The following is a 56,116-nucleotide window of genomic DNA, read 5'->3' on the forward strand; positions in this document are numbered from 1 at the left end:
GCGAGCGCGGATGGCCCGTCACCGACAACGGTGACTTCGAAACCCTCCTTGCGCAGCAGGAACGCGAGCGGATCGGCCAGCGACTCCTCATCCTCGACGATCAACACACTCGTCATCTGCGTGCCTCCACACCATTGGGTCGGCCCGGCCCCGAGGGGCGCGGGCTTGTTTCTCTCATGCTCACCGTCGGGCCTACGGAATCCTCTTCTCCGTCGGCCTCGTGGTGGGCAGGTATTCGCAGGGTGAACGTCGAACCGGTGCCCAACTTGCTCCACAGGGTGATCTCACCGTTGTGGTTGGCTGCCACGTGCTTGACGATAGCCAGGCCGAGGCCGGTACCGCCGGTGGCGCGCGAGCGGGCCTTATCCGATCGGAAGAAGCGTTCGAACACCCGCTCTTGGTCTTCTTTCGCGATGCCGATGCCACGATCGGTCACGGCCATCGCGACATGGTCGCCACGTAATGACCGGCTGACCGACACATGGGAGCCGGCCGGTGAGTACGCTATCGCGTTCTCCACCAGATTTGATAGGGCTGTGACCAGCAACGTTTCGTCACCGAGCACTTCGAGCCCGCTCGGCCGGTCGGTGCTGACGGTGATTCCGGCGGCCTCGGCGGCGGTCCGCGAGCGGTCCACCGCCTGCATGACGACGGTGTCTACGTCGACCACCTCGAGCTCGGGCAGCTTCTCCGCACCCTGCAGCCGGGACAGCGCAATGAGTTCGGTCACCATTTTGCCGAGTCGCCGGGATTCGCCGAGTACCCGCTGTCCGAAATGTCGCACTGCCTCGGGATCTTCGGCGGATTCCAGCATGGCCTCGGCCAGCAGGCTCATCGCGCCGACCGGGGTCTTGAGCTCGTGGCTGACATTGGCCACGAAGTCGCGCCGGGTGGCTTCCATCCTGGCCTGCTCGGAGTCGTCGTCGGCGAAGAGCACGGTGAAGTTGGTGTCCTCGCGCGATAGCTGGCGGGCGACGCCGCGCACGGCGATGCGGCCGCGGCCGGGCACCGGGTTCTTCGCGGTCAGGTCGAACTCGGCCGACTCGCCGGTGGCGAGCACCTTCTCCACCGCGACCCAGGCGCGCTCGTCGAGCAGGCGGTTGCGGACCAGGCCGAGCTCCTCGGCGCGCGGATTGACCAGCACCACGTCGCGGTATTCGTCGACCACCGCGATGCCGCTCTCGGAGGCGAGCACGATCAGGTCGAGCACCTGCGACATCGTCAGGCCGGAATCCGCCTGCCTGCGGGCCTGCTGCCTGGCGTTCATATAGGGGATAAGTAGCCCGCCGACTGCCAGACCTACGACAGCCGCAAGGACTGCCAGTAAGACGGCTTGCGGAACACTCACACTTGAATCGTACGGTCGCGTAGGACGTATCCAACTCCGGGTACGCGATGTTTCGTGCAGGTCATGGCCACTTCTGACACTGTTAGCCACCCGTTTACGCGCCGTTGGGTATGTCTCAGCCGCATCGTTGTGTCTGCTGGTCGAGGCAAGATTTCAGTCGTCGTCGGCGTCCGGGCCCGCCAAGCCCGCGCCGACAGCGCGGCCGTGCTTGTCGACCCAGTCGCCGAGCGCATAGATGGGGACGAGCAAGTCCCGGCCGGCTTCGGTCAGCTCGTATTCGACGCGTGGCGGGGCTTCGGCGTAGCGGTGCCGCTCGATCAGGGTCATTCGTTCCATCCGGCGCAGGGTCTGCGTCAGCATCTTCTGGCTGATGCCACCGATCGCGGCGCGCAGATCGCTCGGGCGCATCGGGCCCGCGCGCAACATATAGATGACGACCGGTAGCCATGAGTTGCCGAAGACGTCGACACCCAGCCGGGCCGGGCAGTCGGATTCGAAATCGCCGTACGGCGCGAACTCGACCCATTCGGCGGTGATCGGCTCGGGCCCGGCGGTCATGTCTGCCAGCATGCCAGCGCCGTTGCGCACCCGCAGGTGCCTGTTGATCTTCCTAACGTTTGCGTCGAAAACCTTTCGAGCTAGGAGTCAGTATGCGAATCGGAATCATCGGGGCGGGTGCGATGGCGCGGGCGTTGGGCGGCGGGTGGGCCGCGGCGGGGCACGAGGTGCTCGTCGGGGCCAGATCCGCCACCGCGGCAGGCGAATTGGCGGCGGCGATCGGAGGCAAGGCCGGAAGCATTCGTGACGCTGCCGGTTTCGGTGCCGTGGTGTTGCTCGCGCTGCCGGTCGACGCGCTGGACGAGGTGTTGCGGACCGCCGATGGACTGCTCGCCGGGCGCACCATCATCGACTGCACCAACGCCTTCGCGCCGGATACCGCGGGCGCTACGGGGTTCATACTGTCCGAAGACGCTGTCGCCGAGCGCATTGCGGCTGGAGCACCGGCGGCACACGTGGTGAAGGCGTTCAACGTGTGCGCGGCCGAGGTGTGGGAGTCGGATACTCACGTATTCGAGGGGCGCAGGCTGGCGGTACCGCTCTGTGGTGACGACCCCGAGGCATTGCAGCAGGTCGCCACGCTGGTGGAAGACCTGAAACTGCAACCGATTTCAGCCGGTGGGCTGCACCGGGCGAGGTACCTGGAGGCGATGTCGGTGTGCACCGTCGGCCTGTGGTTCGCCGGGCAGGACGCGCGCGCGATCTTCCCGCCGCTGGATGCGGCGTTCGCCGTCACGGATTGATGATGAAACCCGGCCTGAGCATGCACTATTCGCTCATACCCCGCGAATTCGAGCTTTGATGCGCGATAAGTGCACGCTCAGACCGGGTTACGGTTTACCAGCCCGGATTGCCGCGTAGCGGGATATTCACAAAACTTGGCTGGTTCTGGTCGAGCAGCAGGTGCTGCGGGCGCAGGCCGCTGTCGACCAGCAGCGGCATCGGCGGCAGACCCCTCGGAAAGTTACCGGCGTAGACGTCGACGCGCAGCCGGTGCCCCGGTTGCAGTACCGCTTCGATCCCCGGCACCGAAATATCCAGCGCCGTCGGCTGTCCCGGCACGGTGGGCTGCCTGGTGTCCAGCGACAGGTCCGGCACCGGCTCGGTGTAATCGCCGTTCGGCAGGCGGGTGCTGCGGCCCTCGTCGATGGCGCGCAGCGAGGAGACCAGCTGGCCGGAAGACAGCACCGACGACTGTCCGTCCGGCGCAACGTCATTCACCGTGACGGTCCAGTAGCCGTCGGTCGCGTCGTGCACCGTGTTGAGCCGCACCGCGATCGGACCGGAGATGCTGGTCGGCTCGGCGACCGGTGCGCTGGTGAAGGTCAGCCCGCCGAGTTCCTGGATCCGCGCGTCCTTGCTGCAGCCATCGATGATGGACGTCGCGCCCGCCGATTCCTGCGCCATGTCCCGCGAGCACACCCCGGTCAGGCCGGGCGCGACGGTGAGCTGGTCGACGGCCGGGCTCGGCGCGCTGAACAGCGAACCGTCGTGCACGCTGGTCGCGGTCCCGCTCGGCGCCGCGGACAGGTACATCCGCCGATAGTCGACACCGGGCTGGGGGAACGACGGCGAGGTGATCCAGCCGCCACCCTGCTGGCGCACCGTCACCGGACCGTATTGGTCGATGCCGTTGTCGATGTCCTTGAGCCACTTGTCGAACCAGGCGCGCTGCAGCACGTCCATCCGCGGCGGCAGGCCGGGACGGCCGGACTCGTTGCCGTTGCTGATGTGGTAGCCGTCGCCGACGAAGAGCTGTTTCTGCCCGGGGGGCAACGGAATCTGGCGATACACGTCGGCCTGCGAGTTGACGAACACGTCGTGCCAGCCGCCGGTCACGAAGGTGGGCACGGTGATTCGGCTCGGGTCGGTCTCCCACGACTGCCGGAACGGGCTGTCCGCCTGTAGCAGCGCCTGCACCTTGGGATCGAGCTGGTCGATCTCCGGGGTGACCAGGACGTTCAGCAGGGCATCGACGAAGGTGAACGGATCGGCGAGCCGATCCTTCAGCCACTGCGTGTCGAACTGACCGCGGGCCACCGACGCGAGATCCGGTACCAGCTTGGCGCCGTTGACCGCGAGCAGCCAGGCGGGCATGAAGGTGACGCCGACGGCGCCGCCCGGTGCGACCAAGTCACGGAACGGGTTTCGGCTGGGCACCACCGGGAAGATGGCCTTCAGCGCGGGCGGATTCTTCGCGGCGACCTGCAGTTGGTTCAATCCCGAATAGGAGACGCCGTTCATCCCGATATTTCCGGTGGACCACGACTGGTGCGACGTCCAGTCGATCACCTCGACGGTGTCCTGCTGTTCCCGCTCGCGCAGCAGGTCCCAATCGCCCTGGGAGAAGCCGGTTCCCCGGACATCGACGACGACCTGGGTGTACCCGCTCTTGATCAGCTGGCGGTCGACGGTGAAGTTGCGCAGCAGACCGCCGCCGAGCGCCTTGGTGAGATCGGTGATGCCGGAGAACGGGGTGCCCGACAGGTCGACGTCGCGCGCTACCTGCATCACCGCGTCGGACAGCCACGGGATCGAGATCATGCTGTCGGCGATCATCGAGCCCAGTTTGGTGTAGGGCGTCATATTGACGATGGTCGGCGTCGGCGTCGAAATCGGTTGTCCCGCAGCATCGGCCGGGTGATAGACGTTGCCCTTGAGCACGGTGCCGTCGCTCATGATGATCGGCACGTCCCATTCGATGAAGACGTTGGGATATTGCTGCTGGCCGTCCTCGGTGGCCGCCCATGCGGCACCGGTCGCGCCGCCGTCCGGGCCGACCGGGGTCGCGGCGGCCGAGGGTGAAAGGAAGGGGGACAAGGCCACCGCCGCGACGAGCAGTGCCGCGGTGCGGAGCGCATACCTCATTGGATCCACTCTCTTCGGGAACAGATGCTCTCTAACCGTAAGGAGGGAAGCAGAAGCTGTGCGAGATTCGCTGGAGAACAGCGAAAGATCGTGCCGGCTCACAAATTATCGGCCGCGAAATTGATACCGCGCCCGAAACGCGAAAGGGCGCCTTCGCTCGAAGCTATCGAAACGAAGACGCCCTTTCGGGTATTCAGACCGAAATCACCAACCGGGATTTCCGCGCACCGGCACATTCACGAAGCTTGGCCGGTTCGGATCCAGTTGCACGTGCTGCGGTTTCAGCCCGGTATCGAGCAGCATCGGCAGGATCGGCAGACCCTTCGGGAAGTTGCCCGCGTAGACGTCGACGCGCAGGCGGTGCCCCGGCTGCAGAATCGCCTCGGTGGCGGGCAGTGCGATATCCAAAGTCGTCGCCTCCCCCGGCACCGTCGGCTGCCGGTGATCCAGCGAGGTGAACGCCCTCGGGTCGGTGTAGTCGCCGTTGGCGGACTTGCTGCTGTTGGCCTCGTCGACCTCGCGCAGCGACGCCATCAGCTGCCCGGAGGACAACACGGTGGACTGCCCGTCCGGCGCGACGTCGTTGACCGTGGCCACCCAGTAGCCGTCCGCCGCGTCCTGAACGGTATTGAGCCGCACCGCGATTCGCCCGGAGACCGTGGTCGGCTCGGCGACCGGGTTACTGGTGAAGGTCAACCCGTTCGACTCCTCGATCCGCGAGTCCTTCGCGCAACCGTCGATGATCGACAGGATGCCCGCGCTGCCCTGCGCCGCGTCGTTGGAGCACAGGCTGGTCAGGCCGGGCGCGATGGTGAGCCGCGCGGTGTCGTCGTTGGCGGCTGCGGTGAGCGATCCGTCGTACCCGCTGTTCGCGGTGCCACTGCGGTTCGCGGACAGGTACATCCGGCGATGCGTCGGCTCCTGCGCGCCGGAGTTCTCGGTCGGCTCGGCGAACGAATCGGTGGTGACCCAGCCGCCGCCCTGCTGCCGCAACGTGATCGGGCCGTACTGGTCGATGCCGTTGTCGATGTCCTTGAGCCACTTGTCGAACCACGCGCGCTGCAGCACGTCCAGCCGCGGCGGCAGGCCGGGCTTGGCGTACTCGTTGCCGGAGTTGACGTGATAGGTGTTGCCCATCAGCAGCTGCTTCTTACCGGCGGGCAGCGGAATCTCGTTGTAGATCTTCGATTCCGAGTAGGTGAACAGGTCGTGCCAGCCGCCGGTGACGAAGGTCGGCACCTGAATCTTGGACGGGTCGCTCAACCAGCCTTGGCGCGGCGTCGAATTGCCGGTGAGCAGTTCTTTGGCGCGCGGATCCAGGTCCTCGACGCGGGCCGTGGTGTAGACGTTGAGCAGTACGTCCATGAACGTCAACGGATCTCGCACCCGATCGGCCAGCCACTGGGTATCGAACTGCCCGTTGAGCACCGACGCGAGGTCGGGCACCAGCTTGAGCCCGTTGATCGCGGTCAGCCACAGCGGGATGAAGTTGAAGCCGAAGCCGCCGCCGGGCGCGAGCACGTCGTTCATCAGGTCGCTGCCCGGCACGACCGGGAAGATCGCCTGCAGCGCGGCCGGGTGCTTCTCGGCGGCCTGCACCTGGTTGATGCCGGAGTACGAGATGCCGTTCATGCCGATGCGGCCGTTGGACCACGGCTGCGCGGCGGCCCAGTCGATCACCTCGACGGTGTCCTGCTGTTCGCGCTGGCGCAGCATGTCCCAGACGCCCTGGGAGAAGCCGGTGCCGCGCACGTCGACGACCACCTGCGAGTAGCCGCTCTTGATGAGCTGGCGGTCCACGGTGAAGTTGCGCAGCTCGCCGCCGGCGAAACCCTTGGTCAGGTCGGTGACGCCGGACAGCGGGGTGCCGCTCATATCGATCTGGCGGAGCAGGCCGAACAGCGCGTCGGACAGGCCGGGGATGGCCTGCGCGTGGTCGGCGAGGTTCGACACCAGCTTGGTGTACGGGGTGAGGTTGACGACCGTCGGCGTCGGCGTATCGATCGGCCTGCCGGACGCGTCCGCGGGGCGATAGACGTTGCCCTTCAAGACGGTTCCGTCACTCATCGTGATCGGGACATCCCACTGGATGTTGATGTTCGGGTACTGCTGCGGACCATCCTGGGTCGCTTGCCAGGCCGCTCCCGCGGCTCCGCCGTCGGGACCGGTCGGCGCCGGTGCGGCGGAAGCGCCGCTGGTGAGGAACGGGACGAGCATCGCGGCGGCAACTGCCGCGACTGTTACGCGCAACACGTGCTTCATCAGGGGTGATCTACCTCTCGGGCTGGTCGAACGACCAAAGTGTACATACCTACTTGTCGGTAATGACAAGGGGTAACACGTATCGATTTCGAATACAGGTTCACATACAGCAACCCGGGCGGCGAGGCAACGCCCAAAGCCCTGGTAACACGCGTTTCATTGGGAGCCGTCGACGAGAACCAACGCTCACTGTGCAGTCGACCGAACTCGCCATCCGTCAATGGCACGCAGCCCGGTACTGTGTCGGAGAACACCCCTCACCAGCGCGGATCCAACCAGCAGTCGTAGCTTCCAGCAATCGCACAGCGAGGCGTGCTCCAGCCGTACCCGGTCGGCCCCACCCCAGCGACGAGCGGCACATGGCGAGAGCGCTCGTTGCATGCGGTAGCGCTGAAATAGCAACGCGCCGCACCCCATTCGGGGCGCAGCGCGTTAGTGGTCGAGAGGTGTTACTTGCCGCCCTGATTGGCGACGGCAGCGGCGCCCGCGGCGGCCGCCTCCGGATCCAGGTACTCGCGCGGACGAACCGGGCGCAGGTTTTCGTCGAGTTCGTACCGCAGCGGAATGCCGGTCGGAATGTTCAGCCCGGCGATGTCGTCGTCGGAGATCTGATCGAGGTGCTTGACCAGCGCGCGCAGCGAGTTGCCGTGCGCGGCGACCAGCACGGTCTTGCCGGTGAGCAGGTCCTTGGAGATGGTGTCCGCCCAATAGGGGACCATCCGATCGACCACGTCGAGCAGGCACTCGGACTTCGGAACCTCGATGCCCGCGTAGCGCGGGTCACCCTCCTGGCTGTACTCGTCGCCCGGGTCGATCGCCGGCGGCGGGGTGTCGTAGCTGCGGCGCCACAGCATGAACTGGTCGTCGCCGTACTTGTCCCGCACCTGCGCCTTGTTCTTGCCCTGCAGCGCGCCGTAGTGCCGCTCGTTGAGCCGCCAGTCCCGGATCACCGGGATCCAATGCCGGTCGGCGGCGTCCAGCGCGAGGTTGGCGGTGCTGATCGCGCGGCGCAGCAGCGAGGTGTAGACGACGTCGGGCAGGATGCCGTGTTCGGCCAGCAGCTCCCCCGCGCGCTTGCCCTCGGCGATGCCCTTGTCGGTCAGATGCACGTCCACCCAGCCGGTGAACAGGTTCAGGGCATTCCATTCGCTCTCGCCGTGGCGCAGCAGCACGAGGGTGTAGGTCATGCGGGCCATTCTTCCATTGGAGCCTCAGCCGATGTCGTCGGCGGTGGCGTGGCCGGTGGCGAGGACGCCCGCGCCGACGAGGGTGGCGCCGTTGCTGATGCGGGACTCGACGACGCGCAATTCGCGGGTGAAGTCGAGGCGCGCGTGCTTGTCCAGCGCCGCGCGCATCGGCTTCCACAGTGGCTCACCGGATTGCGCGAAGCCGCCGCCGATGACGCAGATGTCGACATCGAGCAGCGCCGCGGCCGAGGCGATCGCCTGACCGAGCGCGGTACCTGCCCGATGCAACGCCGCGAGGGCGATCTCGTCGCCGGTGTTCGCGGCCTCGGCCAGCTGTAGACCGGTCGTGCCTTTCCAGCCCTGCCGCACCGCCCAGCGCACCGAGGACATGCCGCTGGCGACCGCCTCGACACAGCCGACACCGCCGCACAGGCAGGGCACGTCCCAGCCGGGCACCACGATATGACCGATGTGACCGGCATTGCCGGTGCGTCCCATGACGACCCGGCCGTCCGCGATGATCCCGCCGCCGATCCCCGAGGAGACGGTCATCGCCAACCCGTTCGGTATCCCGCGCAGCGCGCCGACATGATGCTCGGCCAGCGCCAGGCAGGCCCCGTCGATGGCGAATTGGATTGCCGCCGTGGGGAACAGCTCCCGCACCGCGGCGACGATCGCGAACCCGGACTTCCATTCGGGGATGTTCAGCGGGGCGGTGATGCCGGTGCGCACGTCGACCGGTCCGGCCGAGCCGATGCCGATGGCGCTGATCGCCATGTCCCCCGCGACGTCGAGCAGCAGCCCGCGGCAGGCCTCCCACACCTTCTCGGGCGGCACCTCGACCCGGCGCACGTCCTGCACCGTTGTGCCGCTGTGCACCACACCGGCGGCGAACTTGGTCGCGCCGATATCCAAGGCAATGACTGTCATCGCAGTGAATTTACGGCTTGTCGGCAGCGTCTACCAGGTGTTCGAAGGCGCGCAGATTCTTCAGCGATTCACCGCGCGAGACGCGCCACTTCCATTCCTTGCGAATGGATTCGGCGAAGCCGAGCTCGAGCAGCACGTTGAAGTCCGCGTCGACGGCCTCGAGAATCTGACCGAAGAGCCGGTCGAGTTCGTCGGCGGTGACGGCGTGCGTGGCGGTCTGACCGACCAGGTAGATGTCGCCGACCCGGTCCAGCGTGTAGGCGACGCCGTAGAGCCTGCGGTTGCGCCGCAGCAGGAATTTGTAGACGCCCTCGAAATTTTCGTCCGGCTTGCGGCAGACGAACGACTCGATGCGGACGCCGTGCTTGCCGACGGTGAGCATCACGGTGGTCTTCAGCTTGCGCTCACCGGGCAGGATGACGACGAAGGTTTCCTCGCCGGAGCGCTCGTACTCGATCTCCCGGTCGCGCAGGGTCTCATCGATCAGCTGAGCGGTAGCCCGCACTTCATTCACCGACGTGCTCCCATCCGGCGCCGCCACAGCGCCCGCGACCTGGCCTGACTGGGTTCCAGGCTAGTGCGTTCACCGGGTACCCACTCACGCGCGTCAGCACGCGACGCGGCGTCGGCGCTGCCGCTCGCGACCAGCCGACCAGCGCCGATCCCGGCCCGCTCGGCCCGGAAATCGGCGAGTGCGGCGGAGTAGCTGGTGAGCAAACCGTCGGCGGTGTGCTCCCAGGAGAAGTTGGCGGCATGCTCGATCGCGCGCCCGCTCATCCGGCGCAGGCGCTCGGGATCGTCGAGCAGATAGGCGAGGGCGCCCGCCCAATCCGGCGTGCGGTGACCGGGCACGAGCAGGCCGGTTTCGCCGTGCCGGACGGCGGTGCCGAGCCCGCCGACATCAGCGGCGAGCACCGGGGTGCCGCTGGCCTGGGCCTCGATCGCGACCAGCCCGAAGGATTCGTTGTAGCTCGGCACGGCGACCAGATCGGCGGCGCGGTAGACCAGCACCAGGCGATCCGGCGGCTGCGGTGGCAGGAAGGTGACGCGGTCGGCGATGCCGAGCGCGGCGGCCAGCTCGATCAGCGCGTCGGGGCGTTCCAGGCCGGTGCCGGACGGGCCGCCGACGATCAGCACCCGCAGCCGGTGGGTGGGGTCGGCACGCAGTACCTCGGCCGCGGCGCGCACCAGCACGTCGGGTGCCTTCAACGGCTGGATCCGGCCGACGAACGCGACAACCTGTTCGTCGGCCGCCAAGCCGAGCGCCGCACGGGCGGCCGCCTTGTCGCCGGGCTGGTACCGGGTCAGGTCCGCGCCGGGGGGCACCACGTCGATGCGCTCGGGCTCCGCGCTGTACAGCTCAACGAGCTGGCGTGCCTCTTCGACGGTATTGGCGACCAGGCGATCGGCCTCACCGATCACCTGTTTCTCGCCGATCTCGCGGGTCAGTGGCTCCGGACAGTCGCCCTCGGCGAGCGCGGCGTTCTTCACCGCGGCCAGCGTGTGCGCGGTGTGTACCAGCGGCACCCGCCAGCGATCCCTGGCCAGCCAGCCGACCTGGCCGGACAGCCAATAGTGCGAGTGCACGAGGTCGTAGTAGCCGGGCAGGTGGCGTGCCTCTTGGCGCAGCACTTCCGCGGTGAACGGACAAAGCTGGGTGGGCAGGTCGTGTTTGTCGAGTCCCTCGAACGGGCCCGCCACTACGTTGCGCACCAGCACGCCGGGCCCCGCTTCTTGCACGGGCGGCAGATTGGAGGCGGTGGCCCTGGTGAAGATCTCCACCTCGGTGCCGCGGCGGGCCAGCTGGAGCGCGGTTTGCAGCACATAGACGTTCATGCCGCCCGCGTCGCCGGTGCCCGGTTGCGCCAGTGGTGAGGTATGCACCGATAGCACGGCGACACGGTTCGGCCGTAGGTCCGGGCGTTGACTCACACTATCCATAGTGCACGGTGGATTCCCGGCCTCCATACCGTCACGCCCCCAAGTGAGAGCTATCACAGGCGTTCGGTGAACCCGATCACACCGCTGCGGCACGCCGACCTGGGCGGACGCGGAATCACCGGCCGATCTAGGTATTTACAAGCTGTCGGCGAACATGCTGACCTCGGCGACGAAGCGGGTCCGGTCCTCGATGAACAGACCGTGCTTGGCGCCCTCCCAGAACGACGCGCGGGCATCCGGAGCGGCCTCGAAGATGTAGCGGCCGTTGTCGATCGGCACCACCGGGTCGTCGGTGCCGTGCAGCACGAGCACCGGAATATCCAGTGTGCGAAGGGTTTCCGTGTTGTCGACGGTTCGGTAGAACAGCGCCTTGCGTACCGAGGGCAAGGTGGCGAGGCTGGTACCGAACAGGCGCTGGGCGTCGGCACCCTTGTCCGCGCCGGGCCCGGTGTTGGCGTTGCCGAAGGCACCGAACGCGCGCACCGCGCGACCCGCGCTCTCCTCGAAGACACCGGGCATCGCCTCCTGCATGGCGGCGCCCGCGCCCGCGCCGGGCACGCCGCGCCCGATATTGGCCTGCGAGCTGGTGAAGACGACGCCCGCGACGGCCCCGGTGCCGTACGCGGTCAGGTAGTCGCTGAGCACGATGCCGCCGTAGGACCAGCCGAGCAGGATCGCGCCGGTGTCGATGCCCTCCGCCGCCAGCACGGCCGCGACGTCGGCGGCCCAGTTCTTCGGGTCGTCGTAGCCCGCGGCGGGCGCGTCGGAATAGCCGTGGCCGCGCAGGTCGACCGCGAGCACCCGGAAGCGCGCGGCGAGGTCGTCGGCGGCCCGCCCCCAGCAGCGCAGATTCGCGGACCACCCGTGCAACAACACCAGCGGACGCGCGTCGGCGGGGCCGCTCACTCGGTAGACGATGTTCGTTCCGTCCGCGCTCACCGCGTCCCGAATAGCCATACCGATCAGGCTAACGGTGATCCCCGCGACAGTGCTCCGGTCCGCAAACGGGCTGCACCTAGGATCGCACTCATGAGCACTCGCACCGCTGTTGTCACCGGAGCCAGCTCCGGCATCGGGGAGGCCACCGCCCGGGAACTGGCCAAACAGGGCTATCACGTCTACGTCGGCGCCCGCAGGCTCGATCGCCTGCAGCGCGTCGCCGACGAAATCGGCGGCACCGCACTGGAACTCGATGTGACCTCGGACGAGTCGGTGCGGGCCTTCACCGATGCGATCGAGCGCGCCGACATCCTGGTCAACAACGCGGGCGGTGCGAAGGGCATGGCCTCGGTCGCGGACGCCGATCTGGACGACTGGCGCTGGATGTGGGAGACCAATGTGCTCGGCACGCTGCGCCTCACAAAGGCGTTGCTGCCCAAGCTGATCGCCTCCGGCGACGGCCTCATCGTCACCATCACCTCGGTCGCCGCCTTCGTCGCCTACGACAACGGCGCGGGCTACACCTCGGCCAAGCACGCGCAGGCCGTACTGCACCGCACGTTGCGCGGCGAACTGCTCGGCAAGCCGGTGCGGCTCACCGAAATCGCGCCGGGCGCAGTGGAAACCGAGTTTTCGCTGGTCCGCTTCGACGGCGACGAGGAGCGGGCCGCCAAGGTCTACGAGGGCATCGACCCGCTGGTCGCGCAGGACATCGCAGAGATCGTCGGCTTCGTCGCATCGCGGCCGTCGCACGTGAACCTCGACCAGATCATCGTCAAGCCCCGCGACCAGGCCGGCGCGGGACGCTTCGCGCGGCGCAGCTGAGCACTGATAGCTGAATCGAATTACTCACTAACGGCAGCAGGTTAGCCGCGGGATTGCCATGTCTTCGCCGGTTACCTTCTGCCGTTAGCATCTGATGCTTTGACGTCTAGCTCAGATCGGAGTTGTTCGGCTCATGTTCAAGGGCTTCAAAGAGTTCCTGATGCGCGGGAACGTCATCGATTTAGCGGTCGCGGTCGTAATGGGCACTGCGTTCACCGCGGTGGTCACCTCGGTGACCAAGGGTGTGGTCAACCCCTTGCTCGCGGTGTTCGGCAATCAGAATGAGCTCGGCCTCGGAGTCCAGTTGATCGCGGACAAACCGGCGACGTTCATCCAGATCGGCCCGATCGTCACCGCTTTCATCAACTTCTTCGTGGTCGCCGCCGTGCTCTATTTCGTGCTGATGCTGCCGATGAAAACGATCAAGAACCGCTTCGGCACCACCAAAGCGGCCGAACCGACCGAGACCGAACTACTCATCGAGATCCGCGACCTGCTCGCCGAGCGCCACGATGCCGTACGGCACCAGCGGGCGGCGGACCGTGCCGTGGAGAACGACCCGGACTTGGACATTTCGCTGCGGCGCTGATGCCCGAGGCGACGACCGCGTCCCATTGACTCGCTGAATCCGCCTGCTCGAGTGCCACCATTCGACTCGCCTCGATGCTTTCTAGCGGGGTGGGCCGGGGGCTACCGGGGTTGCGGAGACTACCGAGGTGGAGCCGTCTTCTGCGGACATGGTTTTCCAGGTGGACCAGTCGATGGTCCAGTCGTAGAGGTCGCCGTCGGCGGCGGAGAGGGGGATGGAGGTGCCGGTTACTTCTACCGGGTCGCCGTAGAGGGCGGTGGGGAAGTATGCCTGGGCGTCGCCGGGGGACAGGTTTATGCAGCCGTTGGTCACGTTCGAAGAGCCTTGGGCGGAAACGGATTCCGGGTTGGCGTGGATGAATTCGCCGTTGTTGGAGATGCGTACGGCCCAGCGCTCGCGAACGTTGGTGTAGAACGGCGGGTTCGACATCATGAAGTCTTCGTATTTCTCGGTGACCACGTGCAGGCCGGAGCGGGTGACGTTGCGCGGTTCGTTGCCCTCGCCGTAGCTCACCGCGAAATCGAAGACGGTCTTGCCGTCCCGGACCACCTGCATGCGGTGGCTCGGCGCGTTGGCCTTCACGATCTGGCTGCGGCCGATGCGGAAATCCGTTGTCAGATCGGTGTATCCGTAGTTGCCGCCGCCGAGATCGAGGCCATAGAGCTTGGCCGAGACGTGCACGGTGGTGCCGGGCACCCAGTAATTCTTGGGGCGCCAATGCAATCGGGAGCCGTTGTCGTCGGGGAACCAGGCCCACGCACCCTCGGTGGGCGGGTCGGTGGTGATGGTCAGCGCCTTCTCCACCTCGGCCTTGTTCTGCACGGCGGCCTTGAACTGCAGGATGATCGGTGCGGCGATGCCGACCTCCTGGTTGTCCGCGATATTGATGGTCGCCGGGACGGCGTTCTTCGGCGCGAGCGTGCTGAACTTGCCCTCGATCGGGACCGGCTTGCGATCGGTGCCGATCGCGGTGCCCGACCAGGTGTAGGTGGCGTCGTAGCCGAGCGGCTCGGTGATCTTGTAACTGCGCTTGTCCGGGGCGAATTCGCCAGCCACCTGCTTGCCGTTGGCATTGGTCAGCGCGACCTGATCGATGGTGCCGTCGGCGACGGTGACCGAGGCGGCGGCGGTCGGGTTGACCTTCTTCGCGTCGTTCTCCGGTGCCAAGGTGACCTTGGCGACGGGCCCCGCTTCGCGCGGAGAAGAGTTGTTGCCGCCGCTGCCGGAGCTGCATCCGGCCACCAAGGCGACTACGACGAACAGCACGGCCGACACGGCGGCGACCGGTCTGCGGATCCCTGGACGGTTGCTCACTTCATCGAATTTACGCGGGCAAACTCGTTCGATTGGCTAGCGAAAGGTGTGGTGTCCGTTTCATCCGGTTAGAGCGGGACATCAACCGTCACGGGTTCTGGCTCGAGCCGGATGCCGAAACGCGTGGCCACGCCATCGCGCACCGTCCTGGCCAGATCCGCCAGATCCGCCGCGGTCGCGCCGCCGCGATTCGTGAGCGCAAGGGTGTGTTTGGTGGACAATCGGGCCGGTGCGTCAGGGCCGGGAAATCCCTTGGCGAAACCGGCCCGTTCGATGAGCCACCCCGCGGAAAACTTGACCCCGTCCGGTGCCGGATATGTCGGTACCGTGACATCACCCACATGTGCCGCGATCGCGGCGCGCACCTCGGCCACCCGGTCCTCGGGCACCACCGGATTGGTGAAGAAGGACCCCGCGCTCCAGGTGTCGTGGTCGGCGGCATCGAGGACCATGCCCTTGCTTGCCCGAAGCCGGAGCACGGCATCGCGGACCTCGGCGGCCGGGCGCGATTCGCCGTCGGCGGCGCCGAGCATGCTCGCGAGCTCACCGAAGCGCAGCGGCGCGCTCGCACCGCTCGGATCGAGGGCGAAGTCGACGGCGAGCACCAGGGCGTCGTCGCGATGCTTGAGCACACTGGTGCGATATCCGAAACCGAGCTCGCCGGGCCCGACCCAGCGGATCGCACCGCTACGACGATCGAGCAGCCGCACCCGGCGCAGCAGGGTCGCCACCTCCGCGCCGTACGCGCCGACGTTCTGCACCGGCGTCGCCCCGGCCGAACCCGGAATTCCGGACAGGCATTCGAGCCCGCCGAGCCCCGCCGCGACCGTAGCCGCGACGACCGCGTCCCAGTTCGCGCCTGCCTCGGCCAGCACGCCGTCCGCGCTCAGCTCGACGCCATCGGTCAGCACCCGCACCACCACGCCGTCGAAGCCGTCGTCGCTGATCAGCAGGTTGGAACCGCCCGCGATGAGCAGCACCGGAATGCCCGCCGCGTCCAGCGCGCGCACCGTCGCGACCAGCGTTTCGGTGGTCGCGCATTCGGCGACCGTGGCAGGCCCGCCGACCCGCAGCGTGGTCAGCTCGGCCAGCGGCACCGATTCGCGAATCCGGGCGCCGGTGGCGGCCAGCACATCCGACGGCACCACACGTGAAGTTCGCACAGGCAGACGGTAGCGTGTCCGACCATGGCTACACCGCTGGCGTACACGGCCCGCTACTTGCATCCCGCTGCCGCCGTGCGCGCGGCGTTCGCGAACGACCAGTATTGGAAAGACCGCGTTGCCGAGGTCGGCGGGCCCAATGCCCGGCTCGACTCGGTGAGTGTCAACGGCAACCAGATCCGGGTCCAGCTGGTGCAGGCCATCGCCGCCGAGCTGCTGCCCGCCGCGATCACCGCGGTGCGCCCCGGCGACCTGATCATCCCCCGCGTGGAGAACTGGGACGGCGACGCGGCCACCTTCTCGGCGACCGTGGACGGCGCGCCCGCCGAGGTGCGCGGCACCATCACGCTGAACGACGACGGCGCCGACTCGTCCGCGGCCGCCAACGGCACCATCGAGGTGAAGATCCCGCTGTTCGGCGGCAAGATCGAAGCCGCGATCGCCGAGCACCTGACCGAGGTGCTGAAGAACGAGGAAGAGTTCACCAACACCTGGCTCGACACGCACTGACACGCGGGAGTCGGTAGTGATTCGACCTGATCGATACTGACGTCGGCGACCATAACGCGCGAGGCCATCGAGCGCCGTTCGCGGCCCGTCTCGCGTCCGAGCTGTCGAAGCGCATGCGCCGCAGGCGCCAGTCTCGACAGCTCGGACGCGAGACACCCGGGGGCCGCGAACACGCCGCGCCCGCGCGGCCAAAAATACAGCCCAGTAATCTCTCGATTCATGGCCCGTCGACTTGATTACTCCGCGCGCTACCCGCTGCACACCACCAAAGAGCTCTACGCGGCGCTGTCGGACCGCGACTATTGGGACGCGCGGATGGCCGAGATGCGGAAGTACTCGCCGGGGAACGAAGTAGCGAACTTAATGGTGGGTGACGGCGGCATCGATGTCGAGCTGCACCATGTGCTGCCGCGCGAGATGCTGCCCGAGATCGCGCAGGCCGTGATGCGCAAGGACATGATCATCACCCGCAAGGAGAGCTACGGGCCGTTCGGCGCCGAGGAAGTCACCGGCAAGTACTCGGCCGCGATCCCGGCCGGGCCGGGCAGCCTGGGTGGCACCATCCGCCTGTTCCCCACCGATACCGGTTGCACCATGCGCTTCTCCTCGGAGGCCAAGGTGTTCATCCCGATGGTCGGCCCTCGGCTCGAGCAGCTGATGCTGGTGAACCTGATCGATCTCTTCCGTGCCGAAGCGGAATTCACGGTGCAGTGGCTGGACGATCATCACCCAACCAGCTGACCAAACCGGTCGGCTCCATCACCCGCGGCACCACCGGGGTCAATCGACTACGGCGCAGTGACCGCTGGCTGGTGCACGACGACCTGGTCGCCGGTCGACTACGGGCGGCGGCCGATCCGCTGGTCGTCGACCTCGGTTACGGGGCGAGCCCGTGGACGACACTGGAATTGGCCGGACGGCTGCGCGCCGTGCGCCCCGAGGTGCGCGTCGTCGGGTTGGAGATCGATCCGGAACGCGTTGTGCCCGGCCGTGATGGGGTGAGCTTCGCCCGTGGCGGATTCGAATTGGCCGGTCTGCGACCGGTTCTGGTGCGCGCGTTCAATGTCCTGCGCCAGTATCCGGAATCCGCTGTGCCCGAAGCCTGGTCGACTATCCTGTCCGGTCTCGCGCCGGACGGCCTGCTGGTCGACGGTACCTGCGACGAACTCGGCCGCCGCTGCGCCTGGGTGCTGCTCGATCGGTCCGGCCCGCGATCACTCACCCTGGCCTGGGACCCGTTCACCGTCGGCCAGCCCTCCGACATCGCCGAGCGACTGCCGAAAGCGTTGATTCACCGCAACATTCCGGGCGAGCCGATCCACGCCCTGCTCACCGCCGCCGACCGTGCCTGGGCCCGCGCCGCTCCCCTGGCCCCCTTCGGTCCCCGCATCCGCTGGCGCGCTACCGCCGAATCCCTACGGCGAGAAGGCTTCCCACTCCGCGCCTATCGACGGCGGATGCGTGATTGTGTGCTGTCCGTGCCGTGGGACGTCGTGGCCCCGAATCTCGAATCGCCCCAGGCGGATTGAACCGAGCGCTACGCGCCGGTCAGTGCGCGATAGACTCGCGACGCCCCGCGCTGGGTCAGACCGGCACCGGCGGAACGGATTTCGTCGCTGGTGCAGCGGTTGATGGCGATCGCGTCGATGACCACCTCGTCCAGCGCGGACTGCCCGATGTCCGACTCGGCCAGGTCGAGCACCGTGCGCAGCGGCGTGGTCACCAGGAAGGGGCCAGCCGACTCGATCTCGGTGCCGATCAGCGAACGCCGCAGCACCACCAGTCGCGGCGTCACCGGCGGACGGCCGGACCCCACCGATAGGTGCAGGAATCGGGGACGTAGTCGACCGATGCCGTGCAACTCGGCCGCGCTGTGATGGGAGACCGCCGCGGCGCCGTCGAACCAGGCTGCCCACATGGCGTATTCGTCGAGCGGGCCCGCGGGCCACTCGGCCAAGCGCAGCAGGCCGACCCCGGCTCTGGTCACCGAGCCGTCGCCGAGCGCGATGCGGACCCGTGCCTCACATCGGGTGCGCAGGACCTGCCGGGTGGTGAAGAAACCCGCGTGGCGACCGGCCAATCGGCGCAGCACCCGCCATCCGTGGTCCGCGGAACCGAATGCGCGGCCCGCCGCATCGCCAGCCATGTGCATCAGGCTACGCTCGATTCCTGTGTCACATGTCACATTCGATCCCCACAATGCCCCCTCAGAGACGGCACAGAAAGTTGGGGAAGAATCAGCCGCATGAGTACCAAGCCACCGTCCACCATGACGATCACCCGGCGGACCCTGCTGATCGCCCTGATCGTGGTAGCGATCCTGCTGGCCACGGCCCTGGTCGGCGGCGAGGCGTACGCCAGGCACACCGTGTCCCGCTGCATCAGTACGCAATTCGAGAAGGAGATGGGGTCGAAGATCGATGTGAGCTTCGGCGCCAAGCCGATGCTGATCACCTGGATCGACGGCAAGGTGCCGACGGTGAAGGTGGACAGCGACGACACCAAGTTCGGCCCCGCGGTCGGCATGGTGGTGCACGCCGAGTTCCACGACGTCGAGGTCACCGACAACGGCCGCGGCGGCGCGGTGATCGGCAGCTCGTCGGCCGATGTCACCTGGCACAACGACGGCATCCGGGAGACGCTCGGCGGGCTGGTCAGCGGCGTGAAATCGTCCGCGAGCTCGAACATGCTGACCCTGGACGTGCTCGGCGGACTGGCCCAGCTGCAGGTGAAGCCGGTCATCAAGGGCGGCGTCATCGAGGTGGAGACGATGTCGGCGCAGCTGCTCGGCGTTGGTCTACCCACCGACCTGGTGCAGGGCATCGTCGAGGTGTTCACCAAGAGCCTGCAGAGCTACCCGTACAACATGCGGCCGACCGACGTGCAGGTCACCGACGAAGGCATCGCCGTCAAGCTCGCGGGTAGCCGCGCCGAGCTGCCGGCCGCCGACAACAACACCAACGCCACCTGCTCCTGACCTGGCCGCGTGGCGAATTCGCCAGGCGGCCAGGCAGGTTCGTCGCCGATCCGAGAGCCGTTGCGGCCCAACCGCCTCAGGCGGGGAACCCGTCGAGCACCTCGCGCGACTTCGACAACCCGAGCCGGGTCGCGCCCGCCGCGATCAGCTCGGCCGCGGCCGCGGCGGTGCGGATACCACCGCTCGCCTTGACGCCGAGCCGTCCGCCGACGGTCGCGGCCATCAGCTCGACCGCGTGCACGCTGGCACCGCCCGCGGGGTGAAAACCCGTGGCGGTCTTCACGAAATTCGCACCGGCGCGTTCGGCGGTCCGGCAGACCTCGACGATCGTGTCGTCCGGCAGCGCGGCCGACTCGATGATCACCTTGAGCACCGCGCGATCGCCCATCGCCTCGCGCACCGTCACGATGTCCGCGAGCACCGCGTTGTAGTCGCCGGCGAGGGCCGCGCCGACATCGATGACCATGTCCACCTCGGCCGCGCCCTGGTCCACCGCGAGCCGCGCTTCGGCGCCCTTGACGAGCGAATGGTGTTTGCCGGACGGGAATCCGGCGACCGTCGCCACCACCAGCCCCGGCGCCTGCACCGGCAGCATCGATGGCGAAACGCAGATCGCCAGCACCCCCAGTTCGCGGGCTTCGTAGATCAGCGCGGCGACGTCGTCGGGGGTCGCCCCCGGCGCCAGCAGTGTGTGATCGATCATGGCGGCCACTTCGGCCCTGGTCGGAGACGCGGAACTTGCCATGAGCTGAGAGTCTGGCACACCTGTGGCGAATTCCGTTGCGCGCCTGGCGACACATCCCGCACACTCGTACCTGGTGACAGATCGCCGGTAGTGCCGTAGCGGTCGACTGATTAACGTGTGCGCCAGAGACCCCTACTCGGTTCGGGAGGAGACGACACCGTGCTGATCCGTCGCGAACGCGCCGACGACATCGCCGGGATCGCTGCCGTACATCGCAGCGCGTTCGGTCCGCACCAGGCGGATGGCGACCTGACCGAACTCACCGGCGAACCGCCGGACGAAGACGGCGCCGATCCGCCCGAGGTCGATCTGGTCGCCCGGCTGCGCAGCGATCCGGGCTGGATTCCGACGCTCTCGATGGTGGCAGTGGAGTATCAGACGGTGATCGGGCACGTCTGCCTCACCAGAGGAGCCATCGGCCCGTTCCCGGTGCTGGCGCTCGGCCCGATCGGGATCCTCGCCGAACATCAGCGCACCGGTGTCGGCTCGGCCCTCATGCACGCCGTCCTCGGTGCCGCCGACGCCCTCGACGAGCCCCTGGTCTGCCTGCTCGGCCACCTCGACTATTACCCGCAATTCGGCTTCGTCCCCGCCGCGCGCCTCGGTATCGCTCCCGACGACCCGTCTTGGGTATCGCATTTCCAGGTGCGCGCGCTCAGCGCCTACGACTCCAGAATCACCGGCGAATTCCGTTATCCGGAACCGTTTTACGAGATGTGAGCGCGTACCAGGTCGTACACATACGAGCGATCGTCCTTGCGGCTCACCCAGGTCCCCTCGGGCGGCCGGTCGCCGTGCCCCGCGTCGTCGAACGGCCGGCTCGACACCGCCCCCGACGCGGTGACCACGCACCAGCCGAAGTCCGGTAACCGCCGACACCACAGGTCGAGATCGACGCGTTTGAAGGACGGATAACCGTGCGCCGATCCGTCCGGCGCGAATTCGTATGTCAGCCCGTCTATATGCCGCACAAACTTCAAACCATCCACCACCTCATCCTGAGACCTCGACGCCCCGCAGGCGACTCCGCCACGCCGCCGCCTTCGGTGCTCGGGCAAACCTATTCGCAGGCCACCTGGCACAACCTGGAAGGATGAGCCCATGAGTTCCGCTCTACCTGCCCTGGACGACCGCCGCTTCGTACTGACGCTCGGCTGTCCCGACCGTCCGGGCATCATCGCCAGGATCACCTCGTTCATCGCCGACTTCGGCGGATCGATCGTGGAGGCGGGTTACCACTCCGACACGGACAGCGGCTGGTTCTTCACCCGCCAGGCGATCAAGGCCTCGACGGTGCCGTTCGGGCTCGCGGAACTGCGCGATCGGTTCGCCGGGGTCGCCGCCGAGCTGGGTCCGGAGACGGAATGGCAGTTGCTCGATTCGGGCGAACGCCGCAAGGCGGTGCTGCTGGTCAGCAAGGACGGACACTGCCTGCACGATCTGCTCGGCCGCGCCGCCAGCGGCGAGCTGCCCGCGACCATCGAGGCGGTCATCGGCAATCACCCCGACCTGGCCGAGATGACCGAGGCGCACGGCGTGAAGTTCCATCATGTGCGGTTCCCGAAGGACCCGGCCGAGCGCGGCCCCGCCTTCGCGGAGGTCCGCTCGCTGGTCGACTCGCACAACCCGCACGCGGTGGTGCTCGCCCGATTCATGCAGGTGCTCCCGCCGGAACTGTGCGCGCATTGGACCGGCCGGGCGATCAACATCCACCACAGCTTCCTGCCGTCGTTCGTCGGCGCCCGCCCGTACCACCAGGCATTCGCCCGCGGTGTGAAGCTGATCGGCGCCACCTGCCACTACGTCACGGCGGAACTCGACGCAGGCCCGATCATCGAGCAAGACGTGAGCCGCATCGACCACGCCGCCGACGTTCGCGACATGATCCGGCAGGGCCGCGACATCGAACGCGTCGTCCTGGCCCGCGGCCTCCGCTGGCACCTAGAGGGCCGAGTCCTCGTGCACGGCCGCCGCACCGTGGTCTTCACCTGACCAGATCCGCACTCTTCCTAGGGATCCGCACCGACTCTAGGGCCCTGTTCCGGGTGCGGCTCCCGAGAGAGTGCGGCTCTCGAAAGAGGGTGCGGATTCTGCTGTCAGCTGGCGAGCCTAGGGAGTCAGCCTGCGATTTCGGTGCGTTGGCGGACCGATTCGAGGAGGTGGCCTAGCTCCTCGTTGAACTGTTCGTAGGCTTCGGTGTTGCCTAGGTGGCCGGTGGGGAGCTTCACAAAGCGCGCCAGACTGCCTGTCTCCCTGAGCATTTGGGCGATTCGCTCGGAGTGCACCACGGGCGTCATGTCGTCGTACGACCCAGCTATCACCGTGGTGGGTACCACCAGGTTGCGCGCTGCCTCGCCGACGTTCATGTCGGCGAGCAGCCTGCCGAACCTGGCGCGGACCACGGCCGGACAGGACCGGACGATGGCCATGCTGAAGTCGAGCAGGTCGCCCTTGGCCTTGGTGGTCATGATCGACCGCGCGAACAGCCAGCGCACCGGCGCGATGGGCGGGAAGACGAGCGGTGTGCCGAGCCCGAGGCGACCGAACAGGAAGGGCAGCGGAACCTTCAACTTCAGCAGCCGCATCGGCCGATTCATCAGCGGCACCACGGTGGTCTCGAAGACCAGCCGATCGGGGGCAGTATTGTTCAGCAGCACGGCGAGGGCCTGCTTGGCGACCCGGTCGGGGTAGCGCCCGGCCCAGGCCTGCAAGGTCATGCCGCCGAGGCTGTGGCCGACGAGCACGGCCCGCTGCTGGGGGTGCAGTGCCGCGTCGAGCACGGTGGCGAGGTCGTCGGCGAGCAGGTCCATGCTGAGCGGGCTGTCGCCCCGCTCGCTCTCGCCGTGGCCGCGCTGGTCGTAGGCGACCACGCGGTACTCGCCGGCGAAGGCGTTGATCTGCGCGTTCCAGTATTCGATGCAGCAGGTCCAGCCGTGCACCAGCACGATCACCGGCCGGTCGGCGGGCCCGTAGGCGTGCACCCGGAGCCGGGCACCGTCGCGGGTGGTCACCGGGATCACCTCGGGCGCGAGCGCGGGCGGGTTGAACGCGGCGGTCGCGTAGGTGCGGGAACGCAGGTTCGCGCGGTGCGCGTCGAGCGACCCCCGAAGTTGACTCGGGAAGTTCACCAACGCAGTCGGCAGCATGGCACGCATCGGACACTCCTTTGTGTTACTGCTAGATACAGTAACTCCGATGTGTGCCGCTAGCTAGTGCTAGCACTCGAAAAGTTATCGAGTATTCGTTGCCCGATGCCTGGCACCGGAGCGCGGCCATGCCTGGCCGCGACGCTGCTACCAGCGCGGACCGCGCTGAATCTCATCCACCTTCGGCCGCACATCGGCCAGATAGATACCGGTCGCGATGATGGCGGCGAACGAGAGCAGGCCGAGACCGGCGGGCGAGAGCAGCAGCAGAACCACGGCGACACCGAGGATCGCCAGCCAGATCTGCTTGGTCAGCTTGTCCACCGCGGTGAACGCGTCCGGACGCTGCCGCACGGCATGGATCAGCGCGAAGATCGTCGCGCCGAGCGCGGCCAGCCACAGCACGAGCAAGATCATCCCGGTCAATCCGTGCACCATATTCACCTGTCCCATCATACGAGCAACGCCCCCGCACCTCAGAGGGTGCGGGGGCGTTGCCTAATCTTGCGCCAATAGCCGTGCGGCCCTTGCGGATCAGTGCTCAGAACCGGCGGCGAATCGGTCGGATCATGCCTTCTTCGGCGCGGCCTTCTTGGCGGGTGCCTTCTTGGCCGGAGCCTTCTTGGCGACGGGCGCGACCGGCTCGACCGGCTCGACGGGCGCGCCGTTGACCTCGGGGGCGGGGGTGGTCTCGGTGGTCACCGTGACGACCTCGGCATCGACGACGGGCGCGGCGGCCTCGTCCTCGACCTTGGCCGGACGGCCGAGCAGGCCGTTGACGCGACCCAGCACGTCTTCGGCGCGGGTCGCGGCGTCCTTGTACAGGCCCTCGACGCGCTCGAGCTGCTCCTCGACCAGGTGGTTGGCGCGCAGCCGCTCCACGGTCTCCTCGCCGCGCACGGCGAGATCGGCGTAGATGTCGAGCACCTGGTGGTAGTACTTGTCGGCCAGCGTGCGCAGTTCCTCGGGGGTGAACTTCTCGCGCAGCTCGGCGAGGTCCTCCGGCAGTTCCGAGGGCAGTCCGGCCAGCCGCTCGCGCAGCGTCTCGAACTGGGCCTGCACGTCGGCGGGCACGTTGGCGAAGCGCTCACGGGCTTCTTCGACCCGGGCGGAAACGTCGGTCGCGGCGGCGCGCTCACGCACCTGGGTGACCACATCGGTCACGGCGGCGTAGATGGCGTCGCCCGCACCGACGGTCGCGAGGATCGGCTTGGTCACGGTCGGGTTGGTCTTCTCGGTCATGGTATTTCGTTCTCCTGGCGTGGCGGAGTTTCGGTTGTTGTGCGCGGAACGACGCTGTCCCCATCCCCCCCGGGCTCGTTCCCTCCGTTTTCCCGGCGAAACGATTCATAGATTTCGAGCAGCACCTGCTTTTGCCGTTCGCTGACTGACGTATCGGCAAGCAGGGCATCCCGGACCGGGCTGTGTGGCCGCTGTTCGAGATAACCGGCCCGGACGTACAACACCTCCGACGACACCCGCAGTGCCTTGGCGATCTGCGCGAGTACCTCGGCGGATGGATTGCGCAATCCGCGCTCGATCTGGCTGAGGTACGGATTGCTCACTCCCGCAAGGGTGGCGAGCTGACGCAGCGAGACTTGCGCGGCCTCTCGCTGTGCCCGGATGAAGCCTCCGATGTCGTGCGCCGCGTTTACCACGCGGGCCGCTTTTTCTCCGACGCCGGCCGATTGCTCGGCCGAACTATCGGCGTACTCGGCGGAAACCTCGGGCTGGTCTGCCATCACTCACCTTCTGGCGGTTGTACAAGTTCAATTCTAGGACAGGGTGCTAACTATTGCAAGCAGTCTGTTAGCACCCTCTCGGCAAACATCCGGCGCGCTACGCCTCAGCCACCGAACATCAACTGCGAAATTGTGTAAATCACCAGGCCCGCAAGCGAACCGACGACCGTTCCATTGATGCGGATGAATTGCAGATCACGCCCAACCTGCAATTCGATCTTCTTGCTTGCCTCGTCCGCATCCCACCTGGCAACCGTATCGGTCACCAGGGTGCTGATCTCCCCGGCGTAGTTCCCTACGAGATACCTTGCCCCCCGGTCGATCCAGCCGTCCACCTTCGCGCGCATATCGGCGTCGTCACGCAACCGCTCACCGAGTTGCCGCACGTTCTCGCCGACCTTACGCCGCAACGTACTGTTCGGATCGTCGGCCGATTCCAAGATCAATCGCTTGGCCGCCCGCCAGGTCGCCTCGGCCATCCCGGTGATTTCGTCGCGGCCCATGATCTGCGCCTTGATCCGCTCGGCCTTCTTGATCATCGCGTCGTCGTGCTGCAGGTCGTCGGCGAATTCCTCGAGAAAACGATTCGCGGCGAGCCGCACCTCATGCTCGGGATTGGACCTGACCTTCCAGGTGAACTCCACCAGCTCGCGGTAGATCCGTTCGGAAAGTAAAATGTTGACGAATTTCGGGGCCCATTGCGGTGCGTCGCGCAAGACGATTCGGTCGATCGTCTCCTGCGAACCCAGCGCCCACTGGTGCGCCCGCTCGGCGAGCAGGTCGATCAGCACGAGTTGCCGGTTGTCGGCGAGCAACTCCGAAAGCACCCGGCCGATCGGCGGACCCCAGAGCGGTTCGGCGATCCGCTTCACGATCGTCTGGTCGATGATCTGCTCGACGTCCTCGTCGCGCAGCACGTCGACCGCCGCACGCAGCAGCGTCGAACTCTCCTCGGCCACCCGGGCGGCATGACCGGGGTCGGCCATCCACTTACCCACCCGCCAGGAGATCTGCGCCGACGTCACCTTAGCCGAAACCACCTCCGGGGCAAGGAAATTGGTGCCGACGAAGGTGCCGAGACTCTCCCCGAGCTGGTCCTTCTTCTTGCGGATGATCGCGGTGTGCGGAATGGGCAGGCCGAGCGGATGCCGGAACAGCGCGGTGACCGCGAACCAGTCGGCAAGCGCGCCGACCATGCCCGCCTCCGACGCGGCCCGCACGTAATCCACCCAGCCACCGCCGCTGCCCCGCGATTCCAGCCAGCGACAGAACAGATAGATCGCCGTCGCCACCGCGAGCAGGCCGGTGGCCAGCGCCTTCATCCGCCAGAGGTCGCGTCGCTTGCTTTCCTCGTCGAGGACTGCGGCGAAGCCGAACGGCGCGGCCGCACCGGGCGCCGGGGCCGTTTCCAGGACCGCGATGTTGCCGGGAGCTTTCTCCATGTCTCCATTCTGCTGTGCCGGACGCCCGGCCCGCCGCAGGGCGGCCTCGCGCATTCGCGCTCGCAAGCGCTCCGAGCGGAAGATGTGCAACCCGTCGCATCCCTGCCCAAACGCGCATATCACCAGCGACCGGGACCTAAGCTGGTGGTCCGAGGAGAAACCGACGAACAAGGGAGCCCACGCTGTCCACCGATGACCTTGTCGATGTCGGCGAACTCGCCGACCGACCGGCGGCGGTGCGCACCGGCCGGCAGGATGGCCGCAAACGCCGTTGGCGCCAGCACAAGATCGACCGTCGCGAGGAACTCGTCGACGGCACCCTTGCCGCTGTCCGAGCACGCGGCTCCAATGCCGGGATGGACGAGATCGCCGCCGAGATCGGCGTCTCCAAAACCGTCCTCTACCGGTACTTCTCCGATAAGAACGACCTGGTCCACGCGACCATGCAGCGGTTCATCGAGACCACCCTGATGCCGCGGGTCTACGGCGCGATCAGCCTGGACGCGGACGAGTATCAGCTGGTCCGTTCGGCGCTGGCCGAGTATGTCGGCACCGTCGACGAGGACCCCGAGGTCTACCGCTTCATCATGGGCAACGGCTCGGCCGATCAGTCCTCGCTCGCCGAATTCGAGAAGCTCTTCGCCGAGGTGGTGGCCGCGGTCATCATCGATCGCGCGACGGAAAAGGGCATCCAGACCGACGGCGCGATGCTCTGGTCCTACGTGCTGGTCGGCGGCATTCAGTTGGCCACACACTGGTGGACCACCAACAAGACCATGTCCCGCGAAGAAGTGATCGACTACCTGACCATGATGGCCTGGAGCGCGATCGACGGGATGGCGCGTGCTAACGGCTCCGCCGAGGTGTTCAACGCGCAGTCGCACGTGCTGCCCGCACCCGGCGCGAACTCGGCTAACTGATCAATCGCCCGACTCCAGGGGTGCTAGCTGGGGTGCTAGCAAAAGTGTGACGAGGGGCTCGACTTTGCCGCGAGGTTGGCTACTCTGAACCCGAGCGGTGCGCCCGGTGGGCCGCGTTACCGCCCCGCGCACTGGCACCAATGGAGGTACCTCGATGGCGAAGCAAGTACCGACCTCCCGGCTTGCTCGTGGCACCAAGCTCGGTGCCGTCGCAGCCGGCTCGGTTATCCGCACGCAACGCGCGCGGCTATCGATGCGGGGTAGGTCCGAGGCCGTCCGCGCGAAAATGGCCGAGGAGTCCATGATTCGCACCACCGAGCAGGTGGTCATGGTGCTCGGCACCATGAAGGGCGTGGCCATGAAGCTCGGGCAGATGATGTCCGTGCTGGACATGGACCTGGTGCCGGAGGCCCATCGCGAACGGTTCCAGAAGCGACTCGCCGTGTTGCGCAACGCCGCACCGTCGGTGTCGTTCGAGTCGATGCGCCAGGTGATCGAGGACGATTTCGGCCAGCCGATCAGCGCGATCTTCGCCGAGTTCGAGGCCGAGCCGATCGCGGCCGCCTCCATCGGGCAGGTCTACCGCGGCACGCTGCACGACGGCAGGCAGGTCGCGGTCAAGGTGCAGTACCCGGGCATCGACGCCGCGGTCCGCGCGGACCTGAAGAACCTGGCCATGTTCCGCCGGGTGCTGCAATCGGCGATGCCGTGGGTGACCCCCGCCGTACTCGACGAGCTGCGGCTCAATATGGAAAGCGAACTCGACTACCAGGCCGAGGCCAACACCCAGCTACAGATCGCCGAGCTCTACGCCGGGCATCCGTTCATCGTGGTGCCGCGCTCGATGCCGGAGCTCAGCACCACCCGGGTGCTGGTCAGCGAATACGTGGCAGGCAAGGGATTCGAGGAAATCCGGCAGCTGCCCGACGCCGAGCGCGACCGGATCGGCGAGATCATCTACCGCTTCTACGTCGGTTCGCTGTTCACCTTCAATGAATTCTGCGGCGACCCGCATCCGGGAAACGTGTTGCTCGCCGACGACTGCAGGGTCGCCTTCCTCGACTTCGGGCTGTTCAACCGGATGGACCCGGACCACGTGCAGTTCGAGCTGACCTGCCTGCGCGCGGCCGCCGAGGACCGGGCCGAGGACCTGCGGGAGTTGATGATCCAGCGCGGCGTGATCGACTCGCCGGAGGAGATCGGCGCCGAGGAATGCCTGGAATACGTGCTCGCCGCGTCCGAATGGTGTCTGATCGACGAGGATCTGACGATCACCCCCGAGCTGGCCAGCGGCGCGTTCCTGCTCGCGGTGGACCCCAGAGCCAGCGAGTTCGCCGGGATGAAGCAGCAGAATCTGCCGCCGGAGCATCTGTTCTCCCGCCGCGCCGACTTCCTCACCTTCGGCATGCTCGGTCAGCTCGGCTGCACCGCTAACTGGCATCAGATCTCCCGCGAATGGCTCTACGACGAGCCGCCCGTCACCGAGCTCGGTAAGACACACCACGCGTGGCTGGCCGAGCACCCGCCTGTCGCGCCGAAGAAGCCGCGCACCAGGGTCAAGAAAGCCCCCAAACCAAGCCCCGATGCGTAACCGCAGAAACGGAACGACCATGGCAGACAATCGCGAGTTCGACCTCATTCTTTTCGGCGCAACGGGTTTCGTTGGCAAGCTGACCGCGCAGTACCTGCTCACCGCCGCCCCCGAGGCGGCGCGCATCGCGCTGGCCGGGCGCTCGCTGGACAAGCTCACCAAGGTCCGCACCGAGCTCGGTCCGGCCGCCGCCGACTGGGGGCTGGTGGTCGCCGATTCCACCGACGAGGCCGCGCTCGCCGCGTTGGCCGCGCGGACCAAGGTCGTGGTCACCACGGTCGGCCCGTACCTGCGCTACGGGCTGCCGCTGGTCGCCGCCTGTGCGAAGGCGGGCACCCACTACGCCGACCTCACCGGTGAGCCGCTGTTCATCCGGGACGCGATCGACCAGTACCACGAGCAGGCCGTCGCGACCGGCGCGAAGATCGTGAATTCCGCCGGGTACGACTCGATTCCGTCGGACCTGAGCGTGTACCAGCTGTACAAGCGCTCGCTCGAGGACAACACCGGCGAGCTGGAGGAGACCACGCTGGTCGCATCGCTCAAGGGCGGCGTCAGCGGCGGCACCATCGACTCGGGCCGGGCGATGATGGAGGCGATCGCCGCCGACCCGAAGAAGGGATCGGTGCTCTCGCACCCGTATTCGCTGAGCCCGGACAAGACGATGGACCCCGACGTCGGCCGTCAATCGGACCAGGCGCTGTCGCGGGCCAACACCATCGACCCGAGCCTCGACGGCTGGGTGAGCACGTTCGTCATGGCACAGCACAACACCAAGATCGTGCGCCGGACCAACGGCCTGCTCGGCTGGGTGTACGGCAAGAACTTCCGCTACCGCGAGGTGATGAGCGCGGGCAAGTCGCCCGCCGCGCCGCTGGTCGCCGCGGGTATCGCAGGCGGCATCGTCGCGGGCATGGCGACGGGTGCGGTGCTGTCCCGGGTGTCGATCGGCCGCAAGCTGCTCGACCGGGTGCTGCCCAAGCCGGGCACCGGTCCGAGCGAAAAAGCCCGCGACAGTGGCTGGTTCGCGATGAAGACGTTCACTCGTACCTCGTCGGGCGCCAAGTACGTGGCGACCTTCTCCGGCCAGGGCGACCCCGGCTACAAGGCGACCGCGGTGCTGCTCGGCGAGAGCGGTCTGTCGCTGGCCTTCGACACCGACAAGCAGCCCGAGCTGGCGGGCATCCTCACCCCCGGGGCGGCGATGGGCGACGCGCTCACCGAGCGGCTGCGGGCGGCGGGGATGACCATCGAGGTCGCGCGGGCCTGAAAGACGATGCGGCGGGCGGATTTCGGTGCGAGTTCACCGAGATCCGCCCCGCCCGCGACTGTGCACGACGAGGAGCACCGATGAACCTGGCGCGACGCACCATGAACCATCCCGCGCTGGCCGCGGTGTACGAGCGGGCTTGGCGGCCCGCACTATTCTACCTGGCCAGCGGGCGCACGACGGAGTCCGATCGCCGCGACGCCGTCAGCACGCTGCGCCTCGACGGCGCCAAGAAGGTGCTCGACATCGCCTGCGGGCCCGGCAATTTCACCCACCACCTGAGCACCGCGCTGACCGGTGACGGCTTCGCCATCGGCCTCGACTACTCGGAACCGATGCTGGCCCGCGCCGTCGCCGACAACACGGGCCCGCGCGTCGGCTATCTGCGCGGCGACGCCCGCGTACTCCCGTTCGCGGACGGCACCTTCGACGCGGTGTGCTGCTTCGGCGCGCTCTACCTGATCCCCGACCCGATCGGCGCCACCCGCGAAATGCTCCGAGTGCTCGCACCGGGCGGCCGCATCGCGATCACCACCAGCTATCGCGCGGACAATCCGTTCGGCGACGCCAGCCGCGTCGTCGGCGGCTGGAGTGGCCTGCGCGTCTTCGACACCAGAACCTTCCCCGACCTCTTCGCCGCGGCGGGCTTGGTCGACATCGAACAGGACGTACACCGGCTTTTGCAGTACGTCAGCGCCACCCGCCCCGAGTAGTACCGCCTCGATCCGCACTCTTACTCGGGGTCCGCACTCGGAATAGGGCCTGCGGATCCCGAGTTAGGGTGCGGATTCTGGTGCTTGTGTGAGGAGTGGTGGCTGCCCGCTGGTTGAGGCGTGTGAGCGGGTTGCGCAAAAAGTTGCGGGCATCTGAGGGGGGCGGTTCAGCTGCCTGCGCTGCCGGTGGCGGGGCGGGCTCGGCGTAGGTCGCAGGCGGCGTGGTCGGCGTCGGGGCGGTCAGCACCGGTTCGGGCGCAGCCTTTTTCGGTGTAGCCGTCGGCGTTGTAGCCCTGCCGGTCGTAACCCCACCTGTCGTAGCCGGAGTGGTCGTAGCCGGAGCGGTCGTAGCCCCACCTGTCGTAGCCCCATCGGTCGAAACCGAATCGGTCATAACCGAAGGTGTCGAAGCCGTCGGGGCCGTAGCCGTCATCGGGATCTTGTGGCTTCGGGAAGGAGGGGGTCGTGACGGGTGGTTCGGTGGTGACCGGTGGCGTGGTGACCGGTGGTTCGGTGGTTACCGGCGGGGTGGTGACCGGGGGTGCCGTGGTGATCGGCGGGGCCGTGGTGATCGGCGCGGCCGTGGTCGCCGGCGGGGCGGTGGTTACCGGCGCGGCGGTGGTGGGCGCGGTGGGACTCTGATCGGGGGTGGCGAATGCCGGTATAACGAGTGTTGCGGGAGCAAGCACCAACGTCCCGGCCACGGCGGCCAGCATGACCGACTGCCGCATCGTGCGCGGCCTTCTCCTCCACTGCGACATAGTCAAACCTCCATCGACGAACGAGCGCGCGCACCGCACTCCAGTCTCTATCGGCCGAATGTCCAATTTCGATACGCAAAAGTCACCATTCCGGCCGCCCTACTTCCATGGGCTTGCCGGACCAAGCGGACGCGACTAGGGCGTGTTTCGGCGAGACGAAGTGGGCCGGTCAGCCGCTGGGGCGCACGAGTTGTGCTGACGCGCAGGGAATTGCCAGCGGTTTTGGGTGCGGCAGGTCACCCAGTGCGCGGCAGGCGACGGGAGGACTCGCGGTGATTCACAGCCAGGTCGGCTCGGCGGTGGGCGCGATGGTGCCGGAGATCTGCGCAACCAGTTGCCAGGGTCGCTGCGTGTCGGTGGTCGCCTTGCCACTGGTCAGGATGGCGCCGGACAGGCCGCGGGCCGGGTCGGCCCAGCCGTACTGGGTGGTCAGTCCGCTGCGGCCGAAGTGTGTCTGGGTGTTGCCTCCGAACTTCGATCGGCGCCCGCCCAGTTCGAAACCGGCGCGGCTCACCCGTCCGGCGAGGCCTGGGATCCGGTTGGCCGGTTGTATCGCATCGCGCAACGTGCTCGCCCGCATGATCCGAACGCCGTCCAGTTCCCCTCCGCGCGCGAGGATTTCGTAGAAGCGCGACAATTCGAATGCGGTGGTGACCAGATTGCCCGACGGGAGTTCGGCGGTGAGGAAGCTCCGGGTCGCGGCATCGGAGACCGCTCCGCTCATCCCGCCGCCGAGCGCCTTGCGCGCCAGAAACTTCGATATGCTTGACGGCCCGGGCCCGGTCTTCACCCCGGCGACGACCTGGTCGACGTCCTCGGCCCGCACCCCGAAGTTGTTCCAGCGGAACCCCAATGGCTCGAGCACCTGCTCGGCGAGGTGCTCGCGCATCCGTTTCCCGGTCGCCCGCTGCACTAGCAGCCGTTGGATCAGCCCACTCGTCATCGCGTGATAAATCCGGAATCGTCCCGGCGGCCAACTAGGGACCAGGTCGGCCAATCCTCGCACGGCCAATTCCTCGTCGACCACCAACTCGAACCCTTTGTAGGGCGGCGTGACAAACGGCACGCCCGCCGAATGCGACAGCACCTGGCCGATGGTGATCCGCGCCTTACCATTGGCCGCGAACTCCGGAATGTACTGGCACACCGGATCATCGAGCCGGAACGCACCCTGCTCGATCAGCATGAACATCAGTGCCGCCGCAACCCCTTTCGCCGTGGAGAAGCCACAGAACGGCGTCTCCGGCGTCGCGAGCACCTTCACCGCATCCGCCGCGTCCCTCGGCGCATTTCCCCATCCGTGCCCGATAGCCCGGTTCAGCACGATCTTCCCGTCGCGCCGCACGCACACCTGAATCGCGGGCGTCGTCCCCATCCGATACCAGTCCCGCACCGACTCCCACAGTGCCTCGACGGCTCGCGCCGACAGCCCGGCCGCCGCCGGATCGTCCTCGCCGCCCACCGTCGTCACCGAGTCCACGTCCTCGACAACCGTCACCAATGTGCTCGGGAGTGTGCTCATTTGCCCAGAATATCGACCTCGATCTGAGATCAGGATGAGAGAAATGCCCGCTCGCCGCGGACTCGGTCCCGGCGAGAAGGCACTCGGCACGCACCCGATCAGTCCGGCTCGTCCTGGCCGGGCGGGGCGGCGGCGAGGTCGACCATGCGACGAAACATCTCCGGCGCCAGCGCGAATTCGAATTCGTTTCCGCCGCTTTCGAAGACGAAAGTCAAGTAGTCGTCGCGCTGGAGGGGTGCACGCCGAACCGAGCAGTGCTCGTCGACGATCACCCAGCCACCGATGGTCAACTGATCGAACATCGCACCTCCCACCCTTGCGCTATGCCAGTGTCGATAGGCGGACTATGCCATTCGTCGCGCGTGGGTGTCAATGCCGAAAAAGTGGCTATGACCTGCTGGAATACTCCTGTTGGAACTTCCACTCGTCCGGCGGGTGCACGATCTCGTCGAGCTGGAGCACCGTGCCGTCGGCGGTGTGCAGCGTGAGCTGATAGACCAGCACCGCGGCCGGCCTGGCGAGCCCGAACTGGCGCCGCTCGTCGGCGGTGGCGAGCCGGGCGCCGACCCGATCGCGCAGATAGGCCACCCGGCGGTCGGTCACCGATTCGAGGTAGCGCAGCGTGCCGTCGGAGAGCCGCTCGGCGCGCAGCAGCCGGGGCGCGACCTCGGCGAGGTCGCCCGCGAACCAGGAGGTCGCCAGCTCGGCGACGCGAGATCCGTTGCCGATCAACCGCTTCCGCATCAGCGCCGCACTCCCCCTCGGCAGGCCGAGCAGCTCGGCGACCTGGTCGGGCGCGGTGACGACCGCGGCTTCGAGCATGGTGATCGACGCGCTCTCGGCGTAGGCCGAACCGTAATTCGGCACCCGCTCGCCCATGGCCGGACCATCGGACCGGTCGACCACATAGGTTCCGGAGCCACGCCGCGACTCCACAATCCCCTGCTGCCGCAACGTATTCAGCGCCTTGGCGGCAGTCGGCCTTGCCACCTTCCACTGCGCGGCGAGCTCACGTTCGGACGGCACCTCGTCACCGGGCGCGAGCTCACCGCGCTCGATCCGATCGCGGATGTACCCCGATATCCGCAGATATTTCGGCAGCACTTCGTCGATTTCAGGCACCGGTCGCCTCTCTGCGCACACCGCCTCAGGCCACTGGTGAGTGTAACAATCGTGCCCCACATCACAGCGGGAGCGCACGGCCAACCAGGTCCCGGCGGGCGTTACCGCCCGGTAGAGTGCCCACCCAGTACGGCGCTACGGACTGGACCAGCAGAAGGGGTTCCCAGATGGCGGTACCGGACACCGGGCAGGGGACGGCGAGGCAACTGTACGCGGCGGCCACCGGCGCAGGCCGAGGTCAACTCTTCGAGCTGGCGCCCGACGTCGCCGAAAACCTCGCTGCCGCTTGCGACAAGCTGGTCGAGGACCTACACCACGCCATGGCCACCGGACATCTCGTCACCGACGTGACGGGATTCCCGAATCTGCCGAGCGGACAAGGCCTTACTCGCGGCTTCGACGACAAGGGCGGGCAATACCTGGACACCCTCGCGGCCTTCCAGGAAACCGCGCTGCTCTTCAAGGCCGCCTATCTGGCGGCAGGCAAGAGATTCGCCGACGCCGAAGCCGCGAACAAGGCCGCCATCGAGCTGGTCGCCGAGCACCTAGAGGCCCGATGACCAAGCACCGAGCGGGCTGAGGGGGCCGCCATGGCAGATCCCGCGGCCCGCGCGGCCGCCGAGACCATCCGCCGCGAACTGGCCGGATTAACCACCGGCGCAACCGATCCCGCCTACGCGCCGGATCGGGAACGCTTCGGTTCGTATAGCCACCAGGAGATCTGGGACCTCGTCCACGAGGCACTGAACCCGGCCGCGCTCGGCCAAGCGTCGGCGGCCTGGCAAGCCAACGCGGACACCCTCGCCGAAGCGTTCCAAGCCTTTTCCGACGTCGCCAACCGGGAATTCGCGCACTGGTCGGGCCGCGCCGCCGACGCCGCATTGCGGGCCACCAGGGAGTTCGTCCTCGCCGGTACCGCGGCACACGAGGTATGCCGCACCGTCGCGCGCTTGATGGAGTTGAATTGCGATGCCGCGCAAACGATCCGGGGCGCCATCCCGCCGCCGTTACCGTACCGGCCGCTGGACGACCCGGCGGCCGAGGCGGTCTACGGCGGCAAACGGCGGATGGCACACGACAGTGCCGCGGCCGATATCGAGGCCGATGTCCGGGACACCATGACCTACGTCTACGCCCCGACCATGCCCGCCACCGGCAACCATGTGCCGCGCTTCACCCCACCCCCCGACGGACCCCGGCCTTCGGGCGACGGGGGCGCCGCACAGTGAAATGGGTGCTCACCCCGGACGAGTTCTCACACGTCTGGGAAAACGAAACCAGCCTCGACCGCAGGCCGTACCCGGTCAACATGGTGCCCGCCGCCACCGTGCGCACCGAATCCGAGTACGCCGCACTGCGTTTGCCGCAGCGCTTCGCCCGCCAGGCCGACCCGGATCTGGCCGCCGCCCTCATGCTGTGCGGCCGTTCCGACGCCACCACCCTCACCGTTTCCGGCGACCGAAGCTCGCCCCCGCGCAACGGCAGCGGCGCGGACACCGAGCGCATCCTGGCCTTCGCCGCGGTGGTGCACAATCACGCGGGCATCCTGGTCGCCACACCCGACAAGGTGACGGTGCTGATGTGCCATGCCCGTCAGGTCGGCGAGCGCCTGGTGCAGATCATCGGCCCGGCCCAGCCGGGCAAGCTCGGCACCATGCGCGAACCGCAGGACGCGGTGCTCGGCCCGGATCGCGACGAGCAGTTCCGCACCAACGGCCATCGCGCCGCCGCCCGCTTCCGCCAGACCCTGCGCAAGCCGGTCGACGGGCGCGGTTTCCTGACGGTCACCGTGGAGCCGGACAATCCGATGTCCCCACCCACCCGGCACCGCACCTGGCTCGATTTCACCGGCGACGGGCGCTACCTGCTGACCACGTCGCAGGACCTCATCCTCACCCCGGTCTCCGACGACGACTTCGCGGCCCAGCTGATCAGTCTCGCGCACATCCGCTGAGCCGGGTCTCCGCTGTGGTAGTTGTGGGAGATGGCGAAGAAGCAGTGGTCCGTTCCGGCCACCGAGGCACTCGAAGCCGATGGATTGCGGATCGCTGACCTGGACACCAACGGCACGCCCGGCTTCAAGGGCGACAAGGCGGCAGGCCAGGCATTGCTTGCCGAACGCACCGAGGTGCTCTCGGCGCTGCAGGAACGGCTCTATGCCAATGGGCGGTCCGGTGATTCACGCAGCGTGCTGCTGGTGCTGCAGGGCATGGACACCGCGGGCAAAGGCGGCATCGTCCGGCACGTCATCGGCTCGGTCGACCCGCAGGGCGTCGACCATTACGCGTTCGGCGTGCCCACCGACGAGGAGAAGCGCCACAACTTCCTGTGGCGCATCCGCAAGGCGCTGCCGCGCGGCGGGCAACTGGGCGTGTTCGACCGCTCGCACTATGAGGACGTATTGGTGGTGCGGGTGCACGACCTCGTCCCGAAAAAGGAGTGGGAACCGCGCTACGACGAGATCAACACCTTCGAGCGCAAACTCGTCGACAAGGGCACCACGGTGGTGAAGGTCGCCATGTTCGTCTCGCTCGACGAACAGAAGAAGCGGCTGATGGAGCGGCTGGAACGTCCGGACAAATACTGGAAGTTCAATCCGTCCGACATCGACGAGCGTGCCTACTGGCCCGCCTATCAAGAGGCCTATCAAGCCATGCTGGACCGCACCGACACCGATTACGCCCCGTGGCATGTGATCCCGGCCGACCGCAAGTGGTTCTCCCGCCTCGCGGTCACCGAACTGCTCATCGACGCGTTGGAACGACTCGACCTCGAATGGCCCCCGGCGAAATTCGACGTCGAGGAGCAGAAGCGCCGCCTCGCCGACGCCTGACGCCGTTACACCAGCGGGCGAACGTCCTCGGCGACGAAGCGGATGAAGGCTTCAGGGTCCGGCTCGTCCGCAGCGGGCTGGATGATGACGGTATCCGCGCCTGCTTCGACCAGTCGCTGGACGGCGGCGGCCACCGCGTGCGCGTCACCGGCGATGCCCGCACCCGGCGCGTGGTTGGGCGTCCGTTCGGCGGCAAGCCTGGCCTCGGCGCCGGGGCCCGTAACCGCGAGCAGACTCGCGACGAGCACGTGCTCGTCGGTGCGCCCAGCCGCGGCGCGTCCCTCATCGATCAGCGCTCGCGCGGCACGCACTCCGTCGGCGTCGGTGATCGAATCCAGCAGCGTCCCATCGGCATGCGACCCACACAGGCGAATCGACCGCGGACCCCGCGCACCGGCATAGATCCGCGGCGGCGCGAGCGGCGGCCAATCGAGCGCCACCTCGTCGAGCCGCACGTAGCGACCGGAGGTGGTGACCCGTTTGCCTGCGAGCAACGCGCGCAACGCGTCCAGGTATTCGCCGAGCAACGTGACTGGGGAATCGACCCGCGCGCCCACCTGCCCCATCCAGTCCTGCACGCCGTGGCCGACACCGAGCAGCAGTCGCTCAGGGAACAACCGGTCGAGAGTGGCGGCTTCCATCGCCGTCAGCGCTACATTCCGCAGCGGCACCGGCAACAGTCCGATGCCAACCCGCAGCCGCTCGGTCCAGGCCAGAACCGCTGCGGCACTGGCTATTCCACTCTCCAGGAAGCAGTCTTCCCAGAGCCACAGCTGCTCGAGCCCGGCCGCCTCCGCGGTACGGGCCGCCGCGCGCAGCCGCTCGGGCGGATTCTGTGGACGAAATACGGCGCCGAGGACAGTCACCCAACCATTCCTACCCGGTAGGTACGACATCCGGGCGATACCCACGGCCACGTCGGCGCCCGATATTTCGGAATCTCTCAGGTTCACCCACGATGATGTGGCCGGGGCCCGATCAGAGCGCTTGCGAGCAGCGCAGGCGCGAGGCCGCCAACGCGGGGATCAGTTTCCAGCTCTACGATCGTGGCGGCAGGTACCGGCAGGCGAGCGAAAGGCGTGGTGAACGCACGGTGAGCAAGAACCCGGGTGGGAAGAAGAACCCGCTGCTGGCGGCGGATCGCAGCGAGCGCAACCGCAAGATCTTCATTCAGGTGGCGGTGGCCGCGGTATTGATCGCGCTCATCGCGGCGATCGGCATCGGTGTCGCGGTGAAGAAGGCCCGCAAGGACGACCCCGGCGCCAGCCCGGCGATTCCGGCGGCCGTGAACCAGAACGCCGCGGGCATTACCGGCACGATCACCGACAACGGCTCGATCCGCATCGGCAAGCCCGACGCGAAGGTGACCGTCCGGGTCGTCGCCGACCTGCAGTGCCCCGCGTGCAAGGGGTTCGAGGCGGCCAACTCCCAGGTGCTCGACGAGAACGTGAAGAACGGCACCGTCGCGGTCGAATACAACGTGATCGCGTTCCTCGACAAGGCGTCGACCACCCGCTACTCGACCCGCGCGGCGAACGCCTCGTACTGCGTCGCCGAGGCGGACCCGACCAAGTACATGGCCTGGCTGACCTCGATGTTCGCCCAGCAGCCCGCCGAGGGCGGCGCTGGCCTGACCAACGACAAGCTGGTCCAGATCGCCAAGGACGCGGGCTACCCGGATTCGGTGGCGAGCTGCGTCACGGATGTGAAGTACGACAAGTACATCCAGGCCCGCACCGATGACGTGCTCAAGAACGGCATCAAGTCGACACCGTCGGTCTTCGTCAACGGCAAGCAGATCCAGTCGAGCCAGGAGCTCATGGGCCCCGGCGGCCTCGCACCGGTGATCGCCGCCGCCACGGCGCAGTGATCCAGGCCGCCCCGCCCCGGGCCGCCTGGATACTTCTCCTCGGCGGGCTGGCCGGCTGGCTGGCCGCGGTGGTGCTGACCATCGAACGGTTCAAGCTGTTCACCGATCCGGGCTACACCCCCTCGTGCAGCATCAATCCGATCCTGTCCTGCGGGTCGGTGATGGTGACCAAGCAAGCCGCGGTCTTCGGGTTCCCGAACCCGATCATCGGCATCGTCGGCTTCTCCGTGCTGGTCACCCTCGCGGTGCTGTCGGTGGCCGGGGTGGGGTTGCCGCGCTGGATTTGGGGCGGGCTGTGGCTCGGGCTGCTGCTCGGTGTCGGGTTCATCGGCTGGCTGATCTTCCAGAGCCTGTACCGGATCAACGCGCTGTGCCCGTACTGCATGGTGGTGTGGGCGATCATCACCCCGCTGCTCGCGGTGGTCACCGATCAGCTCTGGGGCGGGTCACGCGGCCCGCTGCGGATCCTCGCGGAGTGGCGGTGGACCCTCGTCGCGCTGTTCTACGCGGTGGTGCTGCTGCTGATCTTCCTGCGCTTCCAGGATTACTGGCTGTCGCTGGTCTAGTTCGGCGCGCCGAGCGCTAGTTCGGCGTGCCGAGCGCGAGCACGACGGTGACCGTGCGCCGGGCACCCGCGGGATCGAGGATTTCGAGTCGAATCGTGTCGTCGGGCTTGTGCACGTTGATCGCCGCGTGCAGCGCGCGGGCCGAGCCGATCGGGTGCCCGTCCACCGAGGTGATCACCTCGCCGTTGGTCAGCCCGGCCGCGTAGGCCGGTAGCCCGTAGACCGCCATATCGATCCGTGCCCCACTGGTTTTCGCGTCGGTGGTCAGCACGCCGAGGGTCGCGGTCGGACCGATGTGCACGGTCTCGGTGGGTGTCCCGGAGCGGATCTGCTCGACCACTCGCATGGCGGTATCGATCGGCACCGCGTAACCGTTCGGCGGCCTGCTCACCGCGCGCGCCGCATCGCCCGACGCCGCGGCGATCACCCCGATCACCGCGCCCTCGCGATCGGCGAGCGCCCCACCGGACTGCCCGGAGGTGACCGCCGCGGCGACCTCGAGCATCCCGCGGAGCGGCTTGCGGGACAGGTCGGCGGAATTGAGCGCGACGATGGTGCTGTCCAGATCGGTGAGCGTGCCCTGGATCGCGGTCGGGGTGCCGCCGACCCCGCCCGCGTTGCCGATCGCCAGCACCTCGTCACGCACCCGCGCGCCGGCCGAGCTGCCGATCCGCGCGGTCGGCAGACCGGCCGCACCCGACAGCGCGAGCAGCGCGATATCGGCATCGGAGTCGTATCCCAGCACGATGGCGTCGTAATCACGCCCGTTGCCGACATCGGTGACGGTCACCGTGTCCGCGCCCTTGACCACGTGATGGCTGGTCAGCACCTGGCCGTCCGCGGTGAGCACGATGCCGGACCCGGCGGCGCCGAGCCCGAACGGCTTGGCCGAGGCGCTGATATCCACCAGCGCCGGGTCGACGGCGGCGGCGACGGCCGCCGGATCGAGCGGCGGCGGGGCCTGCTCGACGATCGGCGCGGCGACCTCGCTCGCCCCGCTCGGCCAGCCGGGCAACTCACCCCGATAACCGAGAAATCCGGCCACGGCAAGCAGCGCGGCGACGATCAACGCCGGCGCGCGGCCCCCAACCCGTTGCTCATTCATCGTTCTCCGCCTCGGTGCCTGCGAATTCCATTGTGGCCGGAGATCTTCACCGTAGATCAGAAAACGGTCCGGATCGCGCTGATCACCGCCGAAATACCCGCATATCGAAAATTCAGGCATGTCCGTTATGCGTCGTGTTTGGCAACTGACCGCATGCGGCGGTAGGCATGTATGCATGACAACTGCTGCCGCGTACGCCCTATCCGCTTCCGATGGCGCATTCGAGAAGGTGACGATCGAGCGCAGGGACCTCGGTCCGCGCGACGTATTGATCGACGTCAAATACGCGGGCATCTGCCATTCCGACATTCACACCGCCCGCGACGAGTGGGGTGGCACCAAATACCCCGTGGTGCCCGGCCACGAGATCGCGGGTCTGGTCGCCGCGGTCGGATCCGAAGTGAGCAAATATCAGGTCGGCGACCGCGTCGGCGTGGGCTGCATGGTGAATTCCTGCGGTAAATGCGGGCCGTGTCTGGCCAATGAGGAGCAGTACTGCACCCGCGGCGCCACCATGACCTACAACACCGCGGTGGATCCGGCGGTCCAATCCAACGGTTACACGATGGGCGGCTACTCCACCCAGATCGTGGTGACCGAGAACTTCGTCCTCGGCATCCCCGAGGGGATCGGGCTCGACCAGGCGGCGCCGCTGCTGTGCGCGGGCGTCACCCTGTTCTCCCCGCTGCGGCACTGGAACGCCGGGCCCGGCAAGAAGGTCGCCATCATCGGCATGGGCGGACTCGGGCACGTCGGGGTGAAGATCGCGGCGGCGCTCGGCGCCGAGGTCACCGTGCTCAGCCACTCGCTGAGCAAGCAGGAGGACGGCAAGCTGTTCGGCGCGAGCCACTACTACGCGACCAGCGACCGGCAGACCTTCCGCGAGCTGCGGGGCAAGTTCGACCTCATCCTCAACACCGTCTCGGCCGACCTGCCGATCGACGACTACCTGAAGATGCTGAATCTCGACGGCACCCTGGTGATCCTCGGGCTTCCGGAAAACCCGATGAGCATCAAGCCGTTCACCATCGCGGGCTTCCGCCGCTCGCTGGCCGGTTCGATGATCGGCGGCATCGCGCAGACCCAGGAGATGCTGAACTTCTGCGCCCAGCACGGCATCGGCGCGGAGATCGAGGTGATCTCGGCCGACGAGATCGACGGCGCCTACGACCGCGTGGTGGCCAGCGACGTCCGCTACCGCTTCGTCATCGACGTCTCCACCATGTAAGAGAAAGCTCCCCCGCCTCTCCGGGTATTCAGGCCAGACTTAGGTGCCACGGCAGTAGCGTTGGCGACCGGCGGTGGGAGGGTTGGATCGGGTTAGCCCGTGCCCGACGAGTTACCCATGTGCGATAGAAATCAGTTGTCGCGTAGGTCCTCGGGATGTGGGGCATATCCGGGGGTGCCGGGTACGTTGACGTGGTGCCTGCGGATGAAGATGACAACGCGACACGGACCACCGATGCGTCGGCGGCACCCTCCGGCGAGGCCGTGGTTACCGCGGAGATGACGGCCGGTCCGCCGCCGTGGCTGTTGCGGGCGTTCCTGCTTGCCGCTGCCACGGTGGCCGGGTTGTTCGCGGGCTTCTGGGCGCTGACCCGGCTGCAGGGTTTGCTGACCATTTTGCTGGTTTCGCTGTTCCTGGCGTTCGCCATCGAGCCCGCGGTGAACGCGCTCGCGCGGCGCGGGATGAAGCGCGGACTCGCCACGGGGGTGGTCTTTCTCGTCTTGGCCACCGTCGTCGTCGGCTTCTTCTGGGCGCTCGGCTCCTTGCTGATCGATCAGGTCACCACCCTGGTCAACAACGCGCCGCAGTACGCCGACCAGGGCATCGACTGGATCAACCGCACCTTCAAGACGAACCTGTCCGGCACCGATATCGAGAAATACACCAGCGGCTGGAGCAAGTACCTCGAAGGCGCGGCCGGAAACGCCTGGGACATCGGCACCCGCACGGTCGGCGTGGTCTTCCAGTCGCTCGGCGTGCTGCTGTTCACCTACTACTTCGCCGCCGACGGCCCGCGTTTCCGCAACGCCGTGTGTTCGCTGCTGCCGCCGCGCAAGCAACGACATGTGTTGCGCGCCTGGGATATCGCGGTGGAGAAGACCGGCGGCTACATCTACTCGCGCGGCTTGCTCGCGCTCGCGTCGACCATCGCGCACTATGTCGCGTTGCGCGTGCTCGATGTGCCGTCGGCCTTCGCGCTCGCGCTGTGGGTCGGTGTCGTCTCGCAGTTCATCCCGACGGTCGGCACCTACCTGGCCGGCGCGCTGCCGGTCATCGTCGCGCTGGTGCACAGCCCCTCCGACGCGCTGTGGATCCTCGGTTTCATCGTGGTGTACCAGCAGTTCGAAAACTATGTGCTGCAACCGAGAATCACCGCGACCACGCTGGACATGCATCCGGCCGTCGCCTTCGGCGCGGTACTGGCCGGCGCGGCCCTACTCGGCGCGACCGGTGCCCTGCTCGCCATTCCGGTCACCGCGACCGTGCAGGCCTTCGCCGGGGCCTACATCCGGCGCTACGAGGTGCAGACCGATGTCGACCACGACGCGCCGCTGCCGCCGGCACCGCCGAAGCCCCATCGAAAGTGGGCCCGCCAGTTGACCATTCGGTTCACCGGCGCAGATCGGCCGACGGGCGAGTAGTCGCGCACCGGCGCAGCTGCTCGATCAGCGCCAGCGCGACCCTGCCAAGCTGCGCACGGCTGTGCTGCGCGGTGTCGTGCTCGACCTGGATGGTGAGCCGATCACCGACGGTGAAGACGGTGAGCTTCGGCGGCATGCCCGGGCCCATCGCGTAGACGTCGTCGCGCACGTGCCGGACACCCGCCGGTGTCGAATGTGCGGGCAGGCGGCCGATATTGGATATGGCCAGCGTGGGTGGAGCCGCGAACACGGCAGCTGTCGCCGGATCCGTGACGCGCTGTGCGGCCAGCAGGAATCGGCCCGCGTCCTGCCGTGCCGCGGCGGCCTGCATGCCTGCGGCCACGAGCAGACCCAGGCCGATCGGGCTCTGGTCCGGTTCGACCTCCACCGACGTGCCGACACCCGACGCGAAATTCACCATCGTGTGCGCGGGCACCGGCGGCGTCAGCTCGCCGCGGACGTCCACCGCGTGCCCGCAGATCATCGGCAGCGCACCGGTGGCCGGTTCGAGTTCCGTCCGGAACGCGGCCAACGCGGCGCCGGCGAGCAAGCTGTTGACCGAGATGCCTTGCATACGAGCGGAATCGACCAGCTCACCGGTTTCGGTAGCGTCCAACTCGATGCGCCGCACCGCGAAGCGGCCGAGCGGGTCGCCGCCGATGCCGTCTCCGTCGTCGGGCAGCCGACGCAGGACCGCCGCGGGGTCGATCATCGTCACGCCCGCGCGGGCAAGCTCCAGGAACTCGGCCACCTCGGCATCGGAAAACACCTCGGCTAGGCGAGTATCCATAGCCTCGGGCAACGACTGGTCCGAATCACCAACCGGCAGTGGCCTTCCCGTGATGTCTGCGGTGTAACGCCGCCACAGCTCCGCGAGCAGCGCGAAAGCCGATCGGCCATCGGCGATTCCGTGATGGATGATCAACACGAGCTGCTGGCGCTCGCCCGCGCGGAGCAACTCGGCGCGGAACAACCCGTCGGTCCAGTCGCGCGGACCGTTCACCAGCCGCAGATAGTCGGCTTCGTCGCCGTCCGCGATGTCCAGGCGTGGGCGATAGTCGTCGTCGCGGCGGAAGTACATCGTGCCGTCGGCCTCGGTCACCACCTTGCTGTGCAGCAGCGGATGGATGGCGGCCAGTTCGCCGAGGACTCGGCGCAGGACCTCGGGATCGAGCGCACCGTGCACGGTCGAGCCGATGTACAGCGGCATGCCACCGGTCGGCACGCTGCCGAGCTTGGTATCGGTACCGAAGAACGTGGACTCGAAGGGGGAAATAGGTCGATTTGCGGTCATGCCTCGACCATACGCACGTTTCAAACACCTGTCACAAACATGTGTTTGAAACAGTCGTCACAAACACACGTATGCCTTGCTGCTATCGTGCGGAGGTGGGAACCCGAGACGACCTCCTCGCCGCGGCCAAGCAGTGCCTGGCCGAACGCGGCTACGCGCGCACCACCGTGCGCGACATCGTCGCCGCCTCCGGGACCAATCTGGCCGCGATCAATTACCACTTCGGCACCCGCGACAAGCTGCTCAGCCAGGCCATGATGGAGTCGAGCGCGACCGCGGTGCAGGCCATCCTCGACTCCCTGCCCGCCGACGACACCGCGGACCCGGCCGCCCGCCTGCGCGCCTTCCTCCGGCAGTTGATCGCCTCGTTCACCGAGGAACGACTGCTCTGGTCCGCCAATATCGAGAGTTTCGTGCAGGCGCTGCACTCCCCCGAGCTGCGCACCGAACTCGGTACCGCGCAAGGCCAAGCGCGCGAAGCACTTTCGCACGTCTTCGACAGCGCGACACCCGATCCCGCGGTCGGCGCGGTGTTGCAGACCATGATCGGCGGGCTGCTCATCCAATGGCTGGTCGATCCCGCCAACGCACCCTCCGCCGAGACCATCGCCGCGGGTCTGCGCGCGCTGGCCGAGGGGCTCGCCGCGGCCTGACCGGCACCAGGCGACCGCGCGGCGAACTTGTCGGCCCGTGCTAACGTTCCCGCCCGTGCCGATCACCCATGCTGGAACGATGGCGATTCTGCTGGCGCTGGTGTCGATGTGCGCCACGCTGGTCGGCGGCTTCGTCGCGGTCCGCATCGGCGACCGCAAACATCTGGTGCTCGGCCTGGCCGCCGGGGTGATGCTCGGCGTGGTCTTCTTCGATCTGCTGCCCGAGGCGCTGGAACAGTCCAGTCAACACGTGCTCGGGGTGCCCGCCGCGTTGATCACCGCGGTGGTCGGGTTTCTCACCATCCACGTCATCGAGCGCGCGGTCGCCATCCACACCGGGCACGAGCAGGAATTCGGCACGCACACACACGGTTTCGAGTCCGTCGGCCTACTTGCCGCGGCGGGCTTGATCTTTCACAGCCTGCTGGACGGCATCGGCATCGGCCTCGGCTACCAGGCAGGCGCCACCGTCGGCGCCGCGGTGGCCATCGCGGTCATCTCGCACGACTTCGCCGACGGCTTCAACACTTTCACCATCTCCACCCTCTACGGCAACGCGCGCAAGCGGGCGCTGACGCTGCTCGCGCTCGACGCCATCGCCCCCGTCGTCGGCGCGATACTCGGCACCCTGATCCACGTCCCCCAGAGCGTGGTCGGGCTCTACCTCGGCTACTTCGCGGGCTTCCTGCTCTACCTGGCAACCGCAGACATCCTGCCCGAGGCGCACGCCGTGCACCCGTCCCGGCTCACCCTGGCCTGCACCGTGGCGGGTGCGGCGCTCATGCTCGGCGTCGCCGCCCTGAACCACTGAGCCGTCAGAACACCGGCCGCGGCATCAAGACCACCCGCCAGCCGTCCGGGTCGGGAAAGGTCAAGCCGCCGTTGGCAGTCCAGTACGGATTTTCCGCCTCGACCGGCTCGACACCGGCCTCGGTGAGTCGCCGCGCGACGTCGGACATCCGCGCCGCATCGGCGAAGTACAACACCAGCAGGTTCTCCGCACTCGGCGCAGCGCCGGGACTGCCGTCCACATGAGTCGTGAATTCGAGGTGATAGCCGGTCCCCGGCAGCCCGACCATCACCCCGCGGTAGCCAGCGTGGTCCTCGAATCGGAACAGCTCACGTAGCCCGAGAACCGCCACATAAAACCGCACCACCGCGTCGAGCTGGTCTGTCGGCCGAGCGATCCGAACCTGCGCTACCGGCAGTGCATCGGGCCATTGGTCGTTGTTTGCTCCCACAACTCGACAGTACGACCCAGCACGCCAAGCGGCTCATCGCGGCCGGCGTCAGCCTGAGGAGGCGCTGATCATGACCCCATTCGACGAATACCTGCACGCGGTCATCACCGAGGGCAGCGGCGAGGCACAGCGGGACGGTTCGGCGACCGTCGAGGCGCAACACCTACTGCTGGCGATCGCCGCACAGGAGGGCCGAGATCTACGACCTCACCGAGGGCGACCAAACCTGGTCGGGCGCTGCCGGGGACATGATCTCGACCACCGGAGACCTGCAGGTTTTCCTGCACGCGCTGCTGACCGGGCGGTTGCTGCCACCCGCCCAGCAGCGCGAGATGTGGACCACCGTCTCGACCGAGGGTGCGGAGTGGGTCGCGGATACCCGGTACGGCCTAGGCGTGTTCGAGCAACAACTACCAGGCGGCACAACGGTTTACGGCTTGGCCGGGGCCACCATGGGCTCGTGGACCTGGGCGATGGGCAGCCATGACGGCGGGCGCGTCGTGGTGACCCACACGAACGGCGACTGGAACGACCCACTGGAGGTCTTCCTCGCCGTACTGCGCACACAATTCGACTCAGCACTCCACTGATCGACGAAGGCCGCCTTCCCGTAAAGGGAAGACGGCCTTGGCCTTTCAGCTATGGAACTACTACCGGCCGACGCGAACGGCAGGCGCCTGCTCACGGGTCGCGACGGTGCGAGTGCGCGGCGCTCCGGTTCGGGCGGAACGGGTCGCGGCATCGAAGCCATGGGCCGCGGCACCGTTGCCGCCACGACCATTCCGGCTGCGCGGCTGACCACCGGCGGCGAACGGTGCGCCGTCACCGGCACCACGCCCACCGCGACCACGCGACTGACCACCGGCGGCACCGCGCGATGCGGCGTCATCGGTACCACGCGCGGCGCGGATACGCGGCTGGCCACCGGCAGCGGCGCCATCGCGCGGACCGCGCTCGCCACGGCCGCGTGCCTGGCCGGCAGGCGCGCCGTAGCGGCGATCGCCACCACCACGACGGTTCCGGTTGCCCTGGGTATCGGCGTTCGACGTCACGGGCACCGCGCTCGGCGCGACCCGCGGCGCGATGGTGCCGACCAGTGCCGTCACCGGCGCCGAATCAGCGGTCACCCGCTGGGAAGAAACGTTGATGTTCGCCTTGCGCAGCAGCGTCGCGACGTCGCGGCGCTGCTCCGGCAGCACCACGGTGACGACGTCACCGGAGCTGCCCGCGCGAGCGGTACGCCCGGAGCGATGCAGGTACGCCTTGTGCTCGGCCGGCGGATCGACGTGCACAACCAGCTCGACATCGTCGACGTGCACGCCGCGCGCCGCGATATCGGTCGCGACGAGCACCCGGGCCGAGCCGTTGGTGAAGGCGGCCAGGTTGCGGTCGCGGGCGACCTGCGAGAGATTGCCGTGCAGGTCCGTCGCGGGGATGCCGACGGTGGTCAGCTGCTTGGCGAGCTTGCGCGCCTGGTGCTTGGTGCGCATGAACAGGATCCGGCGCCCGGATCCGGCCGCGAGGGTCTCCACCAGGATCCGCTTGGCATCGGCGCCACCGACCTCGAAGACGTGGTGGGTCATCGCGGGCACCGGCGAGTCCACCGTGTCTACGGAGTGGTTGGCCGGGTTCCGCATGAACTGCTTGACCAGCTTGTTGACGCCGTTGTCCAGCGTCGCAGAGAACAGCAGCCGCTGCCCACCGCTCGGCGTGGCCGCGAGAATGCGGGTCACCGCGGGCAGGAAGCCGAGATCGGCCATGTGGTCGGCCTCGTCGAGCACGGTGATCTGCACGTCCTGCAGCGAGACGAGCCGCTGACGCATCAGGTCCTCGAGCCGGCCGGGGCAGGCGACGACGATATCGACACCGGCCGAGAACGCCTTGGCCTGCCGGTGCTGGGAAACGCCACCCATGATGGTGGTCACCTTCAGCCCGGCGGCGGTGGCCATCGGCTCGAGCGCGGCGGCGATCTGGGTCGCCAGCTCACGGGTCGGGGCGAGGATCAGGCCACGGGGACGACGGCCGGGCTTGCGGTCGCCGCCGGCCAGGCGGTCGACCATGGGGATGGAGAAGGCGAGCGTCTTGCCGCTACCCGTCTTGCCGCGGGCGAGCACGTCGCGCCCGGCCAGGGTGTCGGGCAGCGTGGCCGCCTGGATCGGGAAGGGAGCGGTGATGCCGCTCGCCGTGAGGGCGCCGACCAGCTTCGCGCCGACTCCGAGAGCGGCGAACGACGTGGTGGGGGCAGGGTTCGAAGCAGGGGTTGTCATATGTGGTGGGTGTGCCTTCCAGGCATCGGGGTGTACCCCAGCGCTGCGCGGGACAATTGTCCATGCGTTCGGTGTTTTGACACCCAGCTGAGGCGCCGACGCGAAAGGTAAGACATCCACGACGGATCGAGAGGGAGCGTGAAGATCAACGCTTGCCTTTGGTAACTCTACCGCAACCTCGAGTATTCCTCGCCTTCAGACCGCGAGGTCGGTAGTGGGTTACATCACGACACGTCGAACAAGGCATAACCGCCGATGTCGCACGGGCCACACCGGCACCGACCCGTCGATCCGAAAGCAGGCTCGAACGAAAACCGCCCCCTGCGAAAACAGGGGGCGGCCAACGTAGTTCGCCTACTCGCTCGCCAGCGCGCGCCGGCGCACCCGGCGCGCCGCGGCGACCAGATTGCGCAACGACGGCTCCAACTGCCAGTAGTGCCGCGTCTTCAGCCCACCGTCCGGATTCGCCCATAGTCGGTCCGGCGTGATGGCTTCCGCTGCGGCGGTGAGCAATTCGTCCAACTCGTCGATGTCCGGGATGCGCGCCGAGCGGCTCTCGTATACCCCGGGACCGACGCCGTGGGTGAGTCCGTGATCGGTGCCACTGTCCGCCTCGAGCGCCTTCACCACCCACTCGATCGAGCGGGTCGCCACGATCGCGGTGACATCACAGTCGAGCTCCTCGATCGCCTCGACCACCTCGGCCCGGCCGGAATACCCGATGTGCGTGTGGATCTGGGTTTCCGGCTTGACCCCTGAGGTGGCCAGCCGGAACGCGCCGACCGCCCAGCGCAGGTACTCCGCCCGGCCCTGCGGCCGCAGCGGCAGCATCTCGCGCAGCGCGGGCTCGTCGACCTGGATGATCGCGATGCCCGCCTTCTCCAGGTCCACCACCTCGTCGCGAATGGCGAGGGCCACCTGGTCGGCGGTCTCGTGCAGCGGCTGATCCTGCCGGACGAACGAGCGGGCGAGCATGGTGACCGGCCCGGTGACCATGCCCTTGACCGGCTTGTCGGTCAACGACTGGGCGTAGCTGATCCACTCCACCGACATCGGCGCGGGCCGCGACACGTCGCCGTAGAGGATCGGCGGTCGCACACACCGGGATCCGTACACCTGCACCCAGCCGAAGTGGGTGGTCACGAAGCCGTCCAGCAGCTCGGCGAAGTACTGGATCATGTCGTTGCGCTCATGCTCGCCGTGCACCAGCACGTCGAGGCCGATGTCCTCCTGCAGCCGGATCGTCGCCTCGATCTCGGCTTCGATCCGCTTCTTGTAGTCGTCGAAGGACAGCCGGCCCTGGCCGAGCTCGTAGCGGGCCTGCCGAATCTTGTTGGTCTGCGGGAACGAACCGAGCGTGGTGGCGGGCACCGGCGGCAGGTTCAGCTTGGCCTGCTGGGCCGTTCGGCGCACCGGGTAGGGCTCACGCGTCCGCATATCCGGCGTGACCGCGTAAACCCGTTGCCGCACAGCGTGCTTCTGCTTGAAGTGCACCTCGGTCGGCCGCTTGCGCCAGCTCTCCGACGGGCCGTCGGTGAGCGCCTTGGCGAGCGAAACCACCTCGCCCACCTTCTGTTTCGCGAAGGCGAGCCGGTCGGCCACATTGCCGAGGATGTCGTACTCGATGAGCAGGTCGTACGGCACGTGCAGCAGTGTGGTCCCGGTCGAGACGACCAGGTCCGGGCACACCTGCGCGAGCCGGTTCAGGTACTCGAGCGTGACGTGCCGGTCGGCCCGCCAGACGTTCTGACCGCTGATCACACCGGCGTACAGGCGCTTACGGCGAATGCCGGGGATCTCCGCGAGGTCCTCCGGGGCGATGCGGTAGCTGGACAGGTCGAGGCCGATGGCCTCCACATTGCTGGCCGCCAGGATCCGGAGTGCCTCGCCGAAATCGCCGTACTGCCCGGTGACGAGCATGCGCGGGCGCAGCGGCGCCTTCGAAAGTCGTTGGTAGGCAGCCTCGAACGCGGCGAGCTCGGCGGGCGTGCGCTCGCTGGTGAACGCGGGCTCGTCCAGCTGCACGCAGGTCGAGCCGCGCTTGGCCAGGATCTCGAACAGCTGCTCGTACGCCGGGAGCAGCTTGTCGAGCAGCTTCAGCGTGTCGAACTCGTCCCGACCGGGAACCTGGCCCGCCTTGGAGAGCAACAGCAGCGACAGCGGGCCGAGCACCACCGGCCGCAGCTCGATACCGCGTTCCTTGGCCCGGTCGAATTCGTCGAGCAGCGCCTCGGGGTGCAGCGAGAATTCGGTGTCGGCATCCAATTCCGGCTGCCGGTAGTGATAGTTGGTGCCGAAGAACCGCACCAGCTCGAGCGGCGGCACATCCGGATTGCCGCGCGCCATCAGGAAATAGAAGTCCAGCGGGTCCAGCTCGTCACGATATTGCGCGAACCGCTCGGGCACGGCACCGAACAGCAGGGCGTTGTCCAGCACGTGGTCGTAGAAGGAGAAGGTATTGCCGGGGACCTGGGTCAACCCGGTGGCGGCGAGTTCGTTGAACTGCCGTTCCTGAATGTCGCGGCCAACCGCGAGCAATTCGTCGCGCGGGATCGCACCGCGCCAATAGGCCTCGAGTGCCCGCTTGAGTTCTCGATGCGGCCCGATTCGCGGATAGCCGAGGATGCTCGATCCGTAGCCGTCGGTCACGTTCACCATGAGCGCGCTGCTCCCTTCGATGGCTGTGCGGCGCCCGCGAGGAACATCGGACGCCGCACGCTAAAGCGCCTGGGTTGAATCGAAACGAGCTCAGGCCCGGTTGTACTGGTAGAAACCCGCGCCGGTCTTCTTACCGAGCAACCCGGCTTCGACCATACGCATGAGCAGCGGCGGAGCGGAGTACAGCGGCTCCTTGAATTCCTGGTACATCGAGTCGGCGATCGACTTGACGGTGTCCAGGCCGACCAGGTCGGTCAGTGCCAGCGGACCCATCGGGTGCGCGCAGCCGAGCACCATCGCCTTGTCGACGTCGTCCTTGGTGGCGAAGCCGGACTCGACCATCCGGATGGCCGAGAGGAGGTACGGCACCAGCAGCGCGTTCACCACGAAACCGGACCGGTCGGCCGAACGGACGACCTGCTTGTCCAGCACGTCACCGGCGAACGCCTCGGCGCGCTTGGACACGTCCTCGCTGGTCTTCAGCGTGGTGACCAGCTCGACCAGCGGCAGCACCGGCACCGGGTTGAAGAAGTGCATGCCGACCACGCGCTCGGGCTGGGTGGTGGCCACCGCGATCTTCATGATCGGGATGGAGGAGGTGTTGGAGGCGAGCACGGCGGCCGGGTCGGTGACGACCTTGTCCAGCTCGGCGAAGATGGCGGTCTTCACCTTCTCGTCCTCGAGCACCGCCTCGACCACCAACTGGCGGTCGGCGAAGTCGCTGAGGTCGGAGGTGAACCGCAGTCGCCACGCGGCCTGTTCGCGCTCCCGCTCGGTGATCTTGCCGCTGCTGACGCCGCGGTCGAGCGAACGCAGGATACGAGAGCGACCCGCGGCAGCCAATTCCCTGGTCTGTTCGAAGACGAGCACGTCGACGTGCGCTCGCGCACACACCTCGGCAATGCCGGCACCCATCTGTCCGGCACCGATGATGCCGACGCGTTGAATCTTCTCGCTGCTCACGTCCCGCTCCTGCTGTTGGTCTGGCTAGTCGGTGGCTCTGTCTGATCTGCGGTGCGCCCGGGCCCTGCGTGGTTACGCAAGCTTCCGCCTCCGGGCCTGACGGTCGCACCGCGGGAAGGGAGTGCTCTGGTGTGAGCGACCCTTCGATGGTCCAAGGTATAGGGATGCCCTCCCCGCTGGGGCTGTTCAGCGGGGAGGGCGGTACACCCCTAGAGGGGGTTATCGGTCTTCACGTCGGGAACCTCATTCCCTTGGCGAATCACGGGTGGCTCAGTGGAACTGGCCCTCTTCGGTGGAACCCTTCAGCGCCGCGGTGGAGGTGTTCGGGTCCACGGTGGTGGCGATGGTGTCGAAGTAGCCCGCGCCGACCTCACGCTGGTGCTTGACGGCGGTGAAGCCACGCTCGGCGGCGGCCTTGAACTCGCGCTCCTGCAGGTCGACGAAGGCGGTCATGCCCTCACGGGCGTAGCCGTAGGCCAGGTCGAACATGCCGTAGTTGAGCGAGTGGAAACCGGCCAGCGTGATGAACTGGAACTTGAAGCCCATCGCGCCGAGCTCACGCTGGAACTTCGCGATGGTCGCGTCGTCCAGGTGGGCCTTCCAGTTGAAGGACGGCGAGCAGTTGTAGGCAAGCAGCTGGTCCGGGAACTCGCTGCGGACCGACTCGGCGAACTTACGGGCGACCTCGAGGTCCGGCACGCCGGTTTCCATCCAGATGAGGTCGGAGTACGGGGCGTAGGCCTTGGCCCGCGCGATGCAGGGCTCGATGCCGTTCTTCACACCGTAGAAGCCCTCGGGGGTGCGGGTGCCGTCCAGGAACTCCCGGTCGCGCTCGTCCACGTCCGAGGTGATCAGGGTGGCGGCCTCGGCATCGGTGCGGGCGATGATCACCGACGGCACGTCGGCGACGTCGGACGCGAGCCGCGCGGAGGTCAGGGTGCGGATGTGCTGCTGGGTCGGGATCAGCACCTTGCCACCGAGGTGGCCACACTTCTTCTCCGAGGCGAGCTGGTCTTCCCAGTGCACGCCCGCCGCGCCGGCCGCGATCATGGCCTTCTGCAGCTCGTACGCGTTCAGCGCGCCACCGAAGCCGGCCTCGGCGTCGGCGACGATCGGGGCGAGCCAGTTCTTGATCGAGGTGTCGCCCTCGACCTTGGCGATCTCGTCGGCACGCAGCAGCGCGTTGTTGATGCGACGCACGACGGCCGGGACCGAGTTGGCCGGGTAGAGGCTCTGGTCCGGGTAGGTGTGGCCGGAGAGGTTCGCATCACCGGCGACCTGCCAACCGGACAGGTAGATGGCCTGGAGGCCGGCGCGCACCTGCTGCACGGCCATGTTGCCGGTGAGCGCGCCCAGCGAGTTGATGTAGTCCTCGTTGTTCACGAGATCCCAGAGGATCTCCGAACCGCGACGAGCGAGAGTTGCCTCTTCGACGACGGTGCCCTGGAGCTTCGACACCTGCTCGGCGGTGTAGTTACGGGTGACGCCCTTCCAGCGGGGGTTGGTGTCCCAGTCCTGCTGGATTTCCGCAGCGGTCTTCGGGGTGCCGGCGTTCGACATCTCTGACTCCACTTCCTCGTTTTAAGTCGATTGCCCCACGGCCGAGCGGTGAAACAGCTCGAACTGCTGGAGCGGCAATTTGCAGGCTTGCTAGGCCCATGGGGTGTACTTCCACACGATTGCACAATGCGAAATGGCCGTCTACCTGTTGCTAATGTGAATCTAAGCTAGGTTTCGATCCCCGTTTGCTAACTCTGCGAAATTTGCGAGCAAATTGCAAAGATGCAACCTACCGGCAAGTAGCCCTGACATGCGGTTTTAGCGTAACGCTCGTACTGTTAGAGATCGGCGGGGTATCGGCCAGCCGCGCGGCCAGCCATTCCGGGTTGTGAGGACGTTCACAAGTCCGGGCAGGTGCCGCCCGTGTGGCCCACGCCACCCGCGCGTAGCCGCCGGTCGCCGGTTCGGGCAGACTTTCCCCGGGATGCCATGGCACCCACGTGCATCCGGACAGGAGATCCCATGCGGACATCGGTCATCGCCGCCGCGTTCACCCTCGCCTGCACCGCAGGTCTGCTGAATCTGCCCGGCGCCACCGCGGCGCCCGTCGGCACGGTCGAGTCGGCCGCCCCACTCGCACCGGTCGCCACGCCGCCGGGCGCGGTGAATTCCACCCGCATGCTGTACAGCTCGACCACGGCCAACGACGTGCCGACCACCGCGAGCGCGGCTGTCTACTTTCCGCCGGGCGCGCCGCCGCCGGGTGGCTGGCCGGTCATCGCGTGGGCGCACGGCACCGTCGGACTCGGCGACGACTGCGCGTACAGCATCGCCGGGCCGGGCGCGGTCGAGCGCGATTGGGCTTACCTCGGCACCTGGCTACAGCAGGGTTATGCGATCGTGGCCGCCGACTACGCCGGGCTCGGCACGCCGGGTGAGCATCCCTATCTCAATGGCGTCGTCGAAGCGCACAACGTCGTGGACGCGGTGCGGGCGGCGACCGAGCAGTATTCGTCGCTGGCGAAGAAATGGGTGGTGGTCGGCCAGTCCCAAGGGGGTGGCGCCGCGGTCTATACCGCGCGCTACGCCACCGAATTCGGTGGTCCGGAACTCGACTACCGCGGTGCGGTCGGCACCGGCGTACCGGCCTATATCGAGGACATCCTGCAGCCGCTCGGCCCGAATGTGCCGCCGGTGAAGCTCAGCCCGCACACCACGGGCTATGTGCTCTACATCCTCAACGGGCTGCGCACCACCTACCCGGAGTTGAACATCGAGTCCTACCTCACCGACGCGGGCCGCTCCTGGCTGGCGAAGGCGCGCGAGGAGTGCCTCGTTCCGCTCGGCGACGAGCTCGCCGCCGGCGGTGTCGTGGTCGGAAACTTGTTCAGCAAGCCGCTGGCGCAGATCCCCGACCTGCACGGACTGCTCACCCGCTATCTCGGACTGCCCGAATCCGGCTACGACAAGCCGCTGTTCATGGGCCAGGGGCTGCGCGACACCGACGTCATCATGCCGGAGACGCTGCGGTTCGCCGCGGTATTGCGGGCGAACGGGCAGCCGGTGCAGTTGCACACCTACCCCGAGGACCACAGCGCGACGGTGAACGCGTCGCTGCCGGACTCGCTGCCGTTCGTGCGCAACCTGTTCGGCTGATTCCCCGGCACCGCGCGGCCGAAACCGGCCGCGCGGTGCCGGCTAGCCGGACAGCCTGCGGTGGGTCAGTTGCCCTGTGCTGGATGGACCTTGCGCCAGTGTTCGGCGATGTCGATGCGGCGGGTTATCCACACCTGGTCGTGGGATTGGACGTGGTCCAGGAAGCGTTCCAGCGCGGCGATTCTGGCCGGGCGGCCGACGATGCGGCAGTGCAGGCCGATCGACAGCATCTTCGGGCTGCCTTCGGCGCCTTCGCGATACAGCACGTCGAAGGCGTCGCGCAGGTGGGCGAAGAACTGCTCGCCGGTGGGGAATCCGGCGGGCGAGGCGAAACGCATGTCGTTGGTGTCCAAGGTGTAAGGCACCACCAGGTGGTCGTTGCCCCGCACGGTGACCCAGTAGGGCAGGTCATCGGCATAGGAGTCGGAGTCGTAGACGAAGCCGCCGTGCTCGACCACCAGCTCACGGGTGTTCGG

Annotated in this window: 57 protein-coding genes and 1 pseudogene (2 of these 58 running past the window's edge); 25 read left to right on the top strand and 33 right to left on the bottom strand. The window is 67.5% G+C overall.

The genetic code is table 11. The annotated features are described in order from the left end of the window. The 3 genes from ACIBCN_RS10995 to ACIBCN_RS11005 all read right to left on the bottom strand — a co-directional run. Positions 1-116: the 5' end (the start) of a response regulator transcription factor gene (locus tag ACIBCN_RS10995; protein ID WP_069160635.1), read on the bottom strand. Its footprint begins 574 nt before the window's first position; only the first 116 of its 690 coding nucleotides appear in the window; it begins with the start codon at positions 114-116; its stop codon lies off the left edge, out of view. Next, complete coding sequence (locus ACIBCN_RS11000) at positions 113-1,348, bottom strand: sensor histidine kinase (RefSeq protein WP_396991341.1); 1,236 nt, start codon at positions 1,346-1,348, stop codon at positions 113-115. Before ACIBCN_RS11000 ends, ACIBCN_RS10995 begins: the two co-directional genes overlap by 4 nt. A gap of 153 nt (positions 1,349-1,501) precedes the next feature. Beyond that, a complete protein-coding gene (locus ACIBCN_RS11005; RefSeq protein ID WP_396991342.1) occupies positions 1,502-1,906 on the bottom strand; it encodes a winged helix-turn-helix transcriptional regulator in 405 nt (134 codons plus the stop codon). A gap of 92 nt (positions 1,907-1,998) precedes the next feature. Between ACIBCN_RS11005 and ACIBCN_RS11010 the strand changes: the two genes are divergently transcribed. After that, a complete protein-coding gene (locus ACIBCN_RS11010; RefSeq protein ID WP_396991343.1) occupies positions 1,999-2,649 on the top strand; it encodes an NADPH-dependent F420 reductase in 651 nt (216 codons plus the stop codon). A gap of 94 nt (positions 2,650-2,743) precedes the next feature. On the opposite strand, the gene ACIBCN_RS11015 is transcribed toward ACIBCN_RS11010, so the two are convergent. From ACIBCN_RS11015 to ACIBCN_RS11045, 7 genes are all read right to left on the bottom strand, one after another. Further along, positions 2,744-4,774, bottom strand: a complete 2,031-nt coding sequence (locus ACIBCN_RS11015; RefSeq protein WP_396991344.1) for a CocE/NonD family hydrolase — start codon at positions 4,772-4,774, stop codon at positions 2,744-2,746. 204 nt (positions 4,775-4,978) lie between these two features. Further along, entirely contained in the window at positions 4,979-7,036 is a 2,058-nt protein-coding gene (locus tag ACIBCN_RS11020) for a CocE/NonD family hydrolase (RefSeq protein ID WP_396991345.1), read from the bottom strand. Between the two features lie 449 nt (positions 7,037-7,485). After that, on the bottom strand, positions 7,486-8,223 hold the full coding sequence (locus tag ACIBCN_RS11025; RefSeq protein WP_396991346.1) for a phosphoglyceromutase: 738 nt from the start codon (positions 8,221-8,223) through the stop codon (positions 7,486-7,488). A 24-nt stretch (positions 8,224-8,247) separates the two neighbouring features. After that, positions 8,248-9,153: an ROK family protein gene (locus ACIBCN_RS11030; RefSeq protein ID WP_396991347.1), complete on the bottom strand. Its 906-nt coding sequence runs from the start codon at positions 9,151-9,153 to the stop codon at positions 8,248-8,250. A gap of 10 nt (positions 9,154-9,163) precedes the next feature. Next, positions 9,164-9,640, bottom strand: a complete 477-nt coding sequence (locus tag ACIBCN_RS11035; protein ID WP_396991867.1) for a YbjN domain-containing protein — start codon at positions 9,638-9,640, stop codon at positions 9,164-9,166. 23 nt (positions 9,641-9,663) lie between these two features. Next, a complete protein-coding gene (mshA, locus tag ACIBCN_RS11040) occupies positions 9,664-11,094 on the bottom strand; it encodes a D-inositol-3-phosphate glycosyltransferase (protein WP_396991348.1) in 1,431 nt (476 codons plus the stop codon). 135 nt (positions 11,095-11,229) lie between these two features. Beyond that, a complete protein-coding gene (locus ACIBCN_RS11045) occupies positions 11,230-12,051 on the bottom strand; it encodes an alpha/beta fold hydrolase (RefSeq protein WP_396991349.1) in 822 nt (273 codons plus the stop codon). Between the two features lie 72 nt (positions 12,052-12,123). On the opposite strand from ACIBCN_RS11045, the gene ACIBCN_RS11050 reads away from it, so the two are divergent. Continuing rightward, positions 12,124-12,858: an SDR family NAD(P)-dependent oxidoreductase gene (locus ACIBCN_RS11050; RefSeq protein ID WP_396991350.1), complete on the top strand. Its 735-nt coding sequence runs from the start codon at positions 12,124-12,126 to the stop codon at positions 12,856-12,858. A 133-nt stretch (positions 12,859-12,991) separates the two neighbouring features. After that, a complete protein-coding gene (gene mscL / locus ACIBCN_RS11055; RefSeq protein WP_396991351.1) occupies positions 12,992-13,447 on the top strand; it encodes a large conductance mechanosensitive channel protein MscL in 456 nt (151 codons plus the stop codon). Positions 13,448-13,528: 81 nt separating this feature from the next. On the opposite strand, the gene ACIBCN_RS11060 is transcribed toward mscL, so the two are convergent. Together ACIBCN_RS11060 and ACIBCN_RS11065 are read right to left on the bottom strand one after the other, a co-directional pair. After that, entirely contained in the window at positions 13,529-14,761 is a 1,233-nt protein-coding gene (locus tag ACIBCN_RS11060; protein WP_396991352.1) for an Ig-like domain-containing protein, read from the bottom strand. A 68-nt stretch (positions 14,762-14,829) separates the two neighbouring features. Then, positions 14,830-15,924: a UDP-N-acetylmuramate dehydrogenase gene (locus ACIBCN_RS11065; protein WP_396991353.1), complete on the bottom strand. Its 1,095-nt coding sequence runs from the start codon at positions 15,922-15,924 to the stop codon at positions 14,830-14,832. Between the two features lie 24 nt (positions 15,925-15,948). Here ACIBCN_RS11065 and ACIBCN_RS11070 point away from each other — a divergent pair, with 24 nt between their 5' ends. From ACIBCN_RS11070 to ACIBCN_RS11080, 3 genes are all read left to right on the top strand, one after another. Then, complete coding sequence (locus ACIBCN_RS11070; protein WP_396991354.1) at positions 15,949-16,434, top strand: DUF2505 domain-containing protein; 486 nt, start codon at positions 15,949-15,951, stop codon at positions 16,432-16,434. 219 nt (positions 16,435-16,653) lie between these two features. Further along, positions 16,654-17,175, top strand: coding sequence for a DUF2505 domain-containing protein (locus ACIBCN_RS11075; RefSeq protein WP_396991355.1), 522 nt, complete (start codon positions 16,654-16,656; stop codon positions 17,173-17,175). Then, positions 17,145-17,963, top strand: coding sequence for a class I SAM-dependent methyltransferase (locus tag ACIBCN_RS11080; protein ID WP_396991356.1), 819 nt, complete (start codon positions 17,145-17,147; stop codon positions 17,961-17,963). Before ACIBCN_RS11075 ends, ACIBCN_RS11080 begins: the two co-directional genes overlap by 31 nt. An 8-nt stretch (positions 17,964-17,971) precedes the next feature. On the opposite strand, the gene ACIBCN_RS11085 is transcribed toward ACIBCN_RS11080, so the two are convergent. Next, the gene (locus ACIBCN_RS11085) at positions 17,972-18,580 is read right to left on the bottom strand and encodes a hypothetical protein (protein ID WP_396991357.1); all 609 of its coding nucleotides are present in this window, start codon (positions 18,578-18,580) and stop codon (positions 17,972-17,974) included. Between the two features lie 99 nt (positions 18,581-18,679). On the opposite strand from ACIBCN_RS11085, the gene ACIBCN_RS11090 reads away from it, so the two are divergent. After that, entirely contained in the window at positions 18,680-19,411 is a 732-nt protein-coding gene (locus tag ACIBCN_RS11090; protein ID WP_396991358.1) for a DUF2993 domain-containing protein, read from the top strand. 76 nt (positions 19,412-19,487) lie between these two features. On the opposite strand, the gene deoC is transcribed toward ACIBCN_RS11090, so the two are convergent. Then, positions 19,488-20,156 (bottom strand): deoxyribose-phosphate aldolase, encoded by a 669-nt coding sequence (gene deoC, locus ACIBCN_RS11095; RefSeq protein ID WP_396991359.1) that lies wholly within the window; start codon positions 20,154-20,156, stop codon positions 19,488-19,490. A 159-nt stretch (positions 20,157-20,315) separates the two neighbouring features. On the opposite strand from deoC, the gene ACIBCN_RS11100 reads away from it, so the two are divergent. Beyond that, entirely contained in the window at positions 20,316-20,876 is a 561-nt protein-coding gene (locus tag ACIBCN_RS11100; protein WP_396991360.1) for a GNAT family N-acetyltransferase, read from the top strand. On the opposite strand, the gene ACIBCN_RS11105 is transcribed toward ACIBCN_RS11100, so the two are convergent. Beyond that, positions 20,864-21,145 carry a hypothetical protein gene (locus tag ACIBCN_RS11105; RefSeq protein ID WP_396991361.1) on the bottom strand — a complete coding sequence of 94 codons (282 nt, stop codon included), beginning with the start codon at positions 21,143-21,145 and terminating at the stop codon, positions 20,864-20,866. The two genes, ACIBCN_RS11100 and ACIBCN_RS11105, sit on opposite strands and share 13 nt — an antisense overlap. 112 nt (positions 21,146-21,257) lie before the next feature. Between ACIBCN_RS11105 and purU the strand changes: the two genes are divergently transcribed. Then, positions 21,258-22,148, top strand: coding sequence for a formyltetrahydrofolate deformylase (purU, locus tag ACIBCN_RS11110; protein ID WP_396991362.1), 891 nt, complete (start codon positions 21,258-21,260; stop codon positions 22,146-22,148). 125 nt (positions 22,149-22,273) lie between these two features. Here purU and ACIBCN_RS11115 read toward each other — a convergent pair whose 3' ends face one another. The 5 genes from ACIBCN_RS11115 to ACIBCN_RS11135 form a co-directional block, all read right to left on the bottom strand. Further along, positions 22,274-23,311, bottom strand: coding sequence for an alpha/beta fold hydrolase (locus tag ACIBCN_RS11115; protein WP_396991363.1), 1,038 nt, complete (start codon positions 23,309-23,311; stop codon positions 22,274-22,276). A 138-nt stretch (positions 23,312-23,449) separates the two neighbouring features. Continuing rightward, a complete protein-coding gene (locus tag ACIBCN_RS11120; protein ID WP_040739461.1) occupies positions 23,450-23,740 on the bottom strand; it encodes a DUF2516 family protein in 291 nt (96 codons plus the stop codon). A gap of 129 nt (positions 23,741-23,869) precedes the next feature. Beyond that, on the bottom strand, positions 23,870-24,544 hold the full coding sequence (locus ACIBCN_RS11125; protein WP_396991364.1) for a heparin-binding hemagglutinin: 675 nt from the start codon (positions 24,542-24,544) through the stop codon (positions 23,870-23,872). Next, complete coding sequence (locus ACIBCN_RS11130) at positions 24,541-25,044, bottom strand: helix-turn-helix domain-containing protein (RefSeq protein WP_396991365.1); 504 nt, start codon at positions 25,042-25,044, stop codon at positions 24,541-24,543. The genes ACIBCN_RS11125 and ACIBCN_RS11130 overlap by 4 nt, the downstream gene beginning before the upstream one ends. Positions 25,045-25,148: 104 nt before the next feature. Continuing rightward, positions 25,149-26,486, bottom strand: coding sequence for a DUF445 domain-containing protein (locus ACIBCN_RS11135; protein ID WP_396991366.1), 1,338 nt, complete (start codon positions 26,484-26,486; stop codon positions 25,149-25,151). 236 nt (positions 26,487-26,722) lie between these two features. Here ACIBCN_RS11135 and ACIBCN_RS11140 point away from each other — a divergent pair, with 236 nt between their 5' ends. The 4 genes from ACIBCN_RS11140 (at position 26,723) to ACIBCN_RS11155 (ending at position 30,980) form a co-directional block, all read left to right on the top strand. Continuing rightward, positions 26,723-27,406, top strand: a complete 684-nt coding sequence (locus tag ACIBCN_RS11140; RefSeq protein ID WP_396991367.1) for a TetR/AcrR family transcriptional regulator — start codon at positions 26,723-26,725, stop codon at positions 27,404-27,406. 154 nt (positions 27,407-27,560) lie between these two features. After that, positions 27,561-28,997, top strand: a complete 1,437-nt coding sequence (locus tag ACIBCN_RS11145; RefSeq protein WP_396991368.1) for an ABC1 kinase family protein — start codon at positions 27,561-27,563, stop codon at positions 28,995-28,997. A gap of 19 nt (positions 28,998-29,016) precedes the next feature. Beyond that, complete coding sequence (locus ACIBCN_RS11150) at positions 29,017-30,267, top strand: saccharopine dehydrogenase family protein (protein WP_396991369.1); 1,251 nt, start codon at positions 29,017-29,019, stop codon at positions 30,265-30,267. Positions 30,268-30,347: 80 nt separating this feature from the next. Beyond that, complete coding sequence (locus ACIBCN_RS11155) at positions 30,348-30,980, top strand: class I SAM-dependent methyltransferase (RefSeq protein ID WP_396991370.1); 633 nt, start codon at positions 30,348-30,350, stop codon at positions 30,978-30,980. Positions 30,981-31,147: 167 nt separating this feature from the next. On the opposite strand, the gene ACIBCN_RS11160 is transcribed toward ACIBCN_RS11155, so the two are convergent. The 4 genes from ACIBCN_RS11160 to ACIBCN_RS11175 all read right to left on the bottom strand — a co-directional run bounded on the left by ACIBCN_RS11160 (position 31,148) and on the right by ACIBCN_RS11175 (position 34,385). Continuing rightward, positions 31,148-31,711, bottom strand: coding sequence for a hypothetical protein (locus ACIBCN_RS11160; RefSeq protein ID WP_396991371.1), 564 nt, complete (start codon positions 31,709-31,711; stop codon positions 31,148-31,150). 307 nt (positions 31,712-32,018) lie between these two features. Continuing rightward, a complete protein-coding gene (locus ACIBCN_RS11165) occupies positions 32,019-33,263 on the bottom strand; it encodes a serine hydrolase (protein ID WP_396991372.1) in 1,245 nt (414 codons plus the stop codon). 98 nt (positions 33,264-33,361) lie between these two features. Next, positions 33,362-33,565: a hypothetical protein gene (locus tag ACIBCN_RS11170; protein WP_396991373.1), complete on the bottom strand. Its 204-nt coding sequence runs from the start codon at positions 33,563-33,565 to the stop codon at positions 33,362-33,364. Positions 33,566-33,650: 85 nt separating this feature from the next. Further along, entirely contained in the window at positions 33,651-34,385 is a 735-nt protein-coding gene (locus ACIBCN_RS11175) for a GntR family transcriptional regulator (RefSeq protein WP_396991374.1), read from the bottom strand. Positions 34,386-34,552: 167 nt separating this feature from the next. Between ACIBCN_RS11175 and ACIBCN_RS11180 the strand changes: the two genes are divergently transcribed. Genes ACIBCN_RS11180 through ACIBCN_RS11195 form a run of 4 tightly spaced genes read left to right on the top strand, consistent with a single transcriptional unit; the run spans position 34,553 to position 37,218 of the window. Beyond that, complete coding sequence (locus ACIBCN_RS11180) at positions 34,553-34,945, top strand: hypothetical protein (protein ID WP_396991375.1); 393 nt, start codon at positions 34,553-34,555, stop codon at positions 34,943-34,945. Positions 34,946-34,975: 30 nt separating this feature from the next. Continuing rightward, the gene (locus tag ACIBCN_RS11185) at positions 34,976-35,614 is read left to right on the top strand and encodes a hypothetical protein (RefSeq protein WP_396991376.1); all 639 of its coding nucleotides are present in this window, start codon (positions 34,976-34,978) and stop codon (positions 35,612-35,614) included. Between the two features lie 5 nt (positions 35,615-35,619). Next, the gene (locus tag ACIBCN_RS11190) at positions 35,620-36,339 is read left to right on the top strand and encodes an ESX secretion-associated protein EspG (protein ID WP_396991377.1); all 720 of its coding nucleotides are present in this window, start codon (positions 35,620-35,622) and stop codon (positions 36,337-36,339) included. A 30-nt stretch (positions 36,340-36,369) separates the two neighbouring features. After that, complete coding sequence (locus ACIBCN_RS11195; RefSeq protein WP_396991378.1) at positions 36,370-37,218, top strand: polyphosphate kinase 2 family protein; 849 nt, start codon at positions 36,370-36,372, stop codon at positions 37,216-37,218. Positions 37,219-37,223: 5 nt separating this feature from the next. On the opposite strand, the gene ACIBCN_RS11200 is transcribed toward ACIBCN_RS11195, so the two are convergent. After that, positions 37,224-38,084, bottom strand: coding sequence for an LLM class flavin-dependent oxidoreductase (locus tag ACIBCN_RS11200; RefSeq protein ID WP_396991379.1), 861 nt, complete (start codon positions 38,082-38,084; stop codon positions 37,224-37,226). 92 nt (positions 38,085-38,176) lie between these two features. On the opposite strand from ACIBCN_RS11200, the gene ACIBCN_RS11205 reads away from it, so the two are divergent. Next, positions 38,177-39,088 (top strand): DsbA family protein, encoded by a 912-nt coding sequence (locus ACIBCN_RS11205; RefSeq protein ID WP_396991380.1) that lies wholly within the window; start codon positions 38,177-38,179, stop codon positions 39,086-39,088. After that, on the top strand, positions 39,088-39,654 hold the full coding sequence (locus ACIBCN_RS11210; RefSeq protein WP_396991868.1) for a vitamin K epoxide reductase family protein: 567 nt from the start codon (positions 39,088-39,090) through the stop codon (positions 39,652-39,654). The genes ACIBCN_RS11205 and ACIBCN_RS11210 overlap by 1 nt, the downstream gene beginning before the upstream one ends. A gap of 16 nt (positions 39,655-39,670) precedes the next feature. Here ACIBCN_RS11210 and ACIBCN_RS11215 read toward each other — a convergent pair whose 3' ends face one another. Continuing rightward, the gene (locus ACIBCN_RS11215; RefSeq protein WP_396991381.1) at positions 39,671-40,759 is read right to left on the bottom strand and encodes a S1C family serine protease; all 1,089 of its coding nucleotides are present in this window, start codon (positions 40,757-40,759) and stop codon (positions 39,671-39,673) included. 175 nt (positions 40,760-40,934) lie between these two features. Between ACIBCN_RS11215 and ACIBCN_RS11220 the strand changes: the two genes are divergently transcribed. Then, complete coding sequence (locus ACIBCN_RS11220) at positions 40,935-41,987, top strand: NAD(P)-dependent alcohol dehydrogenase (RefSeq protein WP_396991382.1); 1,053 nt, start codon at positions 40,935-40,937, stop codon at positions 41,985-41,987. A 194-nt stretch (positions 41,988-42,181) separates the two neighbouring features. Continuing rightward, entirely contained in the window at positions 42,182-43,408 is a 1,227-nt protein-coding gene (locus ACIBCN_RS11225; protein WP_396991383.1) for an AI-2E family transporter, read from the top strand. Here ACIBCN_RS11225 and ACIBCN_RS11230 read toward each other — a convergent pair. Beyond that, complete coding sequence (locus ACIBCN_RS11230; RefSeq protein ID WP_396991384.1) at positions 43,377-44,702, bottom strand: hypothetical protein; 1,326 nt, start codon at positions 44,700-44,702, stop codon at positions 43,377-43,379. The genes ACIBCN_RS11225 and ACIBCN_RS11230 overlap by 32 nt on opposite strands. 95 nt (positions 44,703-44,797) lie before the next feature. On the opposite strand from ACIBCN_RS11230, the gene ACIBCN_RS11235 reads away from it, so the two are divergent. Together ACIBCN_RS11235 and ACIBCN_RS11240 are read left to right on the top strand one after the other, a co-directional pair. Continuing rightward, positions 44,798-45,355 carry a TetR/AcrR family transcriptional regulator gene (locus ACIBCN_RS11235; RefSeq protein WP_396991385.1) on the top strand — a complete coding sequence of 186 codons (558 nt, stop codon included), beginning with the start codon at positions 44,798-44,800 and terminating at the stop codon, positions 45,353-45,355. Positions 45,356-45,434: 79 nt separating this feature from the next. Continuing rightward, positions 45,435-46,166, top strand: coding sequence for a ZIP family metal transporter (locus ACIBCN_RS11240; protein WP_396991386.1), 732 nt, complete (start codon positions 45,435-45,437; stop codon positions 46,164-46,166). 4 nt (positions 46,167-46,170) lie between these two features. On the opposite strand, the gene ACIBCN_RS11245 is transcribed toward ACIBCN_RS11240, so the two are convergent. After that, entirely contained in the window at positions 46,171-46,596 is a 426-nt protein-coding gene (locus tag ACIBCN_RS11245) for a VOC family protein (protein ID WP_396991387.1), read from the bottom strand. A gap of 164 nt (positions 46,597-46,760) precedes the next feature. Here ACIBCN_RS11245 and ACIBCN_RS11250 point away from each other — a divergent pair. Further along, positions 46,761-47,186, top strand: a pseudogene (locus tag ACIBCN_RS11250) (serine hydrolase); the annotation flags it as partial. A 60-nt stretch (positions 47,187-47,246) separates the two neighbouring features. Here ACIBCN_RS11250 and ACIBCN_RS11255 read toward each other — a convergent pair. The 4 genes from ACIBCN_RS11255 to aceA all read right to left on the bottom strand — a co-directional run bounded on the left by ACIBCN_RS11255 (position 47,247) and on the right by aceA (position 54,044). After that, positions 47,247-48,863, bottom strand: a complete 1,617-nt coding sequence (locus ACIBCN_RS11255; protein WP_396991388.1) for a DEAD/DEAH box helicase — start codon at positions 48,861-48,863, stop codon at positions 47,247-47,249. A gap of 354 nt (positions 48,864-49,217) precedes the next feature. Then, on the bottom strand, positions 49,218-51,521 hold the full coding sequence (gene metE, locus ACIBCN_RS11260) for a 5-methyltetrahydropteroyltriglutamate--homocysteine S-methyltransferase (RefSeq protein ID WP_396991389.1): 2,304 nt from the start codon (positions 51,519-51,521) through the stop codon (positions 49,218-49,220). A gap of 90 nt (positions 51,522-51,611) precedes the next feature. After that, positions 51,612-52,484 (bottom strand): 3-hydroxybutyryl-CoA dehydrogenase, encoded by an 873-nt coding sequence (locus ACIBCN_RS11265; protein WP_396991390.1) that lies wholly within the window; start codon positions 52,482-52,484, stop codon positions 51,612-51,614. 270 nt (positions 52,485-52,754) lie between these two features. Next, positions 52,755-54,044 (bottom strand): isocitrate lyase, encoded by a 1,290-nt coding sequence (gene aceA, locus ACIBCN_RS11270; RefSeq protein ID WP_396991391.1) that lies wholly within the window; start codon positions 54,042-54,044, stop codon positions 52,755-52,757. Between the two features lie 462 nt (positions 54,045-54,506). Here aceA and ACIBCN_RS11275 point away from each other — a divergent pair, with 462 nt between their 5' ends. Then, a complete protein-coding gene (locus ACIBCN_RS11275) occupies positions 54,507-55,640 on the top strand; it encodes a lipase family protein (RefSeq protein WP_396991392.1) in 1,134 nt (377 codons plus the stop codon). 65 nt (positions 55,641-55,705) lie between these two features. Here the strand turns inward: ACIBCN_RS11275 and puuE are convergent, their stop codons facing one another. Then, positions 55,706-56,116, bottom strand: the 3' portion of a protein-coding gene (puuE, locus tag ACIBCN_RS11280) for an allantoinase PuuE (RefSeq protein ID WP_396991393.1). It continues 501 nt past the right edge of the window; 411 of the gene's 912 nt are visible here — the last part of the coding sequence; its start codon lies off the right edge, out of view; it ends in the stop codon at positions 55,706-55,708.

The organism is Nocardia sp. NPDC051052 (genome assembly GCF_044456045.1).
GTDB lineage: Bacteria > Actinomycetota > Actinomycetes > Mycobacteriales > Mycobacteriaceae > Nocardia.

Bases quoted from the DNA above. Each gene is read 5' to 3' on its own strand.
- ACIBCN_RS11005 (WP_396991342.1), bottom strand. From the start codon at position 1,906: ATGACCGCCGGGCCCGAGCCGATCACCGCCGAATGGGTCGAGTTCGCG.
- ACIBCN_RS11010 (WP_396991343.1), top strand. From the start codon at position 1,999: ATGCGAATCGGAATCATCGGGGCGGGTGCGATGGCGCGGGCGTTGGGC.
- ACIBCN_RS11015 (WP_396991344.1), bottom strand. From the start codon at position 4,774: ATGAGGTATGCGCTCCGCACCGCGGCACTGCTCGTCGCGGCGGTGGCC.
- ACIBCN_RS11020 (WP_396991345.1), bottom strand. From the start codon at position 7,036: ATGAAGCACGTGTTGCGCGTAACAGTCGCGGCAGTTGCCGCCGCGATG.
- ACIBCN_RS11025 (WP_396991346.1), bottom strand. From the start codon at position 8,223: ATGACCTACACCCTCGTGCTGCTGCGCCACGGCGAGAGCGAATGGAAT.
- ACIBCN_RS11030 (WP_396991347.1), bottom strand. From the start codon at position 9,153: ATGACAGTCATTGCCTTGGATATCGGCGCGACCAAGTTCGCCGCCGGT.
- mshA (WP_396991348.1), bottom strand. From the start codon at position 11,094: ATGGATAGTGTGAGTCAACGCCCGGACCTACGGCCGAACCGTGTCGCC.
- ACIBCN_RS11045 (WP_396991349.1), bottom strand. From the start codon at position 12,051: ATGGCTATTCGGGACGCGGTGAGCGCGGACGGAACGAACATCGTCTAC.
- ACIBCN_RS11050 (WP_396991350.1), top strand. From the start codon at position 12,124: ATGAGCACTCGCACCGCTGTTGTCACCGGAGCCAGCTCCGGCATCGGG.
- mscL (WP_396991351.1), top strand. From the start codon at position 12,992: ATGTTCAAGGGCTTCAAAGAGTTCCTGATGCGCGGGAACGTCATCGAT.
- ACIBCN_RS11070 (WP_396991354.1), top strand. From the start codon at position 15,949: ATGGCTACACCGCTGGCGTACACGGCCCGCTACTTGCATCCCGCTGCC.
- ACIBCN_RS11075 (WP_396991355.1), top strand. From the start codon at position 16,654: ATGGCCCGTCGACTTGATTACTCCGCGCGCTACCCGCTGCACACCACC.
- ACIBCN_RS11085 (WP_396991357.1), bottom strand. From the start codon at position 18,580: ATGGCTGGCGATGCGGCGGGCCGCGCATTCGGTTCCGCGGACCACGGA.
- ACIBCN_RS11090 (WP_396991358.1), top strand. From the start codon at position 18,680: ATGAGTACCAAGCCACCGTCCACCATGACGATCACCCGGCGGACCCTG.
- deoC (WP_396991359.1), bottom strand. From the start codon at position 20,156: ATGGCAAGTTCCGCGTCTCCGACCAGGGCCGAAGTGGCCGCCATGATC.
- purU (WP_396991362.1), top strand. From the start codon at position 21,258: ATGAGTTCCGCTCTACCTGCCCTGGACGACCGCCGCTTCGTACTGACG.
- ACIBCN_RS11115 (WP_396991363.1), bottom strand. From the start codon at position 23,311: ATGCGTGCCATGCTGCCGACTGCGTTGGTGAACTTCCCGAGTCAACTT.
- ACIBCN_RS11120 (WP_040739461.1), bottom strand. From the start codon at position 23,740: ATGGTGCACGGATTGACCGGGATGATCTTGCTCGTGCTGTGGCTGGCC.
- ACIBCN_RS11125 (WP_396991364.1), bottom strand. From the start codon at position 24,544: ATGACCGAGAAGACCAACCCGACCGTGACCAAGCCGATCCTCGCGACC.
- ACIBCN_RS11130 (WP_396991365.1), bottom strand. From the start codon at position 25,044: ATGGCAGACCAGCCCGAGGTTTCCGCCGAGTACGCCGATAGTTCGGCC.
- ACIBCN_RS11135 (WP_396991366.1), bottom strand. From the start codon at position 26,486: ATGGAGAAAGCTCCCGGCAACATCGCGGTCCTGGAAACGGCCCCGGCG.
- ACIBCN_RS11145 (WP_396991368.1), top strand. From the start codon at position 27,561: ATGGCGAAGCAAGTACCGACCTCCCGGCTTGCTCGTGGCACCAAGCTC.
- ACIBCN_RS11150 (WP_396991369.1), top strand. From the start codon at position 29,017: ATGGCAGACAATCGCGAGTTCGACCTCATTCTTTTCGGCGCAACGGGT.
- ACIBCN_RS11155 (WP_396991370.1), top strand. From the start codon at position 30,348: ATGAACCTGGCGCGACGCACCATGAACCATCCCGCGCTGGCCGCGGTG.
- ACIBCN_RS11160 (WP_396991371.1), bottom strand. From the start codon at position 31,711: ATGCGGCAGTCGGTCATGCTGGCCGCCGTGGCCGGGACGTTGGTGCTT.
- ACIBCN_RS11165 (WP_396991372.1), bottom strand. From the start codon at position 33,263: ATGAGCACACTCCCGAGCACATTGGTGACGGTTGTCGAGGACGTGGAC.
- ACIBCN_RS11170 (WP_396991373.1), bottom strand. From the start codon at position 33,565: ATGTTCGATCAGTTGACCATCGGTGGCTGGGTGATCGTCGACGAGCAC.
- ACIBCN_RS11180 (WP_396991375.1), top strand. From the start codon at position 34,553: ATGGCGGTACCGGACACCGGGCAGGGGACGGCGAGGCAACTGTACGCG.
- ACIBCN_RS11185 (WP_396991376.1), top strand. From the start codon at position 34,976: ATGGCAGATCCCGCGGCCCGCGCGGCCGCCGAGACCATCCGCCGCGAA.
- ACIBCN_RS11195 (WP_396991378.1), top strand. From the start codon at position 36,370: ATGGCGAAGAAGCAGTGGTCCGTTCCGGCCACCGAGGCACTCGAAGCC.
- ACIBCN_RS11205 (WP_396991380.1), top strand. From the start codon at position 38,177: ATGATGTGGCCGGGGCCCGATCAGAGCGCTTGCGAGCAGCGCAGGCGC.
- ACIBCN_RS11215 (WP_396991381.1), bottom strand. From the start codon at position 40,759: ATGAATGAGCAACGGGTTGGGGGCCGCGCGCCGGCGTTGATCGTCGCC.
- ACIBCN_RS11220 (WP_396991382.1), top strand. From the start codon at position 40,935: ATGACAACTGCTGCCGCGTACGCCCTATCCGCTTCCGATGGCGCATTC.
- ACIBCN_RS11230 (WP_396991384.1), bottom strand. From the start codon at position 44,702: ATGACCGCAAATCGACCTATTTCCCCCTTCGAGTCCACGTTCTTCGGT.
- ACIBCN_RS11240 (WP_396991386.1), top strand. From the start codon at position 45,435: ATGGCGATTCTGCTGGCGCTGGTGTCGATGTGCGCCACGCTGGTCGGC.
- ACIBCN_RS11255 (WP_396991388.1), bottom strand. From the start codon at position 48,863: ATGACAACCCCTGCTTCGAACCCTGCCCCCACCACGTCGTTCGCCGCT.
- metE (WP_396991389.1), bottom strand. From the start codon at position 51,521: ATGGTGAACGTGACCGACGGCTACGGATCGAGCATCCTCGGCTATCCG.
- aceA (WP_396991391.1), bottom strand. From the start codon at position 54,044: ATGTCGAACGCCGGCACCCCGAAGACCGCTGCGGAAATCCAGCAGGAC.
- ACIBCN_RS11275 (WP_396991392.1), top strand. From the start codon at position 54,507: ATGCGGACATCGGTCATCGCCGCCGCGTTCACCCTCGCCTGCACCGCA.